This window comes from Pleomorphomonas diazotrophica (genome assembly GCF_002844595.1).
Classification (GTDB): Bacteria; Pseudomonadota; Alphaproteobacteria; order Rhizobiales; family Pleomorphomonadaceae; genus Pleomorphomonas; species Pleomorphomonas diazotrophica.
This window is the reverse complement of sequence record NZ_PJNW01000004.1, coordinates 1-55,918: the sequence shown is the minus strand read 5'-3', so window position 1 is coordinate 55,918 and position 55,918 is coordinate 1. Positions and strand designations below refer to the sequence as shown.

Genomic DNA, 55,918 nt, shown 5'->3' with positions numbered 1-55,918 from the left:
TCATGAACTGGCAGGTGATGTCCACCTTGTCGGTGGTGATGTTGGGAATGCGGGCGTCGGACGACTGGATCACATACTCGATCTTGTCGGGATCGCCGAACAGAGCCTTGGCGATGATGCGGCCCATGTCGACGTCGAAGCCCTGCAGCTTGTCGTCGGCGCTCTTGAAATGCCAGGGCGCGTTGGTGCTGCCGGTGCCGAGCACGAGGTGGCCGCGGGCGAGCACGTCATCGAGCTTGCTGGCAGCCTGCGAATAGGCGGACGTCGACAGGAGAAGGAAGACCGATGCGGCAAACATGCCGCCGGCGCGGAAGGTGGCGTTCATTCTGTTCCCCGTATTGCTGATCACGCATCAGATTGTCCAATATATCGGACATGAGTCCGTGTTATTGGATTGACGTATTGAGATACAGGGTCCATAGATTGTCAAGAGCGCATTGGGAGAACTCGCAATGGCCCGACGGGTCCGAACATTGCCGGGATCCTGACGGTCATTCACGCCGCAGATCGGAATGCTTCAGATGGAAACCTTTGCCGACAGCCTCGACACGCCGAGCGTGGTGGTCGATCTCGATCTCGTCCGCGCCAACATCCGGCGCTTCCAGGCCTATGCCGACGCGAACGGCTTCAAGGTCCGGCCGCATATCAAGACCCACAAGCTGCCGCTGATCGCCGACATGCAGATCGCCGCCGGCGCCATCGGCATCACTTGCCAGAAGGTGTCCGAGGCGGAGGCGATGGTGGCGGGAAGCTCCGCCATCACCGACGTGCTGATCACCTACAACATCGTCGGCGCCGAAAAGCTCGCCCGCCTCGCGGCGCTGGCCCGGAAGGTGCGCCTCTCGGTGGTGGCCGACAGCGCCGATGTGGTGGACGGCCTCTCCCGGACCTTCGCGGGCGAGGCGTCACCGCTCCGGGTGCTCGTCGAATGCGACACCGGCGCCAACCGCTGCGGCGTCGCCTCGCCGGAGGATGCTGCGGCGCTGGCCCGACGGATCGCCGTGGCGCCCGGCCTTGCCTTCGGCGGCCTGATGACCTATCCGCCGGCCGGCGGCGAAGCGGCTGTGCAAGATTTCATGAGCAAGGCCAAGGCGCTGATCGAGGCGGAGGGTCTCACCGTACCGGTGATCACGTCAGGCGGCACGCCGACCATGATGCATGCGGCCGAGGCGCCCGTCGTCACCGAATATCGCCCCGGCACCTATGTCTACAACGACCGCTCGCTGGTGATGCGCGGCGCCTGCGGCTGGGACGACTGCGCCCTCACCGTGCTCGCGACGGTGGTCTCGGTGCCCGCCGCCAACCGCGCCATCATCGACGCCGGCTCGAAGGCGCTCACCTCGGATCTCCTGGGGCTCACCGGCTACGGTCACGTGCTCGGCCGCGACGATCTCGCCATCGACCAGCTGTCGGAAGAGCACGGCCGCCTCGTCAGCACTGGGCCGATCGGCCTCAAGGTCGGCGACCGCCTGCGCATCGTCCCCAACCACGCCTGCGTGGTGACCAACATGGTGGACGAGGTCTACCTGATCGAAGCCGGCCAGCCGGCGCCGCGCAAGGTGCCGGTCGCCGCGCGCGGCCGCATCAGGTGAGAAAAACCGAGGGCTGAAAAGCATCGGCGGCCCAGCCGGACATCCGGTGGGCCGCCGTATTCGTTTGTCGCGTCTCGGTGGCGCCGAGGGTTCAGCCGATGCTGCGCAGGCCGCGCGAGGCGGTGACGCGGGCACGGGCGACGCGCGGATCGATCTGCTGGAACTGGGTGAGCGCGTCGTTGCGCTGCCAGTTGTCGAGCCGGTGCTTCCACGGGCCGCACTTCAGCATTTCCTGCACGGTGGCGAAGCGAAGGCCGAGCGCCCGCGCCATCACCACGAAGGGTTCGGTATCGACCCGCACCAGCCAGTGCTTGGCCTCCTCGATGTCGAGGTCGGTGAGCAGCGCAAAGGCGGCCACCACGTCGGCGAAACGGTCCTCGACGGCATACTGGCAGAGCAGCTCCTCGGAGACGATCCGGCGTCCGCCCTGCTGGCAGATGCGCTCCCATGCCGACTCGAAGTCATAGAGGCCGAGCCAGTAGGAGTTGGAGAGCCGCGCCTCGGCTAGGCGGGCCGCTTCGGCGAGATTGGCTTCGAGGTCGTCGCTGGCCTCGCCCATCACCGTCGAGCGCACCTGATCGACCGCCTTGCCGATCACCTGCGAGATGATGGCGTCCGGCGTATCGGGGCGGCGACCCAGGATTTCGGCGGTGCGCGAGTCGCTGAGCGCCTGCTGCACGATGCAGGCGAGCGCGATTTCACTGAGGCGGGCGCCATAGTTGCCGGCGACGAGGCGGCGAACTTCGACGTCGCCGCGGCTCACCACGATATCGACGACCCGCTCGCTCAGCACCGACCGCTGGGCGATGGCCTTGAGGTGATCGGGGCCCTTCTCCTCGGCGATGGCCACAAGGTCATGGTCGTTGAGCACCGGCGACTGCTTCAGCACCGGCGAGGCGACGGCAGCCTCGTCATCCCTGGCGAACTTGCGGACGGCCCGCTCGGGCGCACGCCGCAAGGGGGCGATCTTCTCGGCGGCAAAGATGCGCGCCTCGGTCTCCACCATCTCGGACAGGCGGGTGATGACGTCGTCATAGATTTCGATCTGCTCGAGCGTGCAGCGTTCGGACGTGAAGGCGAACAGCGAGGACACACCCTTGAGCAACTCATTCTTGCGATCGGGCGAAGGATCGAGCGCAAGACTCTTGAAGTCGACCAGATTCGTTTCGAGCATTCCGGCACCACCCACAGAAAGCGTAACCGCTAAGTTAGCCTCCACAAATGGATATCGCTTTCACGAAATGCGTAGAATTTTACCGAAGTGCCGAGGGCGGCTCAGCGCTCGGCCGAGCCGTCGAAGCGGAAGAAGCGGCCGGAGGTTTCGAGCGTCAGTTCGTCGATCACCTTGGCGATGCCATGGGCGCTGTCAGTGAGGCTGAGCGGCGCCACGCCACCATCCTCAGTCGGGCCGACCGCGCCCGGATGGATCAGCGCCACCGCCACGCCGGCCGGCTTGATGTCCGATGCGAGCGACTGCATCACCCTCACCACCGCCGCCTTGGCCGCCTGCCGGGCATCGTTGTCGAGGAGGTCGAGGCTGTGCACGTCGCCGATCGGCAGGATGGTGGCGATCTTGCCGCCGCGTGTCATGTTGGACAGCGCCGCCTGCGCCACGAACAACGGCCCGGTGGCGTTGACCTGCAGGGTGGAGCGGATGCCGCCGCCCACCATGTTGCCGCCCGGCGCATAGCCGGTGCCCATCAGCATGCCCGTGGTGTTGATCAGGATGTCGATCCGCTCCGAGAGCCGCGCCGCCAGGTTGACGACGACGCTGGTCGCCCGGACATCGAGGGGGATCAGCCGCATGCGATCCGGGTGCGCCGCCTGCATCGCCAACAGCGCCTCCGGCACGACCAGACCGGGGCGGTGGACGGCGAGAACGCGCGCGCCACGCTCGTGATAGACCCGGACGAGTTCGAGGCCGATGCCGCGGCCGGCGCCTGTGATCAGAACCGTCGGTGTCATGACGCCCTCCACGCACCCAACCAGATCGGCAAGCGCATGTTCCAGCCCATCGTGGAGCCTGGGACACGCGCGACGACAAAGCCGGACGGCGCCCGGCATGGCCCGCCACCCGGCAAGACGGCCGAGGCGGACGGCCGGCATCATGGCGACCCGAGGGCAACCGCGCATGAGTGGAAAGACTTATCGGAACATTACTGTAGCGAATGAACCGGAGGCTGAGGTTTTCCGGCAACGGTCGTTCGCCACCTGAGGTTTCGGGTCGACCTAGATATGGATGTCTGGTCGCCGGGGACGATCGGAACCGGCACGCATCCCGGTTTGCGACGGCAGCTCGCCGAACAGGTCGGCGTAGTAGTGCGAGAAGCGACCGAGGTGCCAGAAGCCCCAGCGCACGGCGATTTCGGACACCGAAGCCCTGTTGTCGCGATTGAGGAGGTCGCGCCGGGCCCCGTTGAGCCGCTGGTCGCGCATCCAGCTTCCGGGACCTCGCCCCACGGTGTTGATGAAGGCCTGACGCACGACCTGCTCGGGCAGGTCGATCTGGCGGCAGACCTCGGCGACCGACAGCGGGTCGCGCCCCGCGCCGTCGAAGTGATCGCGAACCAGGCGGAAGACCGCCCAGTCCGTCTGCGAGGGCGAGGCGTGTTGTCGCGGCCCGCGCTTCAGGCCGCGTAGGTAGGACAGTCGATCGGTGATCATGGCCGGCAGGAAAGATGCCATTTCGCTCATGCCGGCACCCGCCTCGGGAAAGGCCATCAAGAGCGACAGCAGCCAGCTGGCGATGGCATAGGTCTCCAGGCCCGTCGAAACCGGGCTGACGGGCCAGACGCCGGCCCCCTCTGCCTGCTGGTGCGGATCGTCATACTCCACGAAAACCACGTCGCAGCCGGCCGGCATGGCGGCGTGAAACTCCTCGCCGCCGGCTAGAAAGCAGGAGCTCTCCGGCGTGATCGCCTCCGCGTTCATCCGCCATGCCGCCGTCTGCCTGAGCGACTGGAGGAAGACGGAGCGACCGACGGGCGGCGAGGTGCGCTGCTCCACCGCGACATTGATGGTTTCGCGCGTCACCTTGACGCCGCCGAGGCTCAGTCGGCGCACCTCTCCATGATAGGCCCCGGGGCCCATCTGCGCATAGCGTTGCGTCCAGCCATCCAGCGCCGCTTCCTGTTCGGAGCCGTCGGAAAACTGCCGCTGAATGAGTTCGTGGCGCCCGCCTGCCATGTTGCCCTCCGCGAAAGGACATCGGCTAAACTGACATGTGAACGCTCCTAAGGCATGGCCATTTTCTAGGCATTTGGCGTTTTGAAACTGGATAGCGTGGGCGGCCTAGTCAGTTTTACGGTCAGGTAAACCCACTATGGAGACCTGCCGTGTTGAAACTGACGCATGTCGCTTTTGGCGCATTCCTCGTCGCCGCGCCGGCCGCCCTCGCCGAAGACGCCTTCACGCCGGAACAGGTGTCGGTGAAGGAGGCGATTGATCCCGGCCCGAACGTCTTCGTCTACCAGGAGGAATGGAAGGGAGCCGGCTCGATCGCCGTCTTCGCCCAGGACAGTCTCAAACTGAAGGGCCTGATGTCGACGGGGGCCATGGGGCAGATGCTGGTGGCACCCGACGGCAAGACGGCCTGGGCGCAGTCGTCCTTTCTGAAGCGCATCGTCTACGGCCCGAACGAGCAGGTTCTGCAAACCTTCGACATCGACAAGCTCACGGTGAAGGGCGAAGCCATCCTGCCGCCCAAAGCGGCCATGGCCCTCGGCTACTCGGCCCTGCTGCGCCTGTCGACCGACGGCAAGCTGATCTTCGTCCAGAACGCGACGCCCGCCTCGTCGGTGACGGTCGCCGACGCGGCCACCGGCGCCACCTTGCAGGAAGTCCCGACGCCGGGTTGCTGGGGGATCTATCCGCTGCCGGGCAAGAGCGGCTTTGCCACCATCTGCGGCGACGGCACCTTCTCGACCGTGACGGTGTCCGCCGATGGCAAGACCGCCTCGGCGGAAGCCTCGGCGCCGATCTTCGATCCCGACGCCGACCCCATCTTCATCGAGGACGAAAGCTACGACGGCGCCCTCTACTTCGTGTCCTACAAGGGCGTGCTCTACAAGCTCGACCCGAGCGGCAAGACGGTCGCCAAGCTCGAGACGACCGAGCTGACCGCCGGCGTGGAGGGCGGCTGGGCGCCGGGCGGCTACCAGCTGATGAGCATCGCCCCCAAGGCCGGCGTCTTGTTCATCCAGATGCATCCGGATGCCAAGGACGGCAGCCACAAGTTCGTGGCAAAGGAAATCTGGGCCTACGATCTCAAGGCCAAGAAGGTCCTGTCCCGCTCCAAGGTGGAGGACGTCGCCTCCCTGGTGGCGTCGAAGTCCGACACGCCACTGGTGTTCGGTTCGACCGAGGTGGGCAAGCTCTTTCGCTTCGAGACCGATCCGGCGGCCGGCTATGCCCTGAAGTCGGCCGGCGAGACCGCCCTCACCGGCTTCCCCCTCACGCTCGATCTGGTGGAATGATGGAAAGCTCCTGGCCCTCCCTCGTGGCCGGCGTGGCCACCGCCTTCACGGCGATCCTCTACGCCCGCGCCAGCCTGCACAAGCTGTTCGACCTCACGGCCTTCTCCGGCTTCGTCGAGGACTACCAGCTGGCGCCCCGCGCCTGGTCGAAGTCGATCGCGGTGGCGCTGGCGCTTCTCGAAACCACCATTGTCGCCGCCCTCGTCGCACCGATGACCCGCCCATTCGGGCTTCTCATCGGGGCCGCCCTGCTGGCGGTCTACGCCGGCGCCATGGCGATCAACATCCGGCGTGGCCGCAGTTACGTCGAATGCGGCTGCGGCGGACCGGTTCAGCCGATCAACGGGGCGACCCTCATGCGCAACGGCGCACTCATGGCGATGGCGCTTCTCGGCCTCGTCGCCCCCGGCAACGGCCTCGGCGCGGCGGAAGCCTTCACGGTAATCGCCGGCGGCGCCACGCTGTTCATCGGCTTCCTGCTGGTCGAGCAGATGATCGCCAACGCCTCCCACCTCAAGACCCGGCACTGATAAGGACACGAACCGCATGAACGCTCTCATCTTCGCCGTCGCGCTTCTCTGGGTGGTGGTCGTCGCCCTGATCGTCGCGCTCTTCGCCCTCGCTCGCCAGGTCGGCGTCCTGTTCGAGCGCATCGCCCCCATGGGCGCGCTGGTCAACGACTCCGGCCCGCAGGTCGGCCAGGCCTCGCCATTGTTCCAGCTGCCGAGCCTCAACGGCGGTCAGGTGTCCATCGGCCCGCGCCAGGGCAAGGCCACGCTGGTCTTCTTCCTGTCGTCGACCTGCCCGATCTGCAAGAAGCTGCTGCCGATGCTGAAATCGGTGCGCCAGTCGGAAACGGCGATCGACGTGGTGCTGGCCTCCGACAGTGAGGAAGCCAAGCTGCGCCGCTTCATCGCCAGCGCCGATCTCAAGGACTTCGCCTTCGTCAACTCCACCGAGCTCGGCCTCGCCTATCGCGTCTCCCGCCTGCCGTTCGCCGTGCTGATCGGCCCCGACGGCGTGATCCGCTCCAAGGGCCTGATCAACAGCCGCGAACAGCTGGAAAGTCTGTTCAACGCCCATGAGCTCGGCGTGTCGTCGATCCAGTCCTACCTCGACCAGCCCGCCGCCCTTCGCGGATGAACCGAAAGGAGCCTGACGTGTTCAACCTCATCGACAAACTGACCGGCTGGATGGACAAGATGGCCGAGGGCAGCGCCCGCCGCATGGCGCTCAGCACCGGCCGCCGTTCCTTCCTTGCCCGGACGGGTGCCGTGATCGTCGGCGGCGCCCTGCTGCCGGTCCTCCCCTTCGACCGGACCTTCGGCGTACTGCCGGCCAACGCGGCGGAGTCGGACGAGTTTTCCTGCGAGTACTGGCGCTATTGCGCCCTCGACGGAAACCTCTGCAACTCCTGCGGCGGCACGCTGACGCAATGTCCGCCGGGGTCGGAGGCCTCCAAGGTGTCCTGGGTCGGCACCTGCAAGAACCCGGTCGACGGCAAGGACTATCTGGTGTCCTACAACGACTGCTGCGGCCGCAGCGAATGCGACAACGCGCCCTTCTGCAACACCAACCAGGGTGAGCGCCCCGGCTACCGCATGGGCCTGCACAACGACATCAACTGGTGCATGGCCAATGCGTCGGTGGGCTATCATTGCACCGTCGCCGTGCTGGTGGGACTGGCCGAATGATCCGCAGCATGTGTCTTGCCGCCGCGTTTTTCGCGGCGGCCGTTCCCGCCTCGGCCGCCGACGGAACGGCGGTATTCGAAAGCGTCTGCGCCGCCTGCCATCAATCGGGCGGAACCGGAACGCCCGGTCTGGCGCCGCCGCTGGTCGACCCCGCTCTCTGGCAGCGGCTCGGCGACAAGGCTCCGGATTACGTCGCCAACGTCATGATCGGCGGCCTCACCGGCACCATCACCGCCGGCGGTCAGGGCTACTATGGCCTGGCCATGCCGAGCCAGGCGCATCTCACCGACGAGGAGCTGCTGGCCGCCGCCAACCACGTGCTCCAGGATCTCGCCGGCACCAAGCTCTCGGTCACGCCCGACTTGATCTCTGCCGCCCGGGCCGCGCCGCTCGGCCACAAGGCGCTGATCGCCCTGCGCAAGGGAGGGACACCATGACTTCCGGTTCTGCCCCGGTCCTCGTGGGCGTCGCGCTGGTCGCCGGTCTCATAGCCGGCAGCGTCGCCATCGCGGAAACGCCGCACCGCCAGCCGCGAACCAACTTCATCCTGCGCTGCGTCGGTTGCCACGGCATGGACGGGGCAGGCAGCGAAAAGGGCGGCATCCCCGATTTCCGCAACTACGTCGGGGCGTTCAGCCGCGATGAAGCGGGCCGAACCTATGTGATGCACGTGCCCGGCGTGGTGAACGGGGGTCTCAGCAACGCCGAGATCGCCGAGGTCATGAACTATGTGATGACGACCTTCGGCGGCCCGTCGCTGCCCGAGGACTACCGCCCCTTCGACAAGGCGGAGGTCGACCGGCTGCGCGCCGTTCCGGTCAAGGATGTCGTCGCCCTGCGCCGCGAACTCGCCGCCTCGCTCGCCGAGCAGGGGATCGCCACGGCCGGCTATCCCTGGCCCTGAGGCGCGCCGCAACAGGCGCTTACGGCGCCTGTTCTTCGCCGCCGGCATCCCACGGCCAGGGGCCGTTGGCATCCTTGAGACGCTTGCGGGCGCCCTTCAGGATCTTCTCGAAATTCTCGCTGAGCGGCTCGTCGAGCGCCTGCTCCAGCAGGATCAGCACGGCGTCGAGCGCCCAGACCTCGGCGTCGTCCTCCAGCGTCTCCTCGATGCCCTCGGCATTCTCGTCGTCGACGACGCGGGCCAGCCACTCGTGCAGCACGATGGCCTCGTCGCGGCTGATGGTGAGGGTAACGGTGTCGGCCATGGTCTACCTCGTCGCAACGATGAACAGTCTCGGAAATCTCAGGAGCACGCCGCCGCCCTTGAGCGGCGGATAGGCCTCGGCCACTCTCTCGGTGTAGGCGGCAAGGAAGTCGGCCACCTCAGCCTCATCGAGTGGATCGAGGAAGGGCTTGAGGCCGGTGGAGCGCACCCATTCCACCACCGCCGCCGCATCGGTGAGCGGGTGGTTGTAGATGCTGTGCCAGATGTCGAGCCGGCGGCAGTGCGGCTTCAACGCCTCGTAATAGGCGCGAACCGGTGGCAGCGGCGCCCGTGCCGCGTTCCTCAGCTTGTCGGCCCAGCGCCCTGCGGCGGCCACCTCGGCCATCAGGGCATGCGAGGGCTCGGCGACATTGTCGGGCATCTGTACGGCGAGTACGCCGCCGGGCGAGAGCTGGCCCAACAGCCGGACGAACAGATCGATATGACCCGGCAGCCACTGGAACACGGCGTTGGCGAACATCAGGTCAGGCGGCGTGTCCGGCCTGAAGCCGGCGGCGTCGGCCAGGCGGAACTCCACGTCCGGCAGCCGCGCCCGCGCCTTGTCGAGCATGGCCGGCGACGTGTCGATTCCCAGGTGCCGCGCTGCCGGAAAGCACTCCACCAGGAGTTCGGTGGAGTTGCCCGGCCCGCAGCCGATGTCCACCACGAAGGCCGGATTGGCGAGCGGCACCGCATTGACGAGATCGCGGGCCGGCCGCGTCCGTTCGTCCTCGAACTTCAGGTAGGTGTCGGGCGACCAGTCGGCCATGGGAGCGGTCTCCTCGCTGGGGTCGGAGCAAGCACTAGACCAAAAGCCGCCACCGACCAAGCCATGTGAGGCAACATGTTGGCCGCTGCCGCCACTATCGCCCTTCCGCGCCGAGTTGCCGAAGCAGGCTGCGGTTGTCGGTGCGCACAAACTCCTCGATCAGGCGGCCCTCGTCATCGACGCGGAATATGTTGATCATGTCCCACGTGACCGTCTCGTTATTCGGCTGGACTGGACCGATGGGAGACATTGCAAACTCTCGGACGAAGCGACCCTCGATCCAGGTCTGACAGGCCACCTCATTGCCCTCGACAATGACAATTCCTCGACGGATCGAGAGATCATCGAACGCCGCCCGAAGCGCGGCGAAATAATCCTGGAGCCCCCCGTAGTCACTTTCAAAGCCATCCGGACCGTGAAAGCGAAACCTCGCCGGATCGAAATAGCTCGCTATCTCCTCGGGCGAGGCACCGCGGATTTCGGCTTCGCCGGCTGCAATGACGCGGGTGACCAGTTCTTCGCGCGATAGTTTGGCAGGCATTGAATGTTCCTTTTTGGAGTGGGGCCAGGGAGATCGTCGACGAACGCGCTGTCACGTTCGTGGACCTCCAGATCGATTGCCTGATGGAAGCTAGTCAGGTTAGAACCGTTGCACTAGTCAGACCAATCTGCATGATGTCGTGAGAGTTCTTCACCAATGGCGAGACCTACGCTGTCCGACCTCGCGGCATTTTGTGCCATCGCCCAGTATCGGAGCTTCCGGCGCGCCGCCGAAATGCTCGGTGTGTCGCGCTCGTCGCTCAGCCACGCGATGCGCTCCCTCGAAACCGATCTTGGCGTTCGGGTTCTTCACCGCACGACCCGAAGCGTTTCGCCCACCGAAGCTGGCGAGCGTTTGCTTAGGCGCTTGGTGCCTGTGCTGCACGAGCTGGATGAAGCGCTGGATGCCGTTGGCGAACATGACGGACAACCGGCTGGCACGCTTCGAATTAACGGCAACGAAGCGGCCATTGGCTTGTTGTTGGAGACAATTGTTCCCCGGTTCCTCAGCCGTTACCCACGAATGGCGGTCGATCTCGTCGCGGAGGGACGGCTCGTCGACATCGTCGAGGAGGGGTTTGATGCGGGCGTACGGCTCGCCGAAGCGGTGCCCCAGGATATGATCGCCATTTCTCTCGGGCCTGATGTTCGGTTCGTTGCGGTCGCCGCGCCCGCTTATCTCGAAAATCGAGAGCCGCCGTCCTCTCCCGACGATCTCAAGGAGCACAGCTGCATCCGACACAGGCTTCCGAGCGGCAAACCGTATCGCTGGGAGTTCGAGCGGAAGGGCCAGCGAATCGTCATCGATGCTCCCGGCGCACTCACGCTTAACAGCATACAGTTCATGGTCGACGCAGCTGTAAAGGGCCTTGGAATCGCCTATGTGCCGGAGTCAGCGGCGCTGGACCTTTTGAAAGAAGGCAGACTGGTCATCCTGCTGGAGGACTGGAGCCCTTTCATACCCGGCTTGCGGCTTTACTACCCTGGACACCGCCATGTCCCGCCGGGATTGCAGGCCTTCATCAATCTTGTCAAAGAACGGCAAAAGGATCGCTAGCTGGAGCGCGACCACGCTCTCTTACGCGGCGTGCCTTCCGTCCAGCTTGAGCTCGGAAAGAGCGCACATGTTCAGGACGCCGCTCGAAAGCTGATCGCCGCTCAAAAGATGCGCGTTGTCTTCCAGAAGCTCTGGAACGACGGCCAGTATGCGTTCTCTCAGGATATCGAGATTGGGCGCTTCGGTCACGAGACCAGGGATGTCGGCACTCGTTGCAACCTGAGAAACGGGCCGCCGACATCGCCGGCGGCCCGTGGTCGCATCACCGCGTCAGCGGCTTGTACTTTACACGGTGTGGGTTGACGGCGTCGGCGCCGAGGCGGCGCTTCTTGTCTTCCTCGTAGGACTCGAAGTTGCCCTCGAACCATTCCACGTGGCTGTCGCCCTCGAAGGCCAGGATGTGGGTCGCGAGGCGGTCGAGGAACATGCGATCGTGGGAGATGATGACCGCGCAACCGGCGAAATCCTCCAGGGCGTCCTCAAGGGCGGCCAGGGTTTCGGTGTCCAAGTCGTTGGTCGGTTCGTCGAGCAGCAGCACGTTGGAGCCCGACTTGATCATCTTGGCCATGTGCACGCGGTTGCGCTGGCCGCCGGAGAGCGAGCCCACCTTCTGCTGCTGGTCGCCGCCCTTGAAGTTGAACGACGAGCAGTAGGCGCGCGAGTTCACTTCTTTCTTGCCGAGATAGATCACGTCGGCGCCGCCGGAGATTTCCTCCCAGACGGTCTTGTTGGGGTCGAGCGCGTCGCGGCTCTGGTCGACATAGCCGAGCTTCACCGTCTCGCCAACGATGATCGAGCCGCTGTCGGGCGTCTCCTGGCCGGTGATCATGCGGAACAGCGTCGTCTTGCCGGCGCCGTTGGGGCCGATGATGCCGACGATGCCGCCCGGCGGCAGCGAGAAGCTGAGGTCCTCGATGAGCAGGCGATCGCCATAGCCCTTGTTGAGGCCCTCGACCTTGATGACGTTGTCGCCGAGGCGCGGGCCGGGCGGAATGACGATCTGGGCGTTGGTGACCGTCTGACGCTCCTCGTTGCGCTTGAGCAGCTCGTCATAGGACTTGATGCGCGCCTTCGACTTGGCCTGACGGGCCTTGGGGCTGGCGCCGATCCACTCGCGCTCGCGCTCCAGCGCCCGCTGCTGGGCGGCCGCCTCGCGGCCCTCCTGCTCCAGGCGCTTCGACTTGGCCGTGAGATAGGCCGAATAGTTGCCCTCGTAGGGAATGCCGCGGCCGCGGTCCAGCTCCAGGATCCAACCGGTGACGTTGTCGAGGAAGTAGCGGTCGTGGGTGACGATCAGCACGGCGCCGGGGAACTCGCGCAAATGCTTTTCGAGCCAGGCAACCGACTCGGCGTCCAGGTGGTTGGTCGGCTCGTCGAGGAGCAAGAGGTCGTGGTTCTCGAGGAGCAGCTTGGCGAGCGCCACGCGGCGCTTTTCACCGCCCGAGAGCGTGGAAACGTCGGCGTCGCCCGGCGGGCAGCGCAGCGCGTCCATCGCCATCTCGACCTTGCTGTCGAGGTCCCAGAGGTTCTTGGCGTCGATGATGTCCTGGATCTTGGTGGCCTTCTCGGCATTCTCGTCCGAGTAGTCCATCATCAGCGCGTTGTATTCGTCGATCAGCGCCTTGTCCTTGGCGACGCCGAGCATGACGTTGCCGAACACGTCGAGATTGGGGTCGAGCTGCGGCTCCTGCGGCAGATAGCCGACGGTGGCGCCCTTGGCGAGCCAGGCTTCGCCGGTGAACTCCTTGTCGAGCCCGGCCATGATCTTCAGCAGCGTCGACTTGCCCGAGCCGTTGGGGCCGAGAACGCCGATCTTGGCGTCCGGGTAGAACTGCAAGTGGATGTTGTCGAGAACCTTCTTGCCGCCACCGTAAGACTTGGTGGTGCCGTGCATGTAATAGATGAACTCGCGCGCCATGGCGTATCGACCTTCCGGTGGGCGGGTTTGCGTTTGGCCGGTGTTCTAGAGCATCCGCCCGCCGAAGGGAAAGCAAAAATGCGGACGGCCACGGCCGAGGCGACGCACCGTGAACTCGCGGCGCAAGACAACGATGAGCCCCGAATTAATCAAGATTTGGCGGCTGCGATGAACAAATCCAAGAGAGAATTCTCTGATTTCTCAAAACAAAGGTTGACTACCTCAGAGAAAATCCCTATCTGACGCCCATCGATCTTTTCTTGCCGAGCTTTGCTTACGACGCGGTTGGCATCGCGTTTTGAACGAACCCTCCCTTTAAAGCATCGTTATCACCACACGCGGCGTTTCTGCGCCGCGATCTTCATTCATGCTAGGAAAGGGTTCATCATGACCACTGGCACCGTAAAATGGTTCAACTCCACCAAGGGCTTCGGTTTCATTCAGCCGGATAACGGCGGCCCGGACGCCTTCGTCCACATCTCGGCCGTCGAGCGCTCCGGCATGCGCGAACTGGTCGAAGGCCAGAAGGTCAGCTACGAGCTGGAAACCGACAAGCGTTCGGGCAAGCAGTCGGCCGGCAATCTGCAGGCTGCCTGACGGGATCTGCTCTCCCTTGACCACGGATGTACTGGCATTGCGAGAGTGGGCACCAACGAGGTCAGGCAGCATTGCCTGGCCTTTTTTATTGGCACGGAGATTTCCATTGTCCGAGCAACACAGCAAGTCGCGCCAGCAAGCCGAAATCGCCTTCGGCAAGACCCAGTCGCAGTTCTTCGCCCGCGGGCAGGCCTTCGAGGAAATCGACGCGATCACCGCCGCCCGCACCGAAAAGACCGCTCGGCTGCGCGAGGCCCGCCTCGCCAAGGAAGCTGCGGACAGCCTCGCCTTGGCCATAAAGCCGGCGCAGAAGCGGCCCGGCAGATCCTGACCGCAACCTAAGGCAACTCCAGCAAAAGTGGGAACCGGTTTTGCGTCCGGAGTTGCATCTGAATAAGAAGACGGAGCTTTTCAGGTGAACCTGAGTTCAGCGGAAAAGCTCCAACTGAAAACAGGACGAGAGATTTGAAAGCTATCAAGAACAAAGACCTGAACGACCGCCGCGGCAACGCCAAGGACGCCAAGGCGGCCCAGCTTGAGGCCTATCGCGCCGCCATCGCCGCTGCCGCGCCGAACCGCGAAGCCAGGCAGGCCGAGCGCATGGCGATCGCCGAGGCCCGGGACGCGCGCCGCGCCGAGCGCGAGCGGCTGAAGCTCGAGGAACAGACTCGCATCGCCGCCGAGGCGGCCGAGCGGGAGGCCGCCATTGCCGCTGCCGCGCGTGCCGAAGCCGAAGAGCGCGAAGCCGCCAACAAGGCCCGCATCGCCCGCGTCTTTGAAGACGAAGCCGCCCGCAAGGCCGAGCGCGATCGTCGCTACGCCGCCCGCAAGGCACGCAAGGCCGGATAACGGGCTCCGCCCGAAACTTTTCGGGCCACCCCCTATCCTTGCAATATGTCCGCCAGCGAGGCGCTGCTTTCCTCTGTTTCCGTGAGGTCGAGTTCGGCCTCGATTTCCTTGAGGTGATCGATCATCAGCGCCTTGGCGCGCACGGCATCGCCGCTGACGATGGCGTCGGTGATCAGGCGGTGATGATCGACGCCACAGAAGTGAACGCGGTGGCGGCGATAGAGCAGGATGGTCAGCGACGTGCGGGCCACCAGTTCGCGCAGCAGGCTGTAGTAGAGCTCGTGGTCGGCCATTTCGGCCACCAGGAGGTGATATTCACCCGATAGGCGGATGGCCGCCCTGTGGTCGCCGCGCGCCTCGGCATCGGCCTCCGCTGCGAGCTGATCGTCGAGCCGAACCCGCCAGGTCTCCGACCGCGCCTTGACCGCCCGCTCGACGATCGCGCCCTCGATCAGGCAGCGCGCCTCGAAGGTTTCGCGCGCCTCGCGCGGCGACGGGCTGGCAACGAAGGCGCCCCGGTTCTTCTCGATCTCGACGATGCCCTCATGGGCGAGCTGCTGCAATGCCGCCCGTACCAGCGTGCGCGAGGCGTCGTAGATCTGGCCGATCTCGTCCTCGCCGAGCTTGGTGCCCGGCAGCAGGCGATGCTCCAGGATCGCCAGCAGCAGGCCGTTGCGGATGCGCGAGACGCGGTCGGGCGCGCCGGTCGAGGACGTGTCTGTCGCCATGATCCCTGTCGTTTGGACACCGCCGCGGCGCGGCAGGAATGCACCCATCGTAGCGACTGATATTGCATCCCTCAAAGGGAATTTTTGTATACGATCACTTCGTTTATGTATTCAATATGCCGGAAAATCGGGCGAAGTTTACGAATGTGATCAAATTCTAGTCAAACTACGTATGAGCCGGCGAGTAAGACAAGCATCTGATCGGAAAGGATTTTCCCTCCACCTCTCTCGCAAATCCCTCTGGCACAGCTCTTGCGAAATCGTAAACACCGCTCGCCGAGCAGACCAGGGGGTCAGATGCCGAATCCAGCCGCGCTCGAACTGGTGGCGCTTTCCAAGCGCTACGGCGCGACCACCGCCGTGGACGCCATCGACCTGCGCATCGCCGCCGGCACCTACTGCTGCCTGCTGGGGCCGTCGGGCTGCGGCAAGTCATCGACGCTGCGCATGATCGCCGGCCACGAGGCGGCGAGTGAGGGCGACATCATCCTCGGCAACCAGAACGTCACCGACCTGCCGCCGGCCCGGCGCGGCACGGCCATGATGTTCCAGTCCTACGCCCTGTTTCCCCACCTCACCGTCATCGACAACGTCGCCTTTGCGCTGAAGATGCGCGGCGTCGACAAGGCGACGCGCCGCCGCCGTGCCTCCGAGCTGCTCGACCTCGTCGCCATGACGCCCTATGCCGGCCGCCTGCCGACCCAGCTCTCCGGCGGCCAGCAGCAGCGCGTGGCGCTCGCCCGCGCCCTCATCACCGAACCGCAGATCCTGCTGCTCGACGAGCCGCTGTCGGCGCTCGACCCCTTCCTGCGCATCAAGATGCGCGCCGAGCTGAAGCGCCTGCAACGCGAGCTCGGCATCACCTTCATCCATGTGACCCACGGCCAGGAGGAGGCCATGGCGCTGGCCGACCTTGTTGTGCTGATGAACGGCGGCCGGATCGAGCAGATGGGCAGCCCGCGCGAGGTGTTCAACCGGCCGCGCACCGCCTTCGTCGCCCGCTTCATCGGCGGCCACAACGTCATCGATACGAGCAGCGGCGCCATCGCCGTGCGCGCCGACAAGCTGGCCTTGCGTCCCGCTGAGAGCGGGCCAGGCATCGCCGGCACCGTCACCGACGTCGAGTACCAGGGCACCTTCGTGCAGGTCGTCGTCAAGTCCGAAGCCGGCGAGGAGCTGATCGCCCACCTCGGCGAAGCGGCTTTCGACGCTCGGCCGGTCGCCGTCGGCGACGGCGTCACCGCCACCTGGGACGGCGCCGAGGCGCACGTCCTTGAATGACACGACCGGGCGGCATCTGCCGTCCGGCGGAAATTCCCTGCTTTCGCGGATGCACCAGCGGCTTGCGGACCAGGGATCAGGCGTCTCGGCGGCTCAGGGATTGGCCGCTGGAATAGCCGCCATCGCCGACCTCATGAGAGGCGGCCCAGAGGGGAGAATGAAACCATGACCGAGACCACGACCACGCTTTCCGCCGGCCTCAGCCGCCGGTCGCTGCTCAAGGGAGCCGCCGGCGTTGCCGGCCTCGCCGCCGGCGCGGGAGCCATCACCGGCTTTCCCTATGTCAAGGCGTCGGAGGAGAAGGTGCTGCGCTACCTCGGCACCGCCGTCAACGAGGGTGACGCCATCTCCAAGAAGTGCTTCGAGGACACCGGCATCAAGATCCAGTACATCACCGCCACCACCGACGACGTGACCAAGCGCGTGATGACCCAACCCAACAGCTTCGACGTGCTCGACACCGAGTATTTCAGCCTGAAGAAGCTGGTGCCTTCCAACAACATCCTTCCGCTCGACGCCAAGAAGATCAAGGAGTTCGACAACATCACCCCGGTGTTCACCAAGGGCGAGCTGCCGAGCGGCAAGAAGATCGGCGACCAGGGCACGGCGCCGTGGAAGGTGCTCTATCTCGAAGGCCCGGATTCCGACGTCTTCGCCAAGGCGCCCACCGAGTGGGTCACCCTCATCCCCACCGTCTACAACGCCGACACGCTGGGCATCCGCCCCGACCTGATCAAGCGGCCGATCACGAGCTGGGCCGAACTGCTCAACCCCGAGTTCAAGGGCAAGGCGTCGATCCTCAACATCCCCTCGATCGGCATCATGGACGCCGCCATGGTGGTCGAGGCGACCGGCCAGTACAAGTATCCCGACAAGGGCAACATGACCCGCGACGAGATCGACCTGACCATGAAGATCCTGACGGAAGCCAAGAAGTCCGGCCAGTTCCGCGCCTTCTGGAAGGACTTCAACGAGAGCGTCAACCTGATGAGCTCGGGCGAGACGGTCATCCAGTCCATGTGGTCGCCGGCCGTCACCAAGGTGCGCTCCATGGGCATCCCCTGCACCTTCCAGCCGCTCAAGGAAGGCTACCGCTCCTGGGCCTCGGGCTTCTGCATGTCCAAGGGCGTCAAGGGAGCCAAGCAGGAATGGGCCTACGAGTTCATCAACTGGTTCCTGTCGGGCTTCGCCGGCGGCTACCTCAACCGCCAGGGCTACTATTCGGCCGTCCTCTCCACCGCCAAGGCCAACATGGAGCCCTACGAGTGGGCCTACTGGATGGAAGGCAAGCCGGCCGAGAAGGACATCCTCGCCCCCGACGGTTCGCTTCTGGAGAAGGCCGGCGCCGTGCGTGACGGCGGCTCCTACGACGACCGCATGGGCAACGTCGCCTGCTGGAACTCCGTCATGGATGAGAACGACTACATGGTGAGGAAGTGGAACGAGTTCATCGCCGCTTGAGCCTGACCAGAAACTCTACTGGGCCGGGCATCTAGCGTAGAACGCTGCGCTTCCGGTGCTCACGGGCCTTGAGCCCGCTGCGCTCCGGTTCTCGCGCTCGTCGCCATCTGCCGCGCCCCAGCGAGTTTCAGATCAGGCTCTCAGGTCGAGCCTCGCTAGGCTCCTTCCCGTTTGGGGAGGGGCCGCCCAAGCCCCGTCCATCCGACGAAAGCCGCCGCCCATGCAGGAAACCTCAGGCCGCTCCACCTTCATAGCTTGGTTGCAAGCCGGCCCGCTGGCGCTGGTCTTCCTCGCCTTCTTCGTGCTGCCGCTGGTGTTCGTCGTCATCGTCAGCTTCTGGGACTACAACGACTACCAGATGCTGCCGGTGCTCTCGGGGCGCGGCTACACCGACAGCTTCGAGGGCTGCCTTGCCGAACTGCCCGGCCTCTGCACCATCGCCCGGACCTATCTGCAAACCCTGAAATTCTGCGCCATCGTCTGGGCGGCGACGCTGGTGATCGGCTTCACCGTCGCCTATTTCCTGGCCTTCGAGGTGAAGTCCAAGGAGTGGCAGATCATCCTGAGCCTGATCTGCACCATCCCCTTCTGGACCTCCAACGTCATCCGCATGATCGCCTGGATCCCGCTGCTCGGCCGCAACGGGCTGGTCAACTCCTTCCTTCTCGCCATAGGCGCCATCGACGAGCCGCTCGACTGGCTGCTCTATTCGCAGTTCTCGGTGATCCTGGCGCTCGTCCACCTCTTCACCTTCTTCATGGTGGTGCCGATCTTCAACTCGATGATCCGCATCGACCGCTCGCTGATCGAGGCGGCCTATGACGCCGGCGCCACCGGCTGGCAGACGCTGTGGAACGTCATCGTGCCGCTCTGCAAGCCGGGCATCGTCATCGGCTCGATCTTCGTCATCACCATCGTCATGGGCGATTTCGTCACCGTCGGCGTGATGGGCGGCCAGCAGATCGCCTCGGCCGGCAAGATCATCCAGACTCGGCTCGACGCGCTGCAATTTCCGGCCGCCGCCGCCAACGCGGTGATCCTCCTCGGCGTCACCTTCCTGATCATCGCCGCGCTGACCAAGCTCGTCGACATCCGCAAGGAGCTCTGACCATGATCGAAGGGCGCTCCAAGGCCTTCTGGTTCCTGGCCATCTTCTTCGGCCTCTATGTGCTGTTCCTCTACGGACCGATGATCGCCATCTACATCCTGTCCTTCCAGGGGCCGCAGGGCGGCCTCACCTTCCCGATGAACGGCGTGTCGCTCACCTGGTTCGCCAAGCTCTGGCAGGGCAACGGCATCATCGACATCGGCACCGCCTTCAGCCGTTCGCTCGGCCTCGGCGTGACGGTTATGGTGCTGACGGTGGTGATCTCGGTCTCCGCCGGCATGGCCTTCCGCCGCCGCTTCGCCGGCCAGGCGCTGCTCTTTTACGTGGCGATCGCCAGCCTGATCGTGCCGTCGCTGATCACCTCGCTCGGCATCGCCTTGGAGTTCCGCCTGCTCGACGACTACATCATCAACCACTTCGGCAGTTGGGGCATGCAGGACATCGCCGACAACTGGGAAACGGCCATGGGGCTCTACACCTCCGGCCTCGGCGCCCACCTCACCTGGACGCTGCCCTTCGGCCTCCTCATCATGTTCGCCATCTTCAACCGCTTCGACCCGCGCCTCGAGGAGGCGGCCCGCGACCTCGGCGCCACGCCCTGGCAGACCTTCCGCCACGTGGTGCTGCCGATCATCGCCCCGTCGGTGGTGGGCATCGGCCTGTTCGGCTTCACGCTGAGCTGGGACGAGCTCGCCCGCTCCAGCCAGGCGATCGGCCCGGTCAACACGCTGCCCCTCGATCTCCAGGGCCTCACCACCACCGTCACCCAGCCCGACATCTACGCGCTCGGCACGGTGATCTCCGTCGTTTCCTTCACGGTCATCTTCCTGGCCGTGCTGATGATCCGCATCCTTCAGCGCCGGCAGGCAGCCCAAGGCTCGGACGCCGGACAGGGCATGGTGTGAGCCGATGCGCATCCACGTGGTCAACCCCAACACCACCGAGGCGATGACCGAGAAGATCGCCGCCGCCGCCCGCGCGGTGGCCGCCGCCGGCACCAGGATCATCCAGGGTCAATCGGCCATGGGCCCGGCCTCCATCGAGGGCTACTACGACGAGGCGCTGGCCCTGCCCGGTCTGCTCCAGGCCATCCGCGTCGCCGATGCCGATGGCGCCGACGGCCACGTCATCGCCTGCTTCGACGACACCGGCCTCGACGCCGCCCGCGCCGTCGCCAAGGCGCCGGTCGTCGGCATCGGCGAGGCGGCTTTTCACGTGGCGACGCTGGTGGCCGACCGCTTCTCGGTGGTGACGACGCTGTCGCTGTCCATCCGGCCGATCGAGCACAACCTCTCCCGCTACGGCCTCGGAAGCCGCTGCGCCCGCGTGCGTGCCGCCGACGTGCCGGTACTGGCCCTCGAGGAGCGCAATCCGGCCGCCTGCGACAGGATCTCCCGGGAGATCGAGGCGGCCATCGCCGAGGACGGCACTGACGCCATCGTGCTCGGCTGCGCCGGCATGGCCGACCTTGCCGCCGAACTGTCAGCCCAGCACGGCCTGCCGGTCATCGACGGCGTCGCCGCCGCCGTCGGCCTCATGGAAACCCTGATCCGCCTCGGCCACCGCACCTCCCGCCTCGGCGCCTGGCGCCCCTCCCCGCCCAAGCCTTATGCTGGCCTGCTCGCAGGGTTTGCGTTGGGGTAGGCAAATCGGGCAAAAGTGTTTTGCGGTTTTGCGTGAAAACAAAGAGCTAGGTGACGCTCCACTCTAGGTCAAACTACATAATCCGACCCGACAGCACTCTCGTATAGCTCCTTAACCGAGCTTGCGGATCCGATGGCCTTCCTTGTCTTCTCTTCCATTAGGTCCAGTACGCGGAACTTGTCACCAATCTTGGCCACGGCCTCGATCCTTCGATAATGGCTCCCATATTTAGCAGCGTATTGCGCTAACCCTCGGAGTTTCGGAACCGCGTCGTTTAACTGAATACCATGAGGATCAACAATATCGGCAACCACAGTTCCGTCACTCTGCTGGGAGAAGAAGACGAAGTCAGGCCGCAAGATCTTCGATTCCGCGCCATCGCTATAGATGATTCCAAGCGAGTCCTGGCTGGCTCGCGATGGGTTGCGATACCACGCGACCGTGCCCGGCCGGTCGAGCTCCGCCCTTATCACTTCATCTTCCCAAGAGTTGAAACAGTCTGGGAAGAGTCCTTCTTCGTTACAAAGCAGGTGCTTAGCAAATGTTTGAAGAGGCTTTTCAACGCCGTTTGCCTCTCGGATCGTTGAAGTTTGCATCCACGACGTCGGACGAGCGATGTTCACCTCCATTGGATTGGCGCTCATTTCCTTGATCTGCCGATAGACATCCTGGCGTTCGTCCGTGAGCCCCTTTATCTCGACCCGAAATCGCGTGAGCCAATGATTGGAGAGCTTTTCGGCCTCGGCATCAAGCGTTTCTCGAGCCTGTGGAACCAAGCCCAAGGCCGCAATGCTCACGTGAGCCTCCTTCAGGGCTTCCTCCATGTCATGCTGGTCCCCGACATTGCGCGCCAAGTGCTTGCTATATGACGTCGCGAGATCCGGGCTAATCGCTCGACCGGCGCGCCGATAGGCATCTTCTATTACAACGTAGTCCGCTTCTTCGAGGAAGTCGTCGAAGGACATGGCCTCGCCCTTCAGATCGGCTTTCAGACTCGTGCCCTCAACTGTAAGCACGGAACTACGGGCAACCTTGATCTCGGCCTTGTAGCGGGCACATATGCCGTCCAGAACCTTGTGCATCTCGGCGTGAGCCAGCTTCCCTGCATCGACAAGCAAATCATCCGCCGCCAGCTCGTGTGCTAGCGATGTCAGTCGCTTGACCGGGCGCACATGTCGCTTGGGCAGCGTCTGTGACGGCAGCGAAAGCAGCTTGTCCCAGATCACCTCTGGGATGGCGGGGTTCGGCCTCAACTCAACGGGGTTGATTAGAACTCGGCGACCGGGAAGAGCGTCGCCACCGTCGCCTCCAGACTTCAATGCCTTGGCGACATCCTTGACAGAGTTCTCGTCAAAGAACGGCAGCAAGCAGTCCACCGAGTTCAGCCGATCATTGCCGGGAATACGCCGTGCTAATGGGGTCCGCACCATACGACCAAGAAGCTGCGTAATGTGCGTCTTGTCTAGGGCCGGACGGAACGAAACCATAACTTCGGCCCGCGGGCAGTCCCATCCTGTACTGATGGCATCCTTGGCAATCAAAACCCTTACCCAAGATGTATCTTGCACCCTTTCTGGCGAGATATAGGGCACGCTGTGATGTCCAAAGGTCTGGGCCGAGTGTTCGCCGAACACATGCGCCACCGCATCCTCTGGCAAGTCCGGCCACTGGGTGAAGATCGTGTCTAGCGCCTTACCGATCTCATTGTGATCCGGCGCATTGGGCACCTGCAACACCATCAGTGGCAGCACCACACCGGCATCGGTCTGCTGCGCTCCATACGCAGCCCAGGCTGCCGAGATTTCCTTCAGCTTGTCGGTGCCACGGCGCACCAGCACTGTGTCGAACTGCCCCACTTCCTTTGGTACGTCGAGATTGATCGTGTCCTTCAAGAGACCGGACGCCTGCACCTTGCCCGAATCCACAATGACGTTAGGCAGGGTCGCGCGCCCCTGCATGTCGGCCATCGCCACGTTAAACCGCTCAACCGTGGCCGAGATGCCCCAGACGACAGGGATGCCTGGCACGGAACCCGATCCGTTGATCAGACGCTTGACAATAGTTGTCTTTTCACCTGCGCCGGTTGCTGCGCGCATCCCGCGATGCGCCTCGTCGAGAACGAGATAGAGCGTCAGGGCCGGGTCATCGATCGTGTTCTGGATCGTGTCCCATATCGTCCAGGACCGACTGTCCGGCATCGGCAGCGGCGGCGCATTCGTGTCGGCCTCCTCATCCGGTTCTCGCCCGCGCACGAGCAGGCTCGACTTGCTCAGCTTCTGCGTGTTCAGGAAATAAACCTTTCCAGGCTCGAGCGCTTCGCGTTGAAAGGTGCTCTGAACAACCACCAGGTCCGAGATCGACAGTCGGTCCGACGCCTGAAGCAGGCGGTATCGAGACTGTTCATTCAGCGAAGGATCGTCGCTGAACCAGATCACGACCGCACCCGGATCAGGCTCGATGTCATAGTTGTCATCGCCGTGGAACAGCGCTTCGAACACGGCCGCCGCCATAACGGTTTTACCCGCGCCCGTTGTCGCCGTCAGCGAAAAGGCGTGCTTGTCACCGTCCTCGCGCCAGCGCTTCGACGCCTTCTTGAGATTCACCAGAACCTTGCCAACGGCTTCTTCCTGATAGTCCTTGAGGGTAAACTTCATGGGTCAGCGGCCTATCGAAAAGCGGAAATTGGAGAGGTAAGACTCGTAGAGCCGCACGGGTTCGACGCCGCCCGGCAGAGCGCGAGCAACCGACTGGAAACGGCGGTCGTCGTCGGTCACCACATAGGCGACGCGTATACCGCCGTGCGCGGCGATAGTCGCGCAGAAGGTGCCTGCACGGTCCAGATCGACCAGCAGGCCATAGGTGTCAGCCACCTCCCACCCGTCGGCAGGCAGGTCATCGATCCGACGGCCCTCCGCCCCCGCCCGCATCCATAGAAGGGGCGCGATGCGCTGGAAGGCGAAGTTCGCACCGACCGCGACGTGGGATTCGTAGGTCAGGGTGAAAAACTCGGCGTTCTCATCGAACCCCTCGGCCATCGGGAACTCGTCGGTGAACTTGTAGTCGCCTTCGATTTCCTTGCCCTCCGGCGTTTTGCCTGTGATGGCTGCGGCGATCCGCGGCTTGGTGATGTAGTCGCAGATACCCCACTTCTCCCAGTCCGGGTCCCCCGGACGCAGACCCGCCTTGCGCAGGGTTGCCTGTTCGTCAGCTGCAACCTCATTGTTGGTGACCGAGATGCACTGCCGCCGCCCGCCATCCTGGCGGTTCAGTCGCATGACGGCATGTGCCGTGGTGCCGGAGCCGGAGAAGAAATCCAGAATGACGGCGTCGGTCTTTTCCTTCACGAAGAAGCGAAGTGCATCTTCGACGGCGTATAGCGACTTTGGAAACGGAAATCGCCGATCAGGCATCAACGTACGTAGAAGGCTCGTTCCGTGACTCCCTGCGTCATGTGATGTCATGTTCCAAATCGTTCTAGGCGCTGCAGATCGCGATCCGGTGGCGTATTTCAATTCGAGAGTGCCGTCTTCTGCTTTGCCGATAACTTGCAACCGACCATCTTCAATTGCAGAAAGCTGATTGAACGATAGATAATAGATGGGAACGGACAACTTCTTCAGATCAATTCTGCCAGTACGAACAGCACCCTTATCTATCAAGGCCCGTAGAGTTTCCGGGACCACTGACCAGCTATACTCTTGACCGTTGGCTCGCGGCGGCCAAATCGCGACAGTACCCTCTGGGGCTTCTCCTGGCTCAGGCTCCTCGACCAAGACCGTATCTCCCACCGACTGAATCCCGCTTCCATCGGTTTTTACGTAAATCGGATACCACGAACCTGGATTATGCGCGCGGAGACCCTTTCGGCCTGTTCTAGCGAGCCCTCTCCATCGAACGTCCTCATCAAGTGCATAGTCGCGCTCGTTCAACATGTCGCGGTTTGAACGCGACAGGGCGATCCCTCCAAACTTGACAAAGAAGATGTATTCGTCCACCCGCGCAAACTCGTTTCCGCGCGCAGTGCCCTTCGGGTTGATTACGCTGCTCACCATCTGAATTTCGGCTTCGGGAAACGTCTGCTCCAGTAGAAGTCCAAGGCGAAGATACTCCTTCTCATCAATAGTGACGATCAAGATACTCCTTTTGGGATTGAGTAGCGCACTAACAACCTTTAGTCGTCGTTCCATGAACGCTAGCCATTTCGAATGGCGGTACAAGTCCTCTGACTCTACGTAATCGTTGTTGTATTTCCAGTCACGTGCCCCGGTGTTATAGGGCGGGTCGATATAGATAGCATCGATCTTGCCACGATGGGTGTAAGTCAGCGCTTCGAGCACATGGAAGTTCTCGCCGTTGATCACCGTGTGAAATGGTTTGTCTCCCCCTCGCTGGACTCGACCTGTGCTGACAAGTCCGGGGTAGATGTAGTCGCGGAACTCGGCCACCACGACCAGATCGGCAACCGCCACATCGGCCCTCTCGGGTACCTCGGCATCGATCAACGCGACCTGCGCCCTACGCTCCTCGCCTTCGCCGTCAAGCCGGATCACTCGCCATAGCCGCTGATCGCCGCGTTGGGTCGAGCCACGCGGCGGCAGGACACGCACCTTGTCACCTCTTCTGACATGTCTGCCCGGCAGTTCAACACTCTCCGGTCTGTGCCGTTCGAAGTTCAAACCAAAAGCCCGTCTCGACGCCAGCGCCTTGAACTCCCGTTCGAGCTCTTCCCCGAGCGCGGCATCCTTAGCCTTTGCCCGCGCGATCAGATCCGTCAAACGAGACACTCTTCAACCTCTTTCCCTGAGCCAAGATTGAGAAAGTTGCTGCTGTCGCAACCTCCGGTCAAGCTACATTCAGACCATCAATTCACCCACAATCTGGATATAGCTCGATTCTTGCCTCAGCGAACTCCGTGCCGCTCCACAGCTCAGGTTCGAGATGTCGGCGTTCTCACAAATGGTCTGGGACAATCGCAGGCGAAGGTATATCTATCTGCAAATAATTGCTTTTTCGAACCCCGACCTGTGGCACAGATCGCCGTTCACACTCGTTGGCTCTTGAGCAGTTCGATAATGCCCACATGAAGTATGACCTCACTCCAGAGCGCGAAGTATCTCGGCGGTCCCCGGCATCCGCGCAAGACTTGCTTCCAGCCGCTCACGCCAGCGCGGGCCGCGGGAAAGCGCATCTTCATAGGCTTCGCGCAGATCGTCGGGACGGTCTTCAGCGAGCACTTCGATCAGAAATGCCGCTTGCCCGCGGTCCTTGCGGGATTTGGCCTGGTCGGGGCCGCCCTGGCGACGGTCGGCGACGATCAGCTTGTGGATCGCGAAGCGCTCGGGTCGCGGGATCTGCACCAGCACACCTGATCGATAAAGGGCGACCGCGGGGATGGGCTCGGCGATCAGAAAGTTCAGGTAGTTGAGGGCCTGCGCGCTCACGCCCAACGCCGGCAGCGGCTTGACGCTCTCGTCACCAAAGGCTGGCGTCAGAAACTCGACCATCGCCGTGCCCCGACTCTGCCTCCATTTCCACACCTGCCGATCCATCACCCCCGGTACCGGGTCGAACTTCAACGCCTGCAAGATGTCCCCTGGGTTCTCTTCGACCTCGTCGCCCAGAGCAACCGAAAGCTGCTCGAAACTCGCAAAGTCGATGTCGCCGGTCTGCGCCAACTCTTCGGAACCGAAGCGGACGCCCAAGTCACCCTGAAGGAGGGCATAGGCGGCCGTTCCGATGAGCGTACCGCCCAGGCGGAAGACCCCGGCACGGGCAAAGGCTAGTAGCAGTGAACCGGTGTCGCGATCGGTGCCGATGAACCCTTCTGCGCGCAACACGCGGGCGAGCCGGGCCATCGTGCTGCGACGCTCCTCCCCCGCCGCCTTCAACGCGGCAGCACGTTTCAGGCGTGCGCGCAGCTCGGCCGTACCCTCACCTAGATAGCGGCTCTTCATTTCCGAGCCGATGCGGAACTTGTCGTAAAGGTAGATACGCCCGTTGCGCGTCCGCTCCTCGATGCTGCCGATCAACTGGGACGCGGCCTCATCGAGATGCAGTCGCAGCAAATCTTGATAGGCAACCTGGGCGGCTCGGGAATGAGAGAGGATGGCCATCGGACAATCTCGGTTGTGTGCATCAAATATAAACGAGCTGCACACACGAGCAAGTGTGCAGCAAAAACATTTTTGATGCACACAACGCCTCTACAACTGCGGCGACTACCCTGCCGACCTTCTAAAGGCCACCGCACCTCCCGCCTCGGCACCTGGCGCCCCTCCCCGCCCAAACCCTATGCGGGGCTACTGGCGGGATTTGCGTTGGGGTAGCAAAGGTCGAGATAGGCGTTGGCCACGCGCTCGTTGATGTCGCGCGGTACCGGCACGACGCAGCTCGACGCGTCGACGCGGCGAAGTGCCACAGCTTCCAGGCAGCGGGCCTGCAGGGCGAAGCCGAGGTCCATGGATTCGATGGAGTTGCCGAGCGGACGGGCGCCGGCGAGGTTGACCATGTGCCCCTCGGCGAGGATGTGGATCACGCGGCCGTCCCTCAGCGTCAGGCTGGCGATGCCGTCGGAAAACACGTCGGTCGAGACGACCTCGGAGCTGCCGGTGATCGCCGTATTGTCGATTTCCGTCGGGAAGTGGCCGGCATTGGCCAGGATGACCTTGTCCTTGAGGAGCGGCATGTCCTCATCCCCCAGGATGCGGCCGCCGCCGGTGACGGTGACGATCAGGTCGGCACTGGCGATCGCCTCGTCGCGCGACGGCGTGTCGTAGCCGTCGAGATGGGCTTGCAGGCGCTTCAGCGGGTCGCGGTCGACGACGCTGACCTTGGCATGCGCCCCCTTGAAGTTCAGCGCCACGCCGCGCCCGCAGGCGCCGTAGCCGAACACGGTGACGCGCTGGCCGTTGGTCACCCGGTTGGTGATGCGCATGTAGGATTCGAGAACGCTCTGCCCCACCGCATGCTCGTTCTCGGCGAACTGCTTGATCGGGCTGTCGTTGATGACGAGGATCGGCAGCTTGAGCGACGACCGCAGCGGTTCGAGCCGCGCCCGGCCGGACGTCGTTTCCTCCGTGCCGCCGATGAGGTTGCCGGTCGGAGATTGCCGCCAGAGGTCGAACAGGTCACCGCCGTTGTCGAGCAGGATGTCCGGCTGGCTCGCCAGCACCTCCCTGAGGAAGCCCTGGTGCCTCTCGGGATCGCGCGTCGCCTCGCCGATGACGGTTATGCCGCACTCCCTGAGATAGGCGACGGCATCGGCCTGCGTGCTGTTGAGGTTGCCCGTCGCCACCACCTTGGCGCCGCCGTCCTTGAGCGTCATTAGCAGGGCGACGGTCTTGGGTTCGAGATGGATGCCGGTGCCGATGGTTATGCCGGCGAAGGGCTGCGTCTCACGAAATTCGGCGGCGATCTGCCTCAGAAGGCGGGTGTTCGCCCCCACCCAATCGATCCTGGTTGCCATGGCTGTCCCTCCGGGTTGGCTGCTTTCCTCTGCAAGTCAAACGTATGACTAGACCGAAACGCCGGCTTGAGTCAAACGTATGACGCGATCCATTCACAGGCAGGCCGTATCCGGGTATGTGTGAGCGGTGGAGCGGTCGAAGGGGAACACCGAGTGGCTGGGAATGACAGGACGACCCCGCTGGTGACGAGCCGGGACGTGGCGCGAGAAGCCAACGTGTCGCAATCGACGGTGTCGCTGGTCCTGAACGGCAAGGCCGAGGGGCGCGTTGCCCCGGCAACGCGCGAGCTCATCAAGGCGACCGCCGCCCGCCTCGGCTACCGGCCCAACGTATCCGCCCAGATGCTCAGGACCGGCGTCGGCAAGACGCTGGCCTTCGCCGTGCCCGACATCCAGCAGCCCTTTTTCGGCGAAGTGCTGGTGGCCGCCGAGGTGGCGGCCCGCGAACGCGGCTACTCGGTTCTCTTGGTCGACACCACCACCGACCCCCTCTGGAGCGAGCGGCTGGTCGGCATGATCCGCAGCCGGATGATCGCCGGCTGCATCACCTACACGCCCGATGCCGAGGCGGAAGCGAAGTTCGCCGACGTCGCCGACCGCGTGGTCATGGTCGAGAGCGAAACGCCCGGCCGTTCCGGTGTCGACCTCACCATCGCCTCGGCCATGAAATCGGTGGTCGGCCATCTCGCCGAGCTGGGGCATCGCCGGATCGGCCACTTCGCGGCGCTCTATCCCAAGCTGACCTTCCGCAGTCGCCGCGCTGCCTTCCTTGCGGAGATGGAACGTATCGGCCTTGCCAGCGATACCCGGTGGCATGCCGCCTCCACCTTCGAGGTCGAGGTCGCGACCGAAGCGGCGAAGGAGCTGATCGCCAGCGGCGTCACCGCCATCGCCTGCGACGACGACCTCCTGGCCGGCGCCGCCTATCGCGCAGCGCGTCAGCTCGGGCTTTCCATTCCCGGCGATCTCTCGGTGGTGGGCTTCAACGACGTCGAACTCGCCCGCCTGCTCCATCCCGAGCTGACGACGGTGCGCATACCTGCAGACAGGCTGGGACGCGAGGCCGTCGGGCGCCTTCTGGACAGGTTGGAGGGAAAGGCCGTCCGGCCCCATCCGACCCTGATCGACCTCAGCCTCATCGTCCGCCAGTCGACGGCGCGGCCAGGGCGTTAGCTCTGCGCCACCTTGGCGGTGAAGGTGGCGACGGACTGCTTCAGAACGCCCGCCTGCTCGACGAGTTCGTGGGAGATGGACGAGACGCGGCCGGCCGAGCCGGAGGTGCGCTTGCCCTCTTCCACCACCTCGCCGATGGCGGTGGCGATCTCCTCGGCCGAGCGCGACACGCCCATGGCCGAACCGGCGATGTCGGCAGTGGCCGCCGACTGCTGCTCGACGGCGGCCGAGATGGCCGTGCCGATGCGCGCCACTTCCTCGACCGTCTCGGTGATGCCGGAAATGTCGCTGACCGACTGCTGCGTCGCCTGCTGGATGGCGGCGATCTGGCTGGTGATCTCCTCGGTGGCCCGCGCCGTCTGCGAGGCCAGCGACTTCACCTCGCTTGCCACGACGGCAAAGCCCTTGCCCGCTTCGCCGGCTCGCGCCGCCTCGATGGTGGCGTTGAGCGCGAGCAGGTTGGTCTGGGCGGCGATGGAGGAAATCAGCTCCACCACCGAGCCGATCTTGTCGACGGCGTCGGAGAGGCCCTTCACCGACGCGGCGGTGCGGCGCGCACCATCCACCGCCCTGGAAGAAACGGCGAGCGAGGCCTCGGCCTGGCGGCCGATCTCGCCGATCGAGGCGTGCAGCTCCTCGGTGGCGGCGGCGGTGGTGGCGATGCCCTCGCCGGTCGTCTGCTGGGAATCGCGGATGCTGTCGCAGCGGGCGGTCACCGAGGCCGCCTGGGTTTGCAGTTCGCCCGAGCTGGCGCCGAGGTCGGAGGTCATCCTGGCGAACTTGCCAAGCATGGAGTTGATGGACGTATCGAACTCGGCGATCGCTGCCTGCACCCGGTCTTGGCGGTCGGAGATCTGCTGGATCAGCGTCTCGCCATAGACGGACACGGCGATGTCCATGTCCAGCATCGCCGCCTTGGTGATGGCCGCGATCATCCGCGCCGCCTTGGCGCCCGACAGGCGGGCATGCTTGCCCATGATGGTCGAGACCTGCTGCAACACGTTGTTGTAGCCGGCGATGTACCAGTGCGGCTCAAGCCCGATGCGCACATGGGCAAGGCCGACGCGCCGCACGCTCTCGAAGTAGTCCTTTTCGAAGCGCGCCGAGAAGAGCTGCTTCCAGTGGTCGTATTGCGCCGTCTTGAGGTGGTCGACGCGCCCCCGCACCAAGGCGGCCAGCTTCGGCTCCTGCCCCCATCGACTGTAGAAGGCGGCGAAGATGGTTTCTATGTGCGGATCGAGGATCAGCCAGGCGGCACGAATATCCTCGCTGGCCGCCGCGTCGATGCCATAGGCCTTCGTGTGCCCGCTAAAATCGTCCCAAGCCGCCATGCCGCCCTCCAGAGGACAGAAACGGATTCACCAAGAATCTCTAACTTCGGACACTATTTATGCGAGTGGTTTACAAAGCCTGAACGGGAACAACGGGCGTTTAACATTTGAACGCTCGGCGGTGCCGGGGACCGGCCGAGCGCGCTTTTCAATGAGACGTCTAGCTCACGGATGCTCGACCGGTTTCTCAAGCCCCTGCACTGGCCGCGTCGGAAGTCGCCGGATCGAGACGCGTGTCGAGTGCCACGTCTTCCCAGAGGGCCAGGTCCGCCAGGAGATGCTCTGCGTGAGAACGGATGGCATCGACGGCGTCGCGACCGAGCTGGAGCCGCAGCGGCGTGTTGTCCGCCTTCAGAGCCGCATCGATCGCCGCCGCAGCCTTGAGCGGATCGCCCTCCTGCGTTCCATCCATGCGGCGAGCGAAGTCGCGCGTGGCGCCAACCACCTGGTCATAGGCGGGAATGATCGGCATGTGCTTCATCGCCTCTCCCGCGAGCCTGGTACGGAAAGCGCCGGGCTCGACGATCAGCACCTTCACCCCGAACGGCGCCATCTCGCCGGCAAGGGCTTCGGAAAAACCTTCCAGGGCGAACTTGCTGGCCGAATAGGCGCTGAAGCCGGGGTAGGAGAGCTGTCCGCCCAGGCTCGAGATATTGACGATCGCGCCGCCGCCCTGTGCGCGAAACTGGGCAAGCGCAGCCTTTGTCACCCCGACCGCGCCAAAGAAGTTGGTCTCCATCTGCGCGCGCAACTCCCGCTCCGGGGTCTCCTCGGCGGCACCGACAATGCCGTAGCCCGCGTTGTTGATCAGCACGTCGATCCGGCCGAAGCGGGCGATGGCCGCCTTGATCGCCTCTTCGGCTTCGCCTGGCCGCGTAACGTCCAACCGATGGACGAGGACGCGCTCGGGGGCGAGCGCGGCAATGGCGGAAAGCCGCGATGGATCGCGCGCGGTCGCCACCACGTTGTAGCCCGCCGCGACGGCATGGTGGGCAAATGCTTGCCCGAAACCACTCGATGCTCCCGTAATGAACCAAGTTTGCCGGGTCATGGCCGATCTCCTCATTCGGACGCCGTCTCGCGTCGGTGAGATAGAAGTGGGCCGCTTTTCGTTGATTGATAATTGAGTTCAATTAGCATGATCCATGCGATAGAATCGCATTATGGATCGCGACATTCTCCAGCATCTGCCCGTCGTTGCCGCCGTTGCGCGGCGGCGCAGCTTTGCGGCGGCTGCTGCCGAACTCGGCCTGGGCGCGTCGGCGGTCAGTCATGCGGTGCGCCTGGTCGAGGATCGTCTGCGAACGCCGCTGTTTGCCCGGACGACGCGCAGCGTGTCGCTGACCGAGGCGGGCGAAGCGTTTCTCGCCAGGGCGCTGCCTGCCCTCGAAGCGATCCACGACGCCGCCGAGGCGACCCTGGCCATGAAAGGCAGAGTGACCGGCCTGTTGCGGATCAACTCGCCCCGCGTGGCCCTGCCCATGCTGCTGATCGATCTGCTTGCCGACATGGCAGGATTGCATCCCGATCTGACGGTCGAGGTGACCACCGAGGATGCGCTGATCGACATCGTCGCCGGGGGCTACGATGCCGGCATACGGCTGGGCGAGATGATCGCCGAGGACATGGTCGCGGTTCGCCTCACGCCACCGTTCAAGGCCATCATGGTGGCCTCGCCCGCATACCTCGCCAAGGCCGCTGGGATCGACACGGTCGATGATCTAGGAGCGCATAATTGCATCGGATTCCGCCAGGCCAGCACCGGCGGAACCTATGCTTGGGAGGTGCTGGACAAAGGCGAGGACAGGGCGATCGTCACACGCGGCACGGCACGTGTCACCGATCCGCTGATGGCGCTCGACCTCGCTCTCGCCGGTGTAGGTATCGCCTATGTCTTCGAGCCGCTTGCGCGCCGCCACATCGCCTCGGGCGCTCTCCGGTGGCTCCTGCCCGACAGCGCAATCGAGGAGCCGGGCCTGTTTCTCTATTTCCCGCGGCGCGCCAGCGAAGCTCCCAAGCTGCGCGCCTTCATCGACGCGGCAAGACGGCGCGCTCCATCGTGGGCAACGCGCGGGAAAGGTGCGCCCTGACCGGCAACCGGGCAAGCATGACATGTCATGCCCGTTCTCTGGCCCGTTCTCTGGAACAAGGGCGGCGAAGGCGATAGGCTCGGGGCGATAGGAACGGCAGACACCCGCCGGAAGGAACTCAACCATGTCGCCCCTCGCCGGCATCCTCTACCCGCCCGAAACGGACATCGACGGGCTGCTCGCCACCGTCGCGCGCCATCTCGCCGAAAGGGGCGTGCGGGTCGGCGGCGTCACGCAGTTGCGCGATCCTCAAAAGGGCCTGTCGGTCGTCGACCTCGGCCGGGGCACCATCCGGGCGATCACCCAGAATCTCGGGCCGCTCTCCACCTCCTGCAAGCTCGACACCTCGGTCATGGCCGACGTCGCCGGCGACCTTGAACGGCAGGTCGACGCCGGCCTCGACCTTCTGATCCTCAGCCGCTTCGGCATAAGGGAGATCGAGGGCGGCGGCTTCCGCTCGCTGTTCGGCCGGGCCATGCTGGCCGACACGCCGCTGCTCGTCGGCGTCAGGACCGAGCACGCCGCCGCCTGGGCCGCCTTCCACGGCGGCCTCGGCACCGATCTGCCGCCGAACGAAGCGGCAGTTTTGGCTTGGGCCGAAGCCATTCCAGCAACAGCGGGAACCGGTTTTGTGTCCGGAACTGCGTCCAGTTGAACCCTTCCGGGCAAGGCGGTCGCCCGGAGGTCAGGCGGCAACCGAGTTGGCGAGATACTCCTCGACGATGCCGCCGAAATCCTTGATGCCCCGCTCGACCGTCTGGGCGGTGACGTTGACCTGATTGGCGACGGCGACCGTCTCCGCCGAGGCAGCCTCCACGGTTGCCACCTCGCCGGCCACCATGGCGGTGCCCTCGGCGGCGGTTGCGATGGAGCGGCTGATTTCGTCGGTCGCCAGCGACTGCTGCGTCACCGCCGCGTCGATGGCATCGGAAAGGGCCTTCACCGAGGCGATCTTGTGGGTGATGCCCTGGATCGCATCGACGGCCGCCCGCGTGCTGGCCTGGATCTGCGACACCTGGGAGGCGATGTCGTCGGTGGCCTTGGCGGTCTGCCCCGCGAGGTCCTTCACCTCGGAGGCCACCACGGCAAAGCCCTTGCCCGCTTCGCCCGCACGGGCGGCTTCAATGGTGGCGTTGAGCGCCAGAAGGTTGGTCTGTGCGGCAATGCCGCGGATCAGGTCGACGACGGCGCCGATGCGGTCGGCGGCGTCGCTGAGCGCGCCGATCTGCCCCGACGAGGAAACCGCATCGGCATCCACCTCGGCGACGGCCTGGGTCGACCGGCGGATCTGCTCGCCGATCTCCTGGATCGAGCTCGACAGCTCCTCCGCCGCCGCGGCGACCGACCGCACGTTCGAGGATGCCGAGCTGGACTTGTCGCGCATGGCCTCGGCCCGTTGGCGGGTATCGCTGGACGTCGCCGAAAGCCCCTCCGCCGTCGCCTTCAGGGCAGTCATCTGTTCATCGACGGCTCCCTGCATGCGGGTCGCGGCGTCGCGGAATGCATCCGACAAGGCGCTCAGGCGCTGCTCGCGGTTGCGATGCTGCTCGAAACTCTGCCGCTGTTCGTCCTCCAGGCGAAGCCGCTCCTGGACGCCGAGACGCAGCACCTCCACCGCCGAGGCAATCTGGCCGATTTCGTCGGTACGGTTGCGAAACGCCACGTCGAGGTCGGTGCGGCCATCCGCCAGCGCGCCGATGGACTGCCTGAGGAGGCCCAGCGGTCGCGTGACGACACGGCCGATGAAGACCAGGACGATGACGATCATGGCAACGGCCCCGCCCAGGAGGGACGCCGAGATCTGTCCGGTCAGCGCGTTGATGTAGTGCGACAGGGTGTCGGTCCGCCAGGCAATGGCGAGTTGTCCCATCGGCTTGCCGGCCTTGTCCGCGCCGACCGGCATCACGATCATCACGGCGCCATCGATGACGCGGGACGTCCCGGCGGTCGGGCTGGCTGCCAGCATCTCCGCCGCCTGGGCGTCGAAATAGGCGGCATTGGCGTTGGCGGCGGCGTAGTCGGAAATCAGCGTACCGTCGGCGGCCAGCACGCGCACGCTCAGGATGGGCGGCGTCGGCGCCTTGATGAACTCGGCGTAGGCCTCGGCGATGACGTCCTTCTTCTTCCACTTGACGCCGCCTTCCGCCGCCGCCGCGATCAGTTGCGTCATTTGCAGACGGGCGGCGGTGAACTCGTCGCCGATGATCGCGGTGGTGCTCCGCAGCGACACCAGCGCCGTGGCGGCGATGACCAGCAGGATCACGGCGGTAAGAATGGCGGCGATCTTGGCCTTGAGCGAAAGATTGAGAAGCGCTTGCGGCATGGTCGTCTCCGCGACAGGGAACTGGATCTGGGCGCCGGAACCGAGGCGCGCGCCGACAGACGCGGCCTGTCGCGGGGCCGCGTCTCGCCGATGCTGATTTGACGTCTCGACCTTACAGGCTGTCAGAGACCGTCGACGTTGAGGCCGACCGTGACGGCGCCGATCGCCGCGCCGGTCTTCGGATCGACGATGGTGGCGCTCACCTGGGTCTGCAGCTGCTGCGTCGACTCGTCCTTTTCCACCTCGTCCACAAAGATGGCGCCCGGTCCGGCCTGGAACGACTTCTGCCACTTGGCCTCGTCGCCCTGCCAGTAGTCGGACGTCGGGTCGCTCTGGCCGACGTTGAGGCCTTTGCCGTCGGTGACGAACAGCTCGGTGATCACGCCTTCCGACGCCTCCCGCCGCTCAATCAGGAACTTGGAAAGCGGCGACGACAGCGTCTCGTCGATCATCGGCTTGTCTGCGGCCTCGACCTCGGCCCGCCACTTCTGGTCGAGCGCGTCGATGTCGGCCTGCTGCAACCCGGCGAACTTGGCATTCTGCGCGTTGATCGCATCGACGACCACCGCCTCGGACAGGAAGGGAACGACATTCTGTTCCACATAGGCGCGGGCGGCGGCGACGTATTCGTCCTGAGCCAGGGCTGGGTTCATCCCCGTCGCGGAGCACAGCAAAAGACCAAGCGCTACATATCGGCCAATCGTCATGGAAGCCTCCAAAAATGACTTGAGATCTTTCCCATGACTCAGGTTACCGACAAACTAAAATTCCCGCCGCAAAGCACAAAACGCAACCTTACCGACCAAATGACTTTAGATTATTAAGCAGAGATATGAGTCATTGATATTTTTCACTATAAACCAGGTCCGAAATATACGAAGGATGTAGTCACTTTCGACAAAGCGGATCGAGGCCGCCCCGACGTCGCGCCGGAGCGGTCCCTGCTGGCGGGCCGGATCAGGCGCTAGCCGAGTAGTCCATCCGCTCGAGGTCCTCGATCAGGCTGGGTCCGACAGGCGTCCAGCCGAGACGCTGGCGGGTGATCTCGCTCGACGCGCTGAGGTCGAGGCCGGCGAACAGCGCGAACCAGCCGAACTGCGCCTTGGCCTCCTCCGGCGCGACCGATCGGACCGGCAGGCCGAGGCCGGCGCCCACCGCCTCGGCGATCTCGCGTGCGCTGACACCCTCCTCCGCCACCGCGTTGTAGCGCTCGCCGCGTGCGCCCTTGTCGAGGGCGAGGACATAGAGCTTGGCGACGTCGCCGACATGGCCCGCCGACCAGCGGTTGAGCCCCTCGCCGAGATAGGCGGCGACACCCTTCTCCCGGCTCATGGCGACATAGGGGGTGACCAGCCCCTGCTTGACGGTGTCGTGGACCTGCGGCAGCCGCATGACGCGCACGTCGACGCCCGCCTGAAGCGCCGCGTTGCCGGCTTCCTCCGAGGCGATGCGCGGGTTGGCGTGCGCGGTGTTGAACACCGTCTCGATGGCCGGCTTGCCGTGCCCCTGCTCGCCCATGCCGACGCCGGAGGTGATGATCAGCGGCCGGTCGGAGCCCTTGAGCTCGTCGCCGAGCGCCCCGATCACCCGCCGGTCCTTCTCGCAGTTCTCCACGAACCGGCTGAAGTCGTGGTCGAAGGCGGTGTGGATCACCGCATCGGCCTTGGCCGCGCCGGCCCTGATGCTGTCAAGGTCCTCGAGTTCGCCATGATGGGGCGTGGCGCCCAGAGCCCTGAGCGCCTCGGCGCCCCGTGTCGACCGCGTCATGCCCAGCACCTCGTGCCCGGCCGCCAGAAGCTCCGGCACGACATGCGAGCCGATGAAGCCCGTCGCACCCGTCAGAAATACACGCATCAGAGAGTCTCCGCTGTTGTGATGCGGAGACTTTAACGAGCGGCTTTCCCGGTAAAAGTAGTGACCTTATAGGGGTATAACGCCTAACAGGCTCAGGCCTTGCGCGGGCGTTTCAGGCCGAGGAGCGCCGTCACATCGCCGAGGTCCGCTCCCGAGGCGATGCCGATCCTCAGCCACTTGCCGTCGTGGAAGGTTTCCGCCGCATCATAAAGTGCCATCAGGCGCGGGCCGAACCCGTGGCGCCGGGCCTCGACCTTCTCTCGCTCCGCCCCGCCCAGCACGACCACCACCGAAAAGGCGCGGTACTCCGGCAGCAGGGTGCAGAAGGCCTTGGACTTCTTGTAGCGCAACGACCAGCCGTGCTTGCGTCCGCCGTAGATCCAGTCGGGCGTGAACACGCCGGGGTAGGAGGCGGCGATCCAGTCGCGGAGCGCCGTCCACAGCCCGAAGGCGGCCCCGCCCATCCAGTCGCGGACCATCGCCTCGTCCGGCACCGCCGACTTGTCGGTTAGCCGGTCACCAATCTCGGGCATACTCATCCCCATTCTCCTCCGGCGCCTCTTCCGACGTCCTCCTTCGCGAACTCCATCGACGGCCGCCCGGCAGTCTCTCGGGCGCCGAGCGCCGGACAAGGCTCCCGCCTCCGGCTAATCCATGCAGTCGAAGACCCGAAGCATGCCCTCACGCGAACCCCGGATCGAGAAGTCCCCGTACTTGGCGCCGTCAATGGTCACTCGCATCTTTTGGCTGGCGGCGAAATCCACCACGAACTTGGACTCCAGGCCATTGATGTAGAAGCCTCCGTAATCTCCCACTCTCGCCCCGGAAACCTCTTCCCTCCAGAGACCACCCTTGTCGTACTTTACTTCCAGATTGTATTTCTCGTCCGAAGACAAATTCATGCCGTGCTTTGCGAAAGCAAAATAGAACCGCATACCGTCTTCATGACGAGAAAGGCCGAAGTATACGATATACTCGCCCTGCCGCCCCATGACCAACGTACAAGATTGCTTCCGGGAGCTTTTGAAGACACTCCAGTCGTTACTCTTGTCGAAAAGAGAACCCAAGGCATCAGTCTCGGATCCGCGCGCAAGCGACTGGACGCAGAGAAGCCCAAGGACCACAGGCACGAGCAGGAGCCTGCCCAAAAGGGATACCGCCGACACGATCATGATGCACCACCTGGAGATGAGGTGTGCATTAGGAGGCAACCATTTCTCTGGCGCAATCGTAGCTTTGCGGATGTGAACAAAAAGAAAACATCTTGACGCCGGAAGTCCAGGCAGCGGCGTAGAATTGCCCTGTCCACCGGCGATGTCCGCCCCCTCGCCTTGGCAACGGGCGGCCGTTAACGACGCCATACGACGGAACAAGGGGTTCGACGCCAATGGCTTCCAAGCCTCGCTCCAGCTTGGCGCAAGCCTCACTGTCAAAAATGACAGGAGGCGACGTTATCTCGCCTTCGATCTTCGTTCCGTAGCATGAGGCTTCGGCTCAGTCGGTTCGGCACGACCATGATGGTCGCGGCAGGACGCGATGGAGGGCTCGATCATGGCAACGGCTCATTCTTTCACCGGCAAGTTGCCCGAGGCTGGTCTTTCGGCATTCCTCGGCGCAACCGCAGTGCCCGTCATCACCAGCCCCGCCCGGCTGAGACGCGCCATCACCGAAGCCAACGCATCCCTCCTCGACGACATCGCAGACATGCTTGATCTCTCCACCGACCCTGTCACTTTCAGCTCCGGGGAAGCGGCCATCGCCGTGGGATGGGGCTATATCGACGACCTTGAGAGCTGTTTGGCGTCAGTCAATGCCGCTCTCCAGATGGTCAATTCCAAATCCGTGGATCTCGCCCGCACGCATTTCGGCGACGGCATTGCCAAACGTGTTCGCCTCATCAACGAAACGGCGCTCGATACGGCGCGCTACATGCTGGAATACAGAATTTCCACAATCGCCCGCGCCTTCGAGATTTCCGGCCAGCTCGTCGAGATGGACACCGGCGATCACTTTTGCATGGGCCAGTTCACGCTGACCTATGTCGCTGGCGATATCCGCGCCACGGTCGGCAGCGACCAGCAGGCCTGGATCGTCGAGACTGAAACAACGCGCCAGGTCTCGGTCAGGGAAGTCACTTCCGACCTGGCATGGGGCAAGCTGCGGCCGTGAAGACGTCCCCGACCGATGGCCGACACCCGCTTGAGCTGGATGAGTCCAGATCAGGCGGAACGGGTATCAAAGGTCGATGGCGATCCGCCGCCCGTCGCTCACCTCGCAACTGCCGAGCGCGCCGCCTTCAAAGCCTTGGCCGGGGTCCTTTTCCTGGAGCTGGCATTGCATGGTCTGCCCCGACGGTCCGAACAGCACCGCGGCGATCGTGCCCGTCCATTCCTTGCTGCCGGCATTGAACAGGAGGTTGGGCCGGGCCTTGGTGTTGCCGATGAGAAAGCCGACATTCGGCGCGGTCCTGGTCGAAAGCGAAACGGCGGAGCCGGTGAAGGCCTCGCCATCCGGCGTGACCACCGTGAGTTTGGCCGTTGACCCGCCATCCGTCTCGTAGGCGACGCGGGCCGCGCCCATCGGTCGGCCGATCCTGTCGGTGACGAGGCCCGTCCCGCCGCCCATGGCCGAGCAGCCGGCAGCCAGAAGGGTGAGCGACAGGGCGGCGTGGAAGGGGTGAAGTCTGCGGGCCATGGAATCCTCTCGAGCAAGGGGCGTTGCCCCGGAAAGCGTGCGACGCTGCCCCTTGGGCGGCGGGGATCGCGACCGATCCTGTAGGCCCGGACGTCCGGCCACACGATCGAGCCGCCAAACGAAAACCGCGCCCTCACCTCGGTGAAGAGCGCGGCTTCCTTCCGTCCCCGATCCGGTCCCACATTGGCGGCGAAGGGGGTCATGCCACGCGAGAGCGGATCGGGATGGCCTGGGTCAGGCCGGTCCGCCGATGGCGGGCCGGACCTCGATGGCGCCGCCGGGAGCGATCGGCGCCTTGGCTGCCCAGGCGAGCGCGGACGGCTGATCCGCCGCATTGATCACGAAGAAGCCGGACAGATGTTCGGCTCCACCGTGGCTGCCGTCCTGCGAGATCGCCCCGCCCTCGGCAAAGCGAAGGGTCGTCGCGGTATGTGCCGACTGCATGCCCGTGCCGCCGGCTAGGGCGCCGGCTTCCGCCAGCGTCTTGGCAAAGCCGCCCCAGGCGGCGAAATAGGCTCCGGCCTTCTGCCGGTCGGCCATGATGGCCAGACCCTCGGGTCCCTCGTAGACAACCAGCACGAACTGCATGTCACCTCTCCTCTCCGGCCGCGCGACATGGCGGCGGATTTCACATGGGGAGCCAGGCCGCCGACAGCGTGGGCAGCAGGCGCTCGCGGGCAAATTCCGCAAGCGTGGTCGGCGTTGCCGTCCTCGGCTCGACCCGGCGCACCCGGCCGGCGCGAATGCCCGCGTAGAGCTCGCTGACGAGACGCGCCATCCGCTCGGGCATGCCGAAGGAGGCCATGGCGTGGACCATCGCCTCGTCGCCGATTTCCACGTAGCGGATAGGAAGCCCGAGCACCTGGCCGATCGTCCTGGCCGCTTCCCTGTAGCTGACGTCGGCCGGCCCATGCAGGCCGATCACGTGATGCCCCGCCCAGACCTCGTCCATGGCGACACCCGCCGAGACGCGCGCGATGTCGCGCGTGGCGATCATCGGGATCGGCTGGTCGGCGGCGTGCGAGCTGTAGATCGCGCCGTCCGACAGCATGGTCGGCAGGCTCATCAGGAAGTTCTCCATGAAATGGCCGGGCCGCAGCGACACCATGTCCGGGAAGGTCTCCCGGAAGCGGCGCTCAATGGCCGGCAGGCAGGCGATGGGGCCAACGCCCTCATCGTGCTGGGCGCCGACGCTGGACAGGAGCACGGCACGCCGCACGCCGGCCGCCTCGGCGACGCCGGCCACCCGGTCGCCGCAGGCGCGCGCCCAGGCCAGAAAGTCCGGCTGGTCGAGCACCAGGGGCGGCAGCCAGTAAAGAACGTCCACACCGGGCATGGCGGCTTCGAGAACGGCGGGATCGTCGATCGATCCCTCGACGAGCCGCGCGCCACGCTCCACGAAGTCCGCCACCTTGCCGGGATGGCGGCTGATCATGGTGACTTGGTGCCCGGCGGACAGAATGAGATCCACGAGACCGCGCCCGATGTTGCCGGCAGGCGTGTTGACCAGAATGCGCATCAAGGGCTCCTTCCCGTCGGGCTGGCGATCACCCGCCGTCGCCGACCCGGCGGGCGTCGATCGCCGCCTTCGAGACATGGAAAACTGACCGGGGCGCAACGGGGATCGCGACCGATCCTATAGGCTCGGACGTCCAGGCAGCATGATCCCGTTCGGCTCGCGAAGGCCGATCTTCCGTTTCCCGCCGGGTCTTGCCATCAGAGCACGTCCGTCTCGGAGAGGGGCAAACAAAGCGCCTTATCGGCATCGTTCAAACTTGCTCGGGCAAAATACGCCGTTGGCGTAAACTCTCTTGCTAATGTGCGCCATTGGCGTATTTATCTCTCATGAGAATCGTCCGGACCAAACGCTATACGAAGGACATGCGCCGGATCGGCGCTTCCTCGACGGACATGGCGGCACTGGAGCAATCCATTGCGGCCAACCCCACCACCGGGGATGTCATTCAAGGGCTCGGTGGCGTAACGAAAAGAGTGACCTCTCTGAAGCCGACCGAAAGGCCATCCTCGCATTGCTCAAGGAGATGGAAGATGACTGACGAAAGAACCGAACTTGGGCTTTCCCTGGAAGAGGGCCTGAAAGAAGCCTTGGCATGGAAGCGCGGGGAGATCGCCCTTGAGACAGTGAACCTCGATCCCATGCCGGCTGAACGCATCCGCAGTATTCGGAAAAAGGTGGCCAAGTCCGCCAGGGAATTCGAGCGTCGTTTCGGCATTCCCGCCGCCACGATCAATAACTGGGAGCAGGGACGCCGGTCCCCTGACCCGGCCGGACGCCTGCTGCTCAAGGTGCTGGATCAAGATCCAGAAGCCGTGGAGAGAGCCGCAAAGGCTGTCTGAACGGAGACCGCATTTAGCGCTCGATGGAGTGTCCGCAGCACTTACTGTCCGGCTGCCCAAACGAAAACCGCGCCCCTCACTGTCGTGAAGAGCGCGGCTTTGTTCATGTCCCGGTCTGCCCTCTCACTCGGCGGCGATGGGCATGCCGTCCGGCCCCAGGAGCTTTGGCCTCGGCCCGACCGGCGTGGTCGAGACCAGATGCGGGCGGACCGCTGCCGGCGGATGCGCCTCGGCCTCCATCTCCGCCTCGTCGGAGGCATTGGGAGCCGCCACCTTGCCGAACGCCCAGGCGAGCACCCGGTTGGCCCGGTTGATCATCAGGTAGAGCGAGGGGATGAACACCAGCGACAGCACGGTGGACACGCCGAGTCTAGAAGCGATGTCGAGCGCGACATTCGAGGATCTTTGGGTCGATCACCGATCCCCTCGGCCAGATCAAGCAGTTCGCCTATGGCCTGGACGATCGGCTGACCGGGATCACCTATCTCAACGCCGTCCATGCAACGCCGGCGGTCAGCTTCGCCTACGATCCCTATTATCCGTGGCTGACGGCGATGACCGACGGCAGCGGCACGCGCAGCTACAGCTATAACGCGCCCTTCTCGCTTGGCGCCCTTCGCCCCAGTCAGGAGTGCTTCGTCGCCACCGGCTCCGGCCCGGCCTGCACCTACAGCATCGCCTATGGCTACGACGCCCTCGGGCGCTTGAACGCGCGCACCGTCTCGGGCAGCGGCGCCGAGACCTTCGCCTACGACGCGCTCGGCCGTCTCAGCGAGCACGACAGCGACCTCGGGGCCTTCACGCTCAGCTATCTCGGCGAAACCGGGCAGCCAGTTCTGCGCAAGCTCGGCGGTGCCGGGGCAACGCTTCAGACCGCCTGGAGCTACCTGCCCAACAGTGGCGACCGTCGCCTCGCCTCGATCGGCAACACGGGCCTGACCTCTGGCCAGTATTCCAACTTCGCCTTCGACACGACGCCGGAAAATCAGATCACCGGCATCACCGAGACCAGCGACGCGCCTGCGGTCTATCCGGCGGCCGGCACGCAGACGGCCACCTACAATGCCCTCAATCAGCTGACCGATCTCTCCGGGCAGGCCTTCACCTACGACGCCAACGGCAACCTGACCTCGGACGGAACGCGCAACTATACCTGGGACGCCGACAACCGGTTGATCGGCATCGCCTATCCGACCACGCCCGGCAAGGCCACCTCCTTTGCCTACGACGGGCTTGGCCGACGCACCACGATCAGCCACACGCCGGCCGGCGGCGGCGCGGCGGTCGCCACCACCTATGTCTGGTGTGGCGACAGGCCCTGCCAGGCGCGCGATGCCTCCAATCAGCCGCAGCGGGCCTATTATACCGAAGGCGAGCGGCTGCTCGGCGGCTCCCCGGCATCGCTCTTCTACGGCGTCGATCAGCTCGGTTCGGTACGCCGGGTGTTCGCCAGCCCGACCAACGCGCCAGCCTATGGCTACGATCCCTATGGCGTGCCGCTGCAAACGACCGCTCCGCTGATCGACTTCGGCTATGCCGGCCTGTTCAACGAGCCGGATAGCGGGCTGGGACTGGCGACCTATCGAGCGTATGACCCGAGAGTCGGAAGGTGGATTAGTCGGGATCCAATAGAAGAGAGAGGAAGTAAACCGGCAAATTATAAAGGCTTATCCGGCTTCAATGAGCCTTACGAGAATTCATATGCCGAAAATACTAATAATGATGTGAATTTGTACCTTTATGCGAATGCAAACCCAATTGGTAATGTTGATCCAGATGGACGCGCCGTTATATTTCTTGGACCGGGCGGCGGGGGACGGATATGCGGCGTCATATGTGGTGGCTACGGGTGTCGCATGGATTACGCGCCGAATCCTGGGCCGACACTACTCCATTTTCATTTTGGTCCGTTGAGTGCCGGTGGCAGTTGGGGAGGGCATAGGCCCTGGTACGCACCATGGAGGGTGTACTAATGAGGTATATTCATCACGACGTCACCGCCATTTGTGATTTTATAGCAGGCAATAATCTCAACATAATAAGGCTACCCCCGGCTGAGCAGAATTCTAGTGAGATTTTCAGGACAGCAAATGTCGAAGATATGCTGGAAAAGTCGCACAAGCTGTGGGGAACCAACCTAGATTATTTCTTTATAGTTACGGACGGTGATTTAGATAACAATATGGATATAAAGAAAGCGATTGAATATACCGAATCTGGGAAGATTCGCGGTTTCTTACTCGCTGCATATCAGGACGGAGGCATTATTTCTGTGTCGAACAAAGTATACCCATTCCAAGAGGGGGCAGAGATGGCCGCTTGGTGGTATGTTTAGTTTCTAAATATACGGCAACCTGACCTCGGACGGAACGCGCAGCTATAGCTGGGATGCCGACAACCGGCTAATCGGCATCGCCTATCCGGCCACACCCGGCAAGGCCACCACCTTTGCCTACGACGGGCTTGGCCGACGCACGACGATCAGCCACACGCCGGCCGGCGGCGGTGCGGCGGTCGCCACCAGCTACGTCTGGTGCGGCGACAGACCCTGTCAGGCACGCGATGCCTCCAACCAGCCGCAGCGGGCCTACTACACAGAAGGCGAGCGGCTGCTCGGCAGTTCCCCGGCATCGCTCTTCTATGGAGTCGATCAGCTCGGTTCGGTGCGGCGGGTATTCGCAAGCCCGACCAGCGCATCAGCCTACAGCTACGATCCCTACGGCCTTCCGCTGCAAACGACCACCCCGCTTACCGACTTCGGCTACGCCGGCCTCATCAACGAGCCGGATAGCGGGCTGGGACTGGCGACCTATCGCGTGTATGATCCTAGGGTGGGAAGGTGGATCAGCCGGGATCCAATCGGGGAAAGAGGGGATCGGGCGGGAAATTTTTGCGTGTACGTCAACGGAGATCCCGTTTCAGACAATGATCCCGCAGGGCTTGTCAGCGACAGCACTCCTAGCAATAATCAAGTACAAAACGCCCAAGTTAATGCAATATGTAAGAAACTTGGACTTAACAAAAAGCAGCTCCGACTACTTCACGATGAAATAACAGGGAAAAAACCTAGGATATCAGGATATTCTTGATATCGCGGTCGAAATGTTTCAACCCTAGAGGTGGTCATGCCCAACATACACAAGGTCTTCGAGGCCCTTATCGGTCAACCAGTTTGGGGAAGTCGTCTGGGAGTTGGCAGTTTTCTAACAATGGAATTTGGGAAACCTCACCTTGAGATCCGAGAGCCACGCAAGAGCCTCAAGAATAGGCGGATTACCCCACGTGGCGAATGGCATTTCTGGGTATACTGCTGCGCCTGGAAGGCGCATATCGGGGACGGACTATATGTGACGAGCGAGGAAGATCGAAACTCACTTCAAAAAGTTCCAGATTTTCTTGACGGTCAAATCTTGCTTTCAACAAAATCGGATACTGGCAATGTTAAATTTACACTCGAATTTGATCTTGGCGGATCAATCGATCTGTATCCTTATAATGGTGACGAAATAAGCGAAATGTGGTTGCTCTACCACTCGCCGGACGTTTGGACTTGCACGAGCGACGGTAAAATAAACCTTTCAAACGAGAATGATGCCCCACTAGATTACACCACCGAAGATCCCCCGATAAACTGAATGCTGTTCACACTCATACCAGCATCGCCCGACGTACTCTTCAGTATCCGATAGGCCAGTCGGCCGGGACATGCTGCAACGGCATCTTTCACCGAGATATGTCGCTCCAAACGAAAACCGCGCCCCTCACTGTCGTGAAGAGCGCGGCTTTGTTCATTTCCCGGTCTGCCCTCTCACTCGGCGGCGATGGGCATGCCGTCCGGCCCCAGGAGCTTTGGCCTCGGCCCGACCGGCGTGGTCGAGACCAGATGCGGGCGGACCGGTGCCGGCGGATGCGCCTCGGCCTCCATCTCCGCCTCGTCGGAGGCATTGGGAGCCGCCACCTTGCCGAACGCCCAGGCGAGCACCCGGTTGGCCCGGTTGATCATCAGGTAGAGCGACGGGATGAACACCAGCGACAGCACGGTGGACACCAGAAGACCGCCGATCACCGCGATGGCCATGGGGGCCATGAACTCCGACCCCTGGCCGCCGCCGTGCGCCGCCGGATACATGCCGGCCACCATGGCGATGGTCGTCATGACGATCGGGCGGGCGCGCTTGCGGCCGGCGTCGATGATCGCCTCGGTTTCGCTGAGGCCGTGCTTCTCGCGCTCCACGGCGAAGTCCACCAGCATGATGGCGTTCTTGGTCACGATGCCCATCAGCATCAACACGCCGATGATCACCGGCATCGACACCGCGAAGCCGGTCAGCATCAGCGCCGCCACCACGCCGCCGACGGACAGCGGGATGGAACCGAGGATGGTGATCGGCTGGAACACGCTGTTGAACAGCAGGATCAGCACGATGAACACGATGGTGAGGCCCGAGACCATCGCCACGGCGAAGGCCTCGAAGATCTCGGCCTGGATCTCGGCGTCGCCGGTGTTCTGGATCGTCACGCCAGCCGGGAAGGCCTTCACCGCCGGCAGCGCGTTGATCCTCTCAAGGCCCTGGCCCGAGGTGAAGCCCGGCATCATGTCGCTGCCCACCTTGACGAGGCGCTCGCGGTCCCAGCGGTCGATGGTCGACGGTCCCTGACCGAAGCTGATGTCGGCAACCGCCGACAGCGGCACCGGCGTGCCGGAGGCCGTCGGGATCTTCAGCGCGGCCAGCGTCTCGATGTTGCCGCGGGCGGCGGTGTCGAGCTGCACGCGCACCGGGATCTGCCGGCCGCCGTCGTTGAACTTGGCGAGGTTGCTGTCGCTGTCGCCCACCGTGGCGACGCGCAGCGTCTGCGACAGCGCGTCCGTCGACACCCCGAGTTCCGAGGCGACGTCGGGCCGCGGCGTCACGCGGATTTCCGGCCGGGCGAAGGAGGACAGGGCCGACGGGTTGGAGAACATCGGGTCGGCCCGCATGTCGTTCTCGAGCGCCGCCGCCGCCTTGGCCACGGCCTCGCCGTCCTTGCCGAGCACGCCCACGGTGGCCTCGCGGTCGCCGCGTTCGTTGACGTAGTAGAAGCGGATGTCCGGAATGGAGGTCAGCACGGCCTGCACGTCGCGCTCCACCATCTTCTGCGTCCGCTCGCGCTCGGTGCGCGGCACCAGGTTGACGATGAGCGAGGCGCGGCGCGTCTCCAGCGTGCCGGTCGGCGAGGTGCCGCCCATCACGAACACGCTCTTCACTTCCGGGAAGACGTGCAGGCGTTCGTTGATGGCGTCGGTCACCATCTGCGTATCGTCGAGCGTCGAGCCCGGCGGCAGTTCGATGGAGGTGACGATGCGCGCCTGATCCTCGTCCGGCATCAGCTCGGTGGGCAGGTTGGAGGCGAGCCCCATGGCGAACACGAAGGTGGCAAGGCAGGCGATGATGGTGACGATGGGCATCACCGGCAGGCTCATCACATGGCCGCGCACGCGAACCTTCGGAGACCACAGCGTCGCGCGGAGGAAGCCGACATAGGCGCGCACGAAGGGGCCGCCCTCATGCTCCTCCGGGTGCGGCCGGGTGAGCCAGGCCGAGAAGATGGCCAGGAACACCACGCCCACCGCCATCCACAGCGCCGTCATCTCGGCGCCCGAACGGGTCAGGAAGTCGACGGTGGCGTCGACGCCCTCGAAGATGCCCGAGCTTTCGCTGAGCGGCCCGCTGTCCCTCAGCCAGTTGATGGCGAAGAAAGCCAGCGCGCCGAGCGGTGCGAACCAGATGATCCGGCGCAGCGCCGTGCGGGCGAAGCCGCGATAGACGGGTCGGCCGTCCTCGCCGTCGCCGGTGTAGGGCGTCTTCATGAAATAGGCGGCCAGCATCGGCGTGATCAGGCGGGCGGTGAGCAGCGAGAAGAACACCGCGATCGCCACCGTCAGGCCGAACTGCTTGAAATACTGGCCGGGGATGCCGCCCATGAAGCTGACCGGCGAGAAGATGGCGATGATGGTCGTCGAAATGGCGATCACCGCGAGGCCGATCTCGTCGGCCGCTTCCACCGAGGCCCGGTAGGGCTTCTTGCCGGTGCGGATGTGGCGGACGATGTTCTCGATCTCGACGATGGCGTCATCCACCAGGATGCCGGTGACCAGCGTGATGCCGAGGAGGCTGACCATGTTGAGCGAGAAGCCCAGCATGTCCAGCGCGAAGAAGGTGGGAATGGCCGACAGCGGCAGCGCGATGGCCGAGATGATGGTGGCCCGGATGTCGCGCAGGAACAGCAAGACGACGACGACGGCGAGCAGCGCGCCCTCGATCAGCGTCTTCATCGAGTTCTCGAAGCTGTTGTAGGTCTGCTCCGTGGAGTCGTCGATGCGGCTCATCGAGACGTCGGGATATTCCTTGGAGAGCTTGTCGATGACCACCCGGGCGCCGTCCGACACGGTGGCGTCGCTCGCACCCTTGGCGCGATAGATGGCGAAGGCCACCGACGGCCGGCCGTCGAGCCGGGCGAAGGACTTGGGCTCGGCCCAGTGATCGACCACCTTGCCGACGTCGCTGAGGCGAATGTCGCGCCCGTCGCCGAGCGGCAGCCGCGTCGCCGCGAGATCGGCGAGGGAACGGGCGCTGGCCAGCGTGCGCACGGCCTGCGTCTGGCCGCCCACCTCGCCCTTGCCGCCGGATAGGTCGATGTTGACCGACTTCAGCGCCTGGTTGACCTGGGCGGCGGTGATGCCGAGCGCCATCAGGCGGTCGGGATCGATCTGCACTTGGATCTCGCGCTTGACGCCGCCCATGCGCTCGACGCGGCCGACGCCCTTCACCGTCTGCAGGTCGCGGATCACCTTGTCGTCGACGAACCAGGAGAGCTCCTCCGGCGTCATGGCGGGCGAGGCCGCCGCATAGGTGATGATCGCCTGACCCTCGACGTCGATGCGGCGGATGATCGGCTCCTCGATCGAGCCCGGCAGGTCGCCGCGGATCTCGGCGATGGCGTCCTTGACGTCGTTGACCGCGCGGTCGGTGGCAACCTCGAGGTTGAACTCCACCACGGTGGACGAGGCGCCGTCGGTCACCGTCGACATGATGTGGCGCACGCCCGCGATGCCGGCGAGCGCGTCCTCCACCGGCTTGGTCACCTGCGTCTCGAGTTCGGAAGGCGCCGACCCGCTGTCGCTCACCGTCACCTGGACGAGCGGCAGGTCGATGTTCGGCATCATGGTGATCGGCAGCTTGGCGAAGGAGTAGAGCCCCAGCGCGATCAGGCAGACGAACAGCAGGATGGGCGGCACCGGATTGCGGATCGCCCAGGCGGAGAAATTCCAGTTCATCCCTTCACTCCCGCGCCAGTCTTCGTTCCAGCATCCGTGACGACCTGCGGCTTGACCTTGTCGCCGCCCCGCAGGAACGTCCCGGCCTTGGAGACCACGAACTCGCCCTCGGCGATGCCCTCCGTCACTTCGACGAGGCCGGCGTCCGAGAGGCCGGTTTTTACCTTGCGCGTGTCGACCACGCCGTCTTTCACCACCTGCACGGTCTGACCGTCGGGGTTGTCGGCGATGGCCGAAACCGGCACCACCAGCCCTTCGCTGCGCGCCACCTCGACGGTGCCGCGGGCAAAGGCGCCGACGCGCAGATCCTTGGCCTCCGGCAGCGCGATGCGCGCCTTGCCGAGGCGGGTGGCGGCGTTGATTTCCGGCTGCACCAGCCGGACCACGCCGGCCACCGTGGTGGCCGAGCCGGAGGGCTGCACCGTCACCTTCTGGCCGACTTCCAGTTCCGGCAGCAGGGTTTCGGTCACGTCGGCATCGAGTTCGATGTCGCCCTTCTCGGCGATGACGAACAGCGGATTGCCGCTGGCCGAGGCGATCTGCCCCACCACCGCGTTGCGGCTGAGGATGAGGCCGGCGCGCGGGGCGCGGATCTCCGTCTTGGAGCGGCGGAGCTCCAGTTCGGCCCGCTGCGCCTCGACCAGCTTGCGGCCGGCCTCGGCGGCGGAAAACGCCTCGCGGGCGACCTGCAGCTGGGCCTTGGCCTGATCGGCCGCAAGTTGCCGCTGATCGAAAGCATCCTTGGCGATGGCGTTGGTTCCCACCAGGGCCTGCCCGCGCTGGAACGCCAGGGACGTCTGGGTCACCAACGCCTCGGCAGAGGTGATCTGGGCCCGCGCCTGGGCGATCTGGGCATCGGTGGAGGCGAGCTGCGAGGTGTTCTGCGCCAAGAGCACGTCGATGGTGTCGACGGCGAGGCGCGCCAGCACGGCACCCTCCTCGACCCGGTCGCCGGCATCGAAATGGAGGCTCTCGATCTTCAGGCCCTCGACGCCCGGCGTCACCAGAACCTGCTCGCGGGCCACCAGCGTGCCCGTGACGATCACCTTCTGGCTCAGCTCCTTGCGGGTGGCACTGACGACGCTGACCGTCGGCGCGGTCTCCTGCGTGGCGGCCGCAGGCTGGGTGGCCGGCTCCTCGGCCAGCGCCGGCAACGTTACGATAGTGCTGGCCAGCACCGCGCCGGCCAAAGGCATGACCCAGAACTTCATGGTGGAAGATCCCCGCGACCGGCCCGTACCGGCGCTCAAACATGAACAAAAGTTAATCTGCGAACACATGTGGCTTCACCCCGCCTTTGCCAAGGGGCGGGAGGCCGCCGATACATCATTTTCCAGGACGGCCGTGACAACCCGCGACAGGATGGTCTCCGCCCGCTCGACGTCGTAGTCGGGGTTGAGGCCCATGCGCAGGATGACGCCGTCGGCGAAGGCCATCAGCGTCATCATGATGGTGTCGATGTCGGCAGTGGCGGCGATCTCGCCCGACGCCTTGGCGCGGACGAACACGTCGTGCATCAGCTTGCGGTTCTCCGTCTCGCATTTGGCGAAGAAGGTGCCGACCGTCGAGTTCCGCATGCTCTCGACATAGACCTCCAGCATCATCTGCACCGCCCGCCGGTCCCGCATCGTTTCGATATAGGTGAGGCCGCAGCGCAAGAGACGGTCGTGCAGCGAGCCGGGCTCCAGCATCACCTCGAGGATGCGCCGGGCGGCGCACTGTTCCTCATGGGCGATCGCCTCGATGATGGCGTCCTTGGAGACGAAATAACGGTAGAGGCTGCCGGGGCTCATCTTCGCCTCGGCGCAGATCTCCTGCATCGACGTGCGGTGGAAGCCGCCGCGCGAGAAGCAGGTGCGCGCCGCGTCGAGAATATGCGCCCGCCGCTCGTCATGCTGCGCCGACGAGGCTTCGGGTCGCTCGGACACCGGCAGGCTATAGGTCATGGAGCTCTCCTCCACCCACAAAGGGGATGCGAACGAACGTTCGCTCTCATAGAATTGTGGTTGACTTGCGTCAACGCAAGCGCCGGGCAGGCACGGGGTTAACGAAGCCGGACCGTTCATCTCGCGCCGCCCGAGGCCGGCGATATGGCCCGATTGATATGACTTTTCCGCTAAGGGCTTGCGGCGATTTCGATTTGTCGACCCATCGCCGCTGGAGCCTTGTGGCGGATGCTCCAGCATCCCGTATCGGTGCCCTTTACCGGCCTTCACGGGGCGCACCCGCCCGGCTTCCGTCGATTAGTCGCCTCTGATCAAATACGGATATCGTCAGTCAGCTTTCTTTTTGACTTGCGGCCTTAGGAAATCGGGTTCATGCTCCCTCCTGTCAGCAACAAACGAAAGGAGGTGACCGGTGAACCTAAGCAATCGATCCTCGATCGAGGCAAGACTTCGCTGGACAATAGCTTCCTTGAGCGACCTCCAGTTCTGAACAATTGCCTAACAGTTCGTTGCGATGACCCCATGTGTGTCGCACGAAGACTGACGGCCGCGCCCCTTTACTGCTAGTCGGGGCAGCAGCAGTCGGATCGAGGAGGCGCATGCCTCGTTCTATCCAGCCGGATGGAGCGGGGCATGTCGTCATTCTGGGCCTCGCAAAACGGTTCCCTCACGCCACCGTCAAATTTCCGTGATCGATACGAATTTGCGACGGGAAGCGCCGGATCGCGCCTCGCGCGCGACATGTCTGCCCGTCATCGTCGGCTTTCTTCCATATTGGCAAGGATTGCGCGAGCGCACTCTAAGATTGCCGGTTCGGGCCGGCATCCGGGGAGGCACCGACGCGATTGTGCTTGCAACACCACCACCGGTAGTTAATCTGACATGGCCCAATCGGACCGGCCGATGGGCTTTCCTCAATCGAGTCCAGCCGAATGCCCGTCACCGCCAAGCCGATCCGCTTTCCCGTGAAGTCCTCGCATCTTCTGGGAGGCGCTATCGCGACCGCCGCACTTGCCATGGCCTTGAGCGGGCACATCAACATCATAGCGCCGGCTTGGGCAGCGAGCCCCGAACCTGCCATGACCGGCGACCAAGACACTGCCGCGTATGACCAGATCATAGCCCGCTTGGGCACTGCGACCGATCTGCAATCTCGGATGGTTGCCGCTACCGCCCTCTTGAGCCTGGCAGACTCGCTGGGCAACCTCGGCCGCGGCGACTCGGCCATCGCCATCTGTGACGACCTTCTTGCCCGCTTCGGGACGGCCGCTGAGTTACCCCTGCGCGAACAAGTCGCAAAGGCATATGTGATCAAGGGGATAAAGATCGCTGAGTCTGGACGCTACGATGATGCGATCGTCGTCTTCGATGAGATGATTGGCCGCTTCGGCACGGCGACTGAACTCCATCTGCGCGAAGAAGTTTTCAACGCACTCAGGAACAAGGGGGTCACCCTCGGAGTGATGGGCCGCAACGAGGATGCAGTCGCCGTCTACGACGATCTTCTTGCCCGCTTCAGGACGGACGACGACTTGCCTACTCGCAAGGCGATCGCCGGAGTGCTGGTTAACAAGGGCATGAGGCTGGCAGCGCTCAAGCGCTACGAGGAGGCGATCGCAAGCTACGACGACGTCATTGCCCACTTCGGCGAGACAACCGAGTTATCCCAGCCTGACGATGTCGCCATGGCGCTCTTTGACAAGATGACAGCGCTCGCCACGCTTGGACGCACCGACGAAGCGTTCGCGGTCTGCGATGACCTTGTCGCCCGTTACGGCGAGGCGCCTTCACAGATCGCGCGCCAGGCAGTATCCAACGCGCTCTATAGTAAGGGGACTTACCTCGGCGCGCTTAATCGGCGCGAAGACGCGATCGTCGTCTATGACGAGGTCATTACCCGCTTCGGCACGGCAATCGAATCCTCCGTTCGCGAAAATGTTGCCAAGGCGTCATTTAACAAGGGGGTGACGCTCGGCATGATCGGGCGAAACAACGAGGCCATCGTTGTCTTCGACGACATCATCGCCCACTTTGGCAAGTCACCCAAATCTCCCCTGCGCCAAATCGTCGCCATGGCGATCATGCAAAAGGCGATCAAGTTTGGGGAGTTCGGACGCATCGACGATGCAACTGCCGCCTTCGACGACGTCATCGCTCGCTACAGCGAGGCGGCTGAACCGTTCCTGCGCGAAACAGCAGCCAAAGCGGAAGAGTTCAAGGAATACTTTCAGAAACACTAATTGCCCGTCTGTAGCCATCTTGCTCCCGGCCAAGCTGCTAACAAGACACCTCCCCGACTTTCGGCTTTGAATCGCCTCATCCGGCGTTTACCATGGCTTGGCCCCGATCGGGCCGACCGGCGGGGCATTGTTGAATAGAGCCCGAGGTCCGGATGTCCAGCATTGCCAAGCCGACCCGTTTTTCCGTCAAGCCCTTGCATCTTCTGACGCGCCGTCTTGCCGACGTGGCATCCGGCCGCGCCGAGCCCGATCTTGTCATCACCGGCGCCCGCGCCCTGTCCACCTATTCCGACCGCATCCTGATCGACCGGGAAATCTGGGTGGCCGGCGGCCGCATCGCCGCCGTCAAGGAGGCCGGCAGCTATCGTGGCGGCTCGGCCGCCATCTACGACGCCCAGGGCGGCATCATCGGCCCCGGCCTCGTCGACCCGCACATCCATATCGAGAGCTCGATGGTGACGGCCTGCGCCTATGCCGAGGCCGCGCTTTTGAACGGCACCACCACCATCTTCTGCGACAGCCACGAGATCGGCAACGTGATGGACGTCGCCGGCATCGAGGCGATGATGGAGGACGCCCGCGAGGCGCCGCTCTCCATCTTCCACACGCTGGCCTCCACCGTGCCCGCCACCACGCCGGAGCTGGAAACGGCCGGCGGCGATCTGACGCCGGAGAAGATCGGCGCCCTGTTCGACAAGTGGCCCGAGGCCGTCGCCCTTGGCGAGAAGATGGACTTCGTGCCGGTCACCATGGGTGACGAGCGCAGCCACGCCATCATCGCCGCCGCCCTCTCGCGCGGCAGGCCCGTTTCCGGCCATGTCTACGGCCGCGAGTTCGTCGCCGCCTATGCCGCTTCCGGCGTCACCGACACCCATGAGGCTGTTGATCGCGACATCGCCGACGACCTCCTCGAAGCCGGCGTCTGGATCTTCCTGCGCGGCGGCCCGCCGACCACGCCCTGGCACTCGCTGCCCGAGGCGATCAAGACCATGACCGAGCTCGGCGCCTCGCCGCGCCGCATCGCCGTCTGCACCGACGACCGCGACGCCGAGGACCTCTTGGCCTTCGGCCTCGACTGGGTGGTGCGGCAGGCCTACCGCATCGGCGTACCGCGCACCACCGCCTGGGCGATGGGCTCGATCGCCGGCGCCACCCGCTATGCCATGGACGGCGAGATCGGTGGCCTCGGCGGCGGCCGGCGCGCCGACCTGGTGCTGCTCGACGACGATCTGGTGCCGCAGTCGACCTGGTACGGCGGCGAGCTGATGGTCGACCGCCGCTCGATCACCCCGACGCTGGAGGCTACCCTGGAGGCGCGCTACCGCTACCCGGACGCCGCCTATGCCACCATCCACCTGCCGAAGGAGTTGAAGCTGACGCCGGAGCTGCCGACGGCGCCGGTGACCGCCAACGTCATCCGCGCCGAGCTGCCGGGCATCGTGCTGAAGCACGTCCAGCTTCAGCTCGAACCGGCCAACGACTGGCAGACGCTGTTCGACCGCCACGACCTCGCCTTCGTCACCGTGGTCGAGCGGCACGGCAAGTCGGACGGCAACGTGGCGCGCGGCCTTCTGCAGAACTTCGGCCTGAAGCACGGCGCCGTCGCCTCCTCGGTCGGCCACGACAGCCACAACATCATCATCGCCGGCACCAACGAGGCGGACATGGCGGTGGCGCTCAAGGCCATCGAGGCCGAGCGCGGCGGCATCTGCGTGGTGCGCGATGGCGTGGTGACGGCGATGGTGCCGCTGCCGGTCGCCGGATTGATGTCCGACAAGCGCGTCCATCTCGTCGCTGGCGAAGTGCAGGCGCTGAAGGTGGAGTGGGAAAAGGCCGGCTGCACCCTGCCCTACATGGGCTTCAACCTGATCCCGCTGTCGGTCATCCCGGAAATCCGCATCACCGACAAGGGCATGGTGCTGGTGCCGGAAATGACCCAGGTGCCGCTGTTCGAGGCGGCGGAGTAAGGCTTCGATCCCCCGCTCTGGCGGGGGATGCCCCTCAAGAAGGTCGGGACGACAGTGCGATATGGAGGGAGCCCGATATGGGCCCCTCGCCCCATCCTGCCTGAGGTACACCTTGAATTCGCGCGCGAATTCAAGCGGCCTTCGCGGGGATGACAATTAATTGATATAAAACAATATGTTAGCGCAGAGCTCTTCCTTTGCCGACCTATCTCCCCTTACTATCACGCTGTCATCAACTCTGT

54 protein-coding genes and 1 pseudogene (1 of these 55 cut by a window edge) are annotated in these 55,918 nt (G+C 64.2%); 27 read left to right on the top strand and 28 right to left on the bottom strand.

The genetic code is table 11. From position 1 onward, the window contains the following. On the bottom strand, positions 1-325 hold the start of the coding sequence (locus tag CXZ10_RS07630; protein WP_101288560.1) for a transporter substrate-binding protein. 521 nt of this gene lie to the left of the window's left edge; only the first 325 of its 846 coding nucleotides appear in the window; it begins with the start codon at positions 323-325; its stop codon lies beyond the left edge, outside the window. A 196-nt stretch (positions 326-521) separates the two neighbouring features. On the opposite strand from CXZ10_RS07630, the gene CXZ10_RS07625 reads away from it, so the two are divergent. Continuing rightward, complete coding sequence (locus CXZ10_RS07625; protein ID WP_101288559.1) at positions 522-1,592, top strand: D-TA family PLP-dependent enzyme; 1,071 nt, start codon at positions 522-524, stop codon at positions 1,590-1,592. Positions 1,593-1,683: 91 nt separating this feature from the next. Here CXZ10_RS07625 and CXZ10_RS07620 read toward each other — a convergent pair whose 3' ends face one another. From CXZ10_RS07620 to CXZ10_RS21895, 3 genes are all read right to left on the bottom strand, one after another. Further along, entirely contained in the window at positions 1,684-2,766 is a 1,083-nt protein-coding gene (locus tag CXZ10_RS07620) for a DUF2336 domain-containing protein (protein WP_143741494.1), read from the bottom strand. Between the two features lie 101 nt (positions 2,767-2,867). Beyond that, positions 2,868-3,557 carry an SDR family NAD(P)-dependent oxidoreductase gene (locus CXZ10_RS07615; protein WP_180335909.1) on the bottom strand — a complete coding sequence of 230 codons (690 nt, stop codon included), beginning with the start codon at positions 3,555-3,557 and terminating at the stop codon, positions 2,868-2,870. Positions 3,558-3,821: 264 nt separating this feature from the next. Then, positions 3,822-4,778 (bottom strand): helix-turn-helix domain-containing protein, encoded by a 957-nt coding sequence (locus CXZ10_RS21895; protein WP_101288556.1) that lies wholly within the window; start codon positions 4,776-4,778, stop codon positions 3,822-3,824. A gap of 149 nt (positions 4,779-4,927) precedes the next feature. Here CXZ10_RS21895 and CXZ10_RS07605 point away from each other — a divergent pair, with 149 nt between their 5' ends. Genes CXZ10_RS07605 through CXZ10_RS07580 form a run of 6 tightly spaced genes read left to right on the top strand, consistent with a single transcriptional unit; the run spans position 4,928 to position 8,665 of the window. Next, on the top strand, positions 4,928-6,067 hold the full coding sequence (locus CXZ10_RS07605) for an amine dehydrogenase large subunit (RefSeq protein WP_101288555.1): 1,140 nt from the start codon (positions 4,928-4,930) through the stop codon (positions 6,065-6,067). Continuing rightward, positions 6,064-6,597, top strand: coding sequence for a MauE/DoxX family redox-associated membrane protein (locus tag CXZ10_RS07600; RefSeq protein WP_101288554.1), 534 nt, complete (start codon positions 6,064-6,066; stop codon positions 6,595-6,597). Before CXZ10_RS07605 ends, CXZ10_RS07600 begins: the two co-directional genes overlap by 4 nt. Before the next feature lie 16 nt (positions 6,598-6,613). Further along, a complete protein-coding gene (gene mauD / locus CXZ10_RS07595) occupies positions 6,614-7,210 on the top strand; it encodes a methylamine dehydrogenase accessory protein MauD (RefSeq protein WP_101288553.1) in 597 nt (198 codons plus the stop codon). 17 nt (positions 7,211-7,227) lie between these two features. Next, positions 7,228-7,761 (top strand): methylamine dehydrogenase light chain, encoded by a 534-nt coding sequence (locus CXZ10_RS07590; protein ID WP_210199874.1) that lies wholly within the window; start codon positions 7,228-7,230, stop codon positions 7,759-7,761. Beyond that, positions 7,758-8,198 (top strand): c-type cytochrome, encoded by a 441-nt coding sequence (locus CXZ10_RS07585; protein WP_101288552.1) that lies wholly within the window; start codon positions 7,758-7,760, stop codon positions 8,196-8,198. Before CXZ10_RS07590 ends, CXZ10_RS07585 begins: the two co-directional genes overlap by 4 nt. Then, positions 8,195-8,665, top strand: coding sequence for a c-type cytochrome (locus tag CXZ10_RS07580; protein WP_101288551.1), 471 nt, complete (start codon positions 8,195-8,197; stop codon positions 8,663-8,665). Before CXZ10_RS07585 ends, CXZ10_RS07580 begins: the two co-directional genes overlap by 4 nt. A gap of 19 nt (positions 8,666-8,684) precedes the next feature. On the opposite strand, the gene CXZ10_RS07575 is transcribed toward CXZ10_RS07580, so the two are convergent. The 3 genes from CXZ10_RS07575 to CXZ10_RS07565 form a co-directional block, all read right to left on the bottom strand. Further along, positions 8,685-8,969 carry a hypothetical protein gene (locus CXZ10_RS07575; RefSeq protein WP_101288550.1) on the bottom strand — a complete coding sequence of 95 codons (285 nt, stop codon included), beginning with the start codon at positions 8,967-8,969 and terminating at the stop codon, positions 8,685-8,687. Between the two features lie 3 nt (positions 8,970-8,972). Beyond that, complete coding sequence (gene tam / locus CXZ10_RS07570; protein WP_101288549.1) at positions 8,973-9,737, bottom strand: trans-aconitate 2-methyltransferase; 765 nt, start codon at positions 9,735-9,737, stop codon at positions 8,973-8,975. A 94-nt stretch (positions 9,738-9,831) separates the two neighbouring features. Then, the gene (locus CXZ10_RS07565) at positions 9,832-10,278 is read right to left on the bottom strand and encodes an ester cyclase (RefSeq protein ID WP_101288548.1); all 447 of its coding nucleotides are present in this window, start codon (positions 10,276-10,278) and stop codon (positions 9,832-9,834) included. Between the two features lie 156 nt (positions 10,279-10,434). Here CXZ10_RS07565 and CXZ10_RS07560 point away from each other — a divergent pair, with 156 nt between their 5' ends. Then, positions 10,435-11,334, top strand: coding sequence for a LysR family transcriptional regulator (locus CXZ10_RS07560; RefSeq protein ID WP_101288547.1), 900 nt, complete (start codon positions 10,435-10,437; stop codon positions 11,332-11,334). Positions 11,335-11,355: 21 nt separating this feature from the next. On the opposite strand, the pseudogene CXZ10_RS07555 reads toward CXZ10_RS07560, so the two are convergent. Next, positions 11,356-11,541: pseudogene (locus CXZ10_RS07555) on the bottom strand (DUF1902 domain-containing protein); the annotation flags it as partial. 55 nt (positions 11,542-11,596) lie between these two features. Then, the gene (gene ettA, locus CXZ10_RS07550; protein ID WP_101288545.1) at positions 11,597-13,252 is read right to left on the bottom strand and encodes an energy-dependent translational throttle protein EttA; all 1,656 of its coding nucleotides are present in this window, start codon (positions 13,250-13,252) and stop codon (positions 11,597-11,599) included. Positions 13,253-13,639: 387 nt separating this feature from the next. Between ettA and CXZ10_RS07545 the strand changes: the two genes are divergently transcribed. The 3 genes from CXZ10_RS07545 (at position 13,640) to CXZ10_RS07535 (ending at position 14,698) form a co-directional block, all read left to right on the top strand. After that, positions 13,640-13,849 carry a cold-shock protein gene (locus CXZ10_RS07545; protein ID WP_101288544.1) on the top strand — a complete coding sequence of 70 codons (210 nt, stop codon included), beginning with the start codon at positions 13,640-13,642 and terminating at the stop codon, positions 13,847-13,849. Between the two features lie 106 nt (positions 13,850-13,955). Further along, the gene (locus CXZ10_RS07540; protein ID WP_101288543.1) at positions 13,956-14,180 is read left to right on the top strand and encodes a hypothetical protein; all 225 of its coding nucleotides are present in this window, start codon (positions 13,956-13,958) and stop codon (positions 14,178-14,180) included. Positions 14,181-14,314: 134 nt separating this feature from the next. Continuing rightward, positions 14,315-14,698, top strand: coding sequence for a DUF6481 family protein (locus CXZ10_RS07535; RefSeq protein WP_101288542.1), 384 nt, complete (start codon positions 14,315-14,317; stop codon positions 14,696-14,698). A 32-nt stretch (positions 14,699-14,730) separates the two neighbouring features. Here the strand turns inward: CXZ10_RS07535 and CXZ10_RS07530 are convergent, their stop codons facing one another. Then, positions 14,731-15,426 carry a GntR family transcriptional regulator gene (locus tag CXZ10_RS07530; protein ID WP_101288541.1) on the bottom strand — a complete coding sequence of 232 codons (696 nt, stop codon included), beginning with the start codon at positions 15,424-15,426 and terminating at the stop codon, positions 14,731-14,733. Between the two features lie 297 nt (positions 15,427-15,723). Between CXZ10_RS07530 and CXZ10_RS07525 the strand changes: the two genes are divergently transcribed. The 5 genes from CXZ10_RS07525 (at position 15,724) to CXZ10_RS07505 (ending at position 20,920) form a co-directional block, all read left to right on the top strand. Continuing rightward, a complete protein-coding gene (locus tag CXZ10_RS07525; RefSeq protein WP_101288540.1) occupies positions 15,724-16,707 on the top strand; it encodes an ABC transporter ATP-binding protein in 984 nt (327 codons plus the stop codon). A gap of 165 nt (positions 16,708-16,872) precedes the next feature. Beyond that, a complete protein-coding gene (locus CXZ10_RS07520; protein WP_101288539.1) occupies positions 16,873-18,168 on the top strand; it encodes an ABC transporter substrate-binding protein in 1,296 nt (431 codons plus the stop codon). 220 nt (positions 18,169-18,388) lie between these two features. Next, a complete protein-coding gene (locus CXZ10_RS07515; protein WP_101288538.1) occupies positions 18,389-19,276 on the top strand; it encodes an ABC transporter permease in 888 nt (295 codons plus the stop codon). Between the two features lie 2 nt (positions 19,277-19,278). After that, positions 19,279-20,181 (top strand): ABC transporter permease, encoded by a 903-nt coding sequence (locus CXZ10_RS07510; protein WP_101288537.1) that lies wholly within the window; start codon positions 19,279-19,281, stop codon positions 20,179-20,181. A gap of 4 nt (positions 20,182-20,185) precedes the next feature. Beyond that, positions 20,186-20,920, top strand: a complete 735-nt coding sequence (locus CXZ10_RS07505) for an aspartate/glutamate racemase family protein (RefSeq protein ID WP_101288536.1) — start codon at positions 20,186-20,188, stop codon at positions 20,918-20,920. 68 nt (positions 20,921-20,988) lie between these two features. Here CXZ10_RS07505 and CXZ10_RS07500 read toward each other — a convergent pair whose 3' ends face one another. From CXZ10_RS07500 to CXZ10_RS07485, 4 genes are all read right to left on the bottom strand, one after another. Continuing rightward, entirely contained in the window at positions 20,989-23,574 is a 2,586-nt protein-coding gene (locus CXZ10_RS07500; protein ID WP_101288535.1) for a DEAD/DEAH box helicase, read from the bottom strand. A gap of 3 nt (positions 23,575-23,577) precedes the next feature. Continuing rightward, complete coding sequence (locus tag CXZ10_RS07495) at positions 23,578-25,695, bottom strand: site-specific DNA-methyltransferase (RefSeq protein WP_210199872.1); 2,118 nt, start codon at positions 25,693-25,695, stop codon at positions 23,578-23,580. A 318-nt stretch (positions 25,696-26,013) separates the two neighbouring features. Further along, complete coding sequence (locus tag CXZ10_RS07490; protein WP_101288533.1) at positions 26,014-27,033, bottom strand: nucleotidyltransferase family protein; 1,020 nt, start codon at positions 27,031-27,033, stop codon at positions 26,014-26,016. 176 nt (positions 27,034-27,209) lie between these two features. Next, complete coding sequence (locus CXZ10_RS07485; RefSeq protein WP_101288532.1) at positions 27,210-28,385, bottom strand: adenosylhomocysteinase; 1,176 nt, start codon at positions 28,383-28,385, stop codon at positions 27,210-27,212. A gap of 183 nt (positions 28,386-28,568) precedes the next feature. Between CXZ10_RS07485 and CXZ10_RS07480 the strand changes: the two genes are divergently transcribed. Then, positions 28,569-29,558, top strand: a complete 990-nt coding sequence (locus CXZ10_RS07480; protein WP_210199871.1) for a LacI family DNA-binding transcriptional regulator — start codon at positions 28,569-28,571, stop codon at positions 29,556-29,558. Here the strand turns inward: CXZ10_RS07480 and CXZ10_RS07475 are convergent. Then, positions 29,555-30,889 (bottom strand): globin-coupled sensor protein, encoded by a 1,335-nt coding sequence (locus tag CXZ10_RS07475; RefSeq protein ID WP_101288530.1) that lies wholly within the window; start codon positions 30,887-30,889, stop codon positions 29,555-29,557. The two genes, CXZ10_RS07480 and CXZ10_RS07475, sit on opposite strands and share 4 nt — an antisense overlap. A 187-nt stretch (positions 30,890-31,076) precedes the next feature. Beyond that, entirely contained in the window at positions 31,077-31,940 is an 864-nt protein-coding gene (locus tag CXZ10_RS07470) for an oxidoreductase (protein WP_101288529.1), read from the bottom strand. Between the two features lie 112 nt (positions 31,941-32,052). On the opposite strand from CXZ10_RS07470, the gene CXZ10_RS07465 reads away from it, so the two are divergent. Both CXZ10_RS07465 and CXZ10_RS07460 read left to right on the top strand, forming a co-directional pair. Beyond that, positions 32,053-32,979 carry a LysR substrate-binding domain-containing protein gene (locus CXZ10_RS07465; RefSeq protein ID WP_101288528.1) on the top strand — a complete coding sequence of 309 codons (927 nt, stop codon included), beginning with the start codon at positions 32,053-32,055 and terminating at the stop codon, positions 32,977-32,979. Positions 32,980-33,103: 124 nt separating this feature from the next. Then, entirely contained in the window at positions 33,104-33,634 is a 531-nt protein-coding gene (locus tag CXZ10_RS07460; protein WP_101288527.1) for a DUF2478 domain-containing protein, read from the top strand. A 30-nt stretch (positions 33,635-33,664) separates the two neighbouring features. Here the strand turns inward: CXZ10_RS07460 and CXZ10_RS07455 are convergent, their stop codons facing one another. The 5 genes from CXZ10_RS07455 to CXZ10_RS07435 form a co-directional block, all read right to left on the bottom strand. Beyond that, positions 33,665-35,302 (bottom strand): methyl-accepting chemotaxis protein, encoded by a 1,638-nt coding sequence (locus tag CXZ10_RS07455; RefSeq protein WP_101288526.1) that lies wholly within the window; start codon positions 35,300-35,302, stop codon positions 33,665-33,667. A 122-nt stretch (positions 35,303-35,424) separates the two neighbouring features. Beyond that, entirely contained in the window at positions 35,425-35,955 is a 531-nt protein-coding gene (locus tag CXZ10_RS07450) for a hypothetical protein (RefSeq protein WP_244617229.1), read from the bottom strand. Between the two features lie 304 nt (positions 35,956-36,259). Further along, complete coding sequence (locus CXZ10_RS07445) at positions 36,260-37,156, bottom strand: SDR family oxidoreductase (protein WP_101288524.1); 897 nt, start codon at positions 37,154-37,156, stop codon at positions 36,260-36,262. A 92-nt stretch (positions 37,157-37,248) separates the two neighbouring features. Then, entirely contained in the window at positions 37,249-37,695 is a 447-nt protein-coding gene (locus CXZ10_RS07440; protein WP_425298948.1) for a DUF3788 domain-containing protein, read from the bottom strand. A 108-nt stretch (positions 37,696-37,803) separates the two neighbouring features. Further along, the gene (locus CXZ10_RS07435; RefSeq protein WP_143741493.1) at positions 37,804-38,328 is read right to left on the bottom strand and encodes a hypothetical protein; all 525 of its coding nucleotides are present in this window, start codon (positions 38,326-38,328) and stop codon (positions 37,804-37,806) included. Positions 38,329-38,707: 379 nt separating this feature from the next. Between CXZ10_RS07435 and CXZ10_RS07430 the strand changes: the two genes are divergently transcribed. Beyond that, positions 38,708-39,325, top strand: coding sequence for a hypothetical protein (locus CXZ10_RS07430; protein WP_143741492.1), 618 nt, complete (start codon positions 38,708-38,710; stop codon positions 39,323-39,325). Positions 39,326-39,391: 66 nt separating this feature from the next. On the opposite strand, the gene CXZ10_RS07425 is transcribed toward CXZ10_RS07430, so the two are convergent. The 3 genes from CXZ10_RS07425 to CXZ10_RS07415 form a co-directional block, all read right to left on the bottom strand. Beyond that, a complete protein-coding gene (locus CXZ10_RS07425; protein ID WP_101288520.1) occupies positions 39,392-39,850 on the bottom strand; it encodes a hypothetical protein in 459 nt (152 codons plus the stop codon). Between the two features lie 234 nt (positions 39,851-40,084). After that, positions 40,085-40,438, bottom strand: a complete 354-nt coding sequence (locus CXZ10_RS21505) for a YciI family protein (protein WP_180335907.1) — start codon at positions 40,436-40,438, stop codon at positions 40,085-40,087. Positions 40,439-40,478: 40 nt separating this feature from the next. Continuing rightward, positions 40,479-41,369, bottom strand: a complete 891-nt coding sequence (locus tag CXZ10_RS07415) for an NmrA family NAD(P)-binding protein (RefSeq protein WP_180335906.1) — start codon at positions 41,367-41,369, stop codon at positions 40,479-40,481. Positions 41,370-41,899: 530 nt separating this feature from the next. Here CXZ10_RS07415 and CXZ10_RS07410 point away from each other — a divergent pair. Further along, the gene (locus tag CXZ10_RS07410; protein WP_101288517.1) at positions 41,900-42,208 is read left to right on the top strand and encodes a helix-turn-helix domain-containing protein; all 309 of its coding nucleotides are present in this window, start codon (positions 41,900-41,902) and stop codon (positions 42,206-42,208) included. 123 nt (positions 42,209-42,331) lie between these two features. Here CXZ10_RS07410 and CXZ10_RS07405 read toward each other — a convergent pair whose 3' ends face one another. Further along, the gene (locus CXZ10_RS07405) at positions 42,332-42,571 is read right to left on the bottom strand and encodes a hypothetical protein (RefSeq protein ID WP_101288516.1); all 240 of its coding nucleotides are present in this window, start codon (positions 42,569-42,571) and stop codon (positions 42,332-42,334) included. A gap of 191 nt (positions 42,572-42,762) precedes the next feature. Between CXZ10_RS07405 and CXZ10_RS07400 the strand changes: the two genes are divergently transcribed. From CXZ10_RS07400 to CXZ10_RS21325, 4 genes are read left to right on the top strand one after another with little or no spacing between them, the layout of a single operon-like run. Continuing rightward, on the top strand, positions 42,763-44,181 hold the full coding sequence (locus CXZ10_RS07400; protein ID WP_143741490.1) for an RHS repeat-associated core domain-containing protein: 1,419 nt from the start codon (positions 42,763-42,765) through the stop codon (positions 44,179-44,181). Continuing rightward, on the top strand, positions 44,181-44,543 hold the full coding sequence (locus CXZ10_RS07395; RefSeq protein WP_101288514.1) for a hypothetical protein: 363 nt from the start codon (positions 44,181-44,183) through the stop codon (positions 44,541-44,543). Before CXZ10_RS07400 ends, CXZ10_RS07395 begins: the two co-directional genes overlap by 1 nt. A gap of 7 nt (positions 44,544-44,550) precedes the next feature. Next, positions 44,551-45,297 (top strand): RHS repeat-associated core domain-containing protein, encoded by a 747-nt coding sequence (locus CXZ10_RS22040; protein WP_101288513.1) that lies wholly within the window; start codon positions 44,551-44,553, stop codon positions 45,295-45,297. Positions 45,298-45,333: 36 nt separating this feature from the next. Then, positions 45,334-45,843, top strand: coding sequence for a hypothetical protein (locus CXZ10_RS21325; RefSeq protein WP_143741489.1), 510 nt, complete (start codon positions 45,334-45,336; stop codon positions 45,841-45,843). A 173-nt stretch (positions 45,844-46,016) separates the two neighbouring features. On the opposite strand, the gene CXZ10_RS07385 is transcribed toward CXZ10_RS21325, so the two are convergent. From CXZ10_RS07385 to CXZ10_RS07375, 3 genes are all read right to left on the bottom strand, one after another. Continuing rightward, positions 46,017-49,523, bottom strand: coding sequence for an efflux RND transporter permease subunit (locus CXZ10_RS07385; protein WP_101288512.1), 3,507 nt, complete (start codon positions 49,521-49,523; stop codon positions 46,017-46,019). Further along, entirely contained in the window at positions 49,520-50,734 is a 1,215-nt protein-coding gene (locus CXZ10_RS07380) for an efflux RND transporter periplasmic adaptor subunit (protein ID WP_180335904.1), read from the bottom strand. The genes CXZ10_RS07385 and CXZ10_RS07380 overlap by 4 nt, the downstream gene beginning before the upstream one ends. A 75-nt stretch (positions 50,735-50,809) precedes the next feature. Further along, complete coding sequence (locus CXZ10_RS07375) at positions 50,810-51,469, bottom strand: TetR/AcrR family transcriptional regulator (protein WP_180335903.1); 660 nt, start codon at positions 51,467-51,469, stop codon at positions 50,810-50,812. Between the two features lie 932 nt (positions 51,470-52,401). Here CXZ10_RS07375 and CXZ10_RS07370 point away from each other — a divergent pair. Both CXZ10_RS07370 and CXZ10_RS07365 read left to right on the top strand, forming a co-directional pair. Further along, entirely contained in the window at positions 52,402-53,709 is a 1,308-nt protein-coding gene (locus tag CXZ10_RS07370; protein ID WP_101288509.1) for a tetratricopeptide repeat protein, read from the top strand. Positions 53,710-53,870: 161 nt separating this feature from the next. Then, entirely contained in the window at positions 53,871-55,676 is a 1,806-nt protein-coding gene (locus tag CXZ10_RS07365; RefSeq protein ID WP_425298949.1) for an adenine deaminase C-terminal domain-containing protein, read from the top strand. Positions 55,677-55,918 lie beyond the last annotated feature (242 nt).

Bases quoted from the DNA above. Each gene is read 5' to 3' on its own strand.
- CXZ10_RS07475 (WP_101288530.1), bottom strand. From the start codon at position 30,889: ATGGCGGCTTGGGACGATTTTAGCGGGCACACGAAGGCCTATGGCATC.
- CXZ10_RS07430 (WP_143741492.1), top strand. From the start codon at position 38,708: ATGGCAACGGCTCATTCTTTCACCGGCAAGTTGCCCGAGGCTGGTCTT.
- CXZ10_RS07425 (WP_101288520.1), bottom strand. From the start codon at position 39,850: ATGGCCCGCAGACTTCACCCCTTCCACGCCGCCCTGTCGCTCACCCTT.
- CXZ10_RS07530 (WP_101288541.1), bottom strand. From the start codon at position 15,426: ATGGCGACAGACACGTCCTCGACCGGCGCGCCCGACCGCGTCTCGCGC.
- CXZ10_RS07410 (WP_101288517.1), top strand. From the start codon at position 41,900: ATGACTGACGAAAGAACCGAACTTGGGCTTTCCCTGGAAGAGGGCCTG.
- CXZ10_RS07490 (WP_101288533.1), bottom strand. From the start codon at position 27,033: ATGGCCATCCTCTCTCATTCCCGAGCCGCCCAGGTTGCCTATCAAGAT.
- CXZ10_RS07415 (WP_180335906.1), bottom strand. From the start codon at position 41,369: ATGCGCATTCTGGTCAACACGCCTGCCGGCAACATCGGGCGCGGTCTC.
- CXZ10_RS07460 (WP_101288527.1), top strand. From the start codon at position 33,104: ATGTCGCCCCTCGCCGGCATCCTCTACCCGCCCGAAACGGACATCGAC.
- CXZ10_RS07505 (WP_101288536.1), top strand. From the start codon at position 20,186: ATGCGCATCCACGTGGTCAACCCCAACACCACCGAGGCGATGACCGAG.
- CXZ10_RS07440 (WP_425298948.1), bottom strand. From the start codon at position 37,695: ATGAGTATGCCCGAGATTGGTGACCGGCTAACCGACAAGTCGGCGGTG.
- CXZ10_RS07600 (WP_101288554.1), top strand. From the start codon at position 6,064: ATGATGGAAAGCTCCTGGCCCTCCCTCGTGGCCGGCGTGGCCACCGCC.
- CXZ10_RS07370 (WP_101288509.1), top strand. From the start codon at position 52,402: ATGCCCGTCACCGCCAAGCCGATCCGCTTTCCCGTGAAGTCCTCGCAT.
- CXZ10_RS21505 (WP_180335907.1), bottom strand. From the start codon at position 40,438: ATGCAGTTCGTGCTGGTTGTCTACGAGGGACCCGAGGGTCTGGCCATC.
- CXZ10_RS07485 (WP_101288532.1), bottom strand. From the start codon at position 28,385: ATGGCAACCAGGATCGATTGGGTGGGGGCGAACACCCGCCTTCTGAGG.
- mauD (WP_101288553.1), top strand. From the start codon at position 6,614: ATGAACGCTCTCATCTTCGCCGTCGCGCTTCTCTGGGTGGTGGTCGTC.
- CXZ10_RS07520 (WP_101288539.1), top strand. From the start codon at position 16,873: ATGACCGAGACCACGACCACGCTTTCCGCCGGCCTCAGCCGCCGGTCG.
- CXZ10_RS07580 (WP_101288551.1), top strand. From the start codon at position 8,195: ATGACTTCCGGTTCTGCCCCGGTCCTCGTGGGCGTCGCGCTGGTCGCC.
- CXZ10_RS07510 (WP_101288537.1), top strand. From the start codon at position 19,279: ATGATCGAAGGGCGCTCCAAGGCCTTCTGGTTCCTGGCCATCTTCTTC.
- CXZ10_RS07455 (WP_101288526.1), bottom strand. From the start codon at position 35,302: ATGCCGCAAGCGCTTCTCAATCTTTCGCTCAAGGCCAAGATCGCCGCC.
- CXZ10_RS07620 (WP_143741494.1), bottom strand. From the start codon at position 2,766: ATGCTCGAAACGAATCTGGTCGACTTCAAGAGTCTTGCGCTCGATCCT.
- CXZ10_RS07450 (WP_244617229.1), bottom strand. From the start codon at position 35,955: ATGAACCCAGCCCTGGCTCAGGACGAATACGTCGCCGCCGCCCGCGCC.
- CXZ10_RS07575 (WP_101288550.1), bottom strand. From the start codon at position 8,969: ATGGCCGACACCGTTACCCTCACCATCAGCCGCGACGAGGCCATCGTG.
- CXZ10_RS07515 (WP_101288538.1), top strand. From the start codon at position 18,389: ATGCAGGAAACCTCAGGCCGCTCCACCTTCATAGCTTGGTTGCAAGCC.
- CXZ10_RS07525 (WP_101288540.1), top strand. From the start codon at position 15,724: ATGCCGAATCCAGCCGCGCTCGAACTGGTGGCGCTTTCCAAGCGCTAC.
- CXZ10_RS07400 (WP_143741490.1), top strand. From the start codon at position 42,763: ATGACCGACGGCAGCGGCACGCGCAGCTACAGCTATAACGCGCCCTTC.
- CXZ10_RS07465 (WP_101288528.1), top strand. From the start codon at position 32,053: ATGGATCGCGACATTCTCCAGCATCTGCCCGTCGTTGCCGCCGTTGCG.
- CXZ10_RS07445 (WP_101288524.1), bottom strand. From the start codon at position 37,156: ATGCGTGTATTTCTGACGGGTGCGACGGGCTTCATCGGCTCGCATGTC.
- CXZ10_RS07470 (WP_101288529.1), bottom strand. From the start codon at position 31,940: ATGACCCGGCAAACTTGGTTCATTACGGGAGCATCGAGTGGTTTCGGG.
- tam (WP_101288549.1), bottom strand. From the start codon at position 9,737: ATGGCCGACTGGTCGCCCGACACCTACCTGAAGTTCGAGGACGAACGG.
- CXZ10_RS07375 (WP_180335903.1), bottom strand. From the start codon at position 51,469: ATGACCTATAGCCTGCCGGTGTCCGAGCGACCCGAAGCCTCGTCGGCG.
- CXZ10_RS07585 (WP_101288552.1), top strand. From the start codon at position 7,758: ATGATCCGCAGCATGTGTCTTGCCGCCGCGTTTTTCGCGGCGGCCGTT.
- CXZ10_RS07565 (WP_101288548.1), bottom strand. From the start codon at position 10,278: ATGCCTGCCAAACTATCGCGCGAAGAACTGGTCACCCGCGTCATTGCA.
- CXZ10_RS21325 (WP_143741489.1), top strand. From the start codon at position 45,334: ATGCCCAACATACACAAGGTCTTCGAGGCCCTTATCGGTCAACCAGTT.
- CXZ10_RS07435 (WP_143741493.1), bottom strand. From the start codon at position 38,328: ATGATCGTGTCGGCGGTATCCCTTTTGGGCAGGCTCCTGCTCGTGCCT.
- CXZ10_RS07545 (WP_101288544.1), top strand. From the start codon at position 13,640: ATGACCACTGGCACCGTAAAATGGTTCAACTCCACCAAGGGCTTCGGT.
- CXZ10_RS21895 (WP_101288556.1), bottom strand. From the start codon at position 4,778: ATGGCAGGCGGGCGCCACGAACTCATTCAGCGGCAGTTTTCCGACGGC.
- CXZ10_RS07380 (WP_180335904.1), bottom strand. From the start codon at position 50,734: ATGAAGTTCTGGGTCATGCCTTTGGCCGGCGCGGTGCTGGCCAGCACT.
- CXZ10_RS07615 (WP_180335909.1), bottom strand. From the start codon at position 3,557: ATGACACCGACGGTTCTGATCACAGGCGCCGGCCGCGGCATCGGCCTC.
- ettA (WP_101288545.1), bottom strand. From the start codon at position 13,252: ATGGCGCGCGAGTTCATCTATTACATGCACGGCACCACCAAGTCTTAC.
- CXZ10_RS07395 (WP_101288514.1), top strand. From the start codon at position 44,181: ATGAGGTATATTCATCACGACGTCACCGCCATTTGTGATTTTATAGCA.
- CXZ10_RS07560 (WP_101288547.1), top strand. From the start codon at position 10,435: ATGGCGAGACCTACGCTGTCCGACCTCGCGGCATTTTGTGCCATCGCC.
- CXZ10_RS07500 (WP_101288535.1), bottom strand. From the start codon at position 23,574: ATGAAGTTTACCCTCAAGGACTATCAGGAAGAAGCCGTTGGCAAGGTT.
- CXZ10_RS07385 (WP_101288512.1), bottom strand. From the start codon at position 49,523: ATGAACTGGAATTTCTCCGCCTGGGCGATCCGCAATCCGGTGCCGCCC.
- CXZ10_RS07625 (WP_101288559.1), top strand. From the start codon at position 522: ATGGAAACCTTTGCCGACAGCCTCGACACGCCGAGCGTGGTGGTCGAT.